The organism is Clostridium sp. LIBA-8841 (assembly GCF_057782475.1).
The window spans coordinates 3193572-3251242 of record NZ_CM173488.1; the positions used below are offsets into that span (position 1 = coordinate 3193572).

At 28.9% G+C, this 57671-nt stretch carries 53 protein-coding genes (2 of these 53 cut by a window edge); 4 read left to right on the forward strand and 49 right to left on the reverse strand.

The window, feature by feature from the left end:
* Window positions 1-963 carry the 5' portion of an ABC transporter permease subunit gene (locus tag AC2A4K_RS14010; protein ID WP_322503107.1) on the reverse strand. 555 nt of this gene lie to the left of the window's left edge, so only the first 963 of its 1518 coding nucleotides appear in the window; the start codon lies at window positions 961-963; its stop codon lies beyond the left edge, outside the window.
* 171 nt (window positions 964-1134) lie between these two features.
* Here AC2A4K_RS14010 and AC2A4K_RS14015 point away from each other — a divergent pair, with 171 nt between their 5' ends.
* Window positions 1135-1917 (forward strand): EFR1 family ferrodoxin, encoded by a 783-nt coding sequence (locus AC2A4K_RS14015; protein ID WP_322503108.1) that lies wholly within the window; start codon window positions 1135-1137, stop codon window positions 1915-1917.
* 139 nt (window positions 1918-2056) lie between these two features.
* Here AC2A4K_RS14015 and AC2A4K_RS14020 read toward each other — a convergent pair whose 3' ends face one another.
* The 9 genes from AC2A4K_RS14020 to AC2A4K_RS14060 all read right to left on the reverse strand — a co-directional run bounded on the left by AC2A4K_RS14020 (window position 2057) and on the right by AC2A4K_RS14060 (window position 12609).
* Window positions 2057-2473, reverse strand: coding sequence for a DUF86 domain-containing protein (locus tag AC2A4K_RS14020; protein WP_322503109.1), 417 nt, complete (start codon window positions 2471-2473; stop codon window positions 2057-2059).
* A 621-nt stretch (window positions 2474-3094) separates the two neighbouring features.
* Complete coding sequence (locus AC2A4K_RS14025; RefSeq protein WP_322503110.1) at window positions 3095-4315, reverse strand: hypothetical protein; 1221 nt, start codon at window positions 4313-4315, stop codon at window positions 3095-3097.
* Window positions 4316-4348: 33 nt separating this feature from the next.
* On the reverse strand, window positions 4349-5602 hold the full coding sequence (locus tag AC2A4K_RS14030; protein ID WP_322503111.1) for a hypothetical protein: 1254 nt from the start codon (window positions 5600-5602) through the stop codon (window positions 4349-4351).
* A 323-nt stretch (window positions 5603-5925) separates the two neighbouring features.
* Window positions 5926-7374 (reverse strand): sensor histidine kinase, encoded by a 1449-nt coding sequence (locus AC2A4K_RS14035; RefSeq protein WP_322503112.1) that lies wholly within the window; start codon window positions 7372-7374, stop codon window positions 5926-5928.
* Entirely contained in the window at window positions 7364-8062 is a 699-nt protein-coding gene (locus AC2A4K_RS14040; RefSeq protein WP_322503113.1) for a response regulator transcription factor, read from the reverse strand. The genes AC2A4K_RS14035 and AC2A4K_RS14040 overlap by 11 nt, the downstream gene beginning before the upstream one ends.
* Before the next feature lie 121 nt (window positions 8063-8183).
* A complete protein-coding gene (locus tag AC2A4K_RS14045; RefSeq protein WP_322503114.1) occupies window positions 8184-9275 on the reverse strand; it encodes a hypothetical protein in 1092 nt (363 codons plus the stop codon).
* 376 nt (window positions 9276-9651) lie between these two features.
* The gene (locus AC2A4K_RS14050; protein WP_322503115.1) at window positions 9652-10047 is read right to left on the reverse strand and encodes a hypothetical protein; all 396 of its coding nucleotides are present in this window, start codon (window positions 10045-10047) and stop codon (window positions 9652-9654) included.
* A gap of 504 nt (window positions 10048-10551) precedes the next feature.
* Entirely contained in the window at window positions 10552-10839 is a 288-nt protein-coding gene (locus tag AC2A4K_RS14055) for a DUF503 domain-containing protein (RefSeq protein ID WP_322503116.1), read from the reverse strand.
* A gap of 12 nt (window positions 10840-10851) precedes the next feature.
* Window positions 10852-12609 carry an SUV3 family DEAD/DEAH box RNA helicase gene (locus AC2A4K_RS14060; protein WP_322503117.1) on the reverse strand — a complete coding sequence of 586 codons (1758 nt, stop codon included), beginning with the start codon at window positions 12607-12609 and terminating at the stop codon, window positions 10852-10854.
* 219 nt (window positions 12610-12828) lie between these two features.
* On the opposite strand from AC2A4K_RS14060, the gene AC2A4K_RS14065 reads away from it, so the two are divergent.
* Entirely contained in the window at window positions 12829-13689 is an 861-nt protein-coding gene (locus AC2A4K_RS14065; protein ID WP_322503118.1) for a 50S ribosomal protein L11 methyltransferase, read from the forward strand.
* A 207-nt stretch (window positions 13690-13896) separates the two neighbouring features.
* Here the strand turns inward: AC2A4K_RS14065 and AC2A4K_RS14070 are convergent, their stop codons facing one another.
* The 12 genes from AC2A4K_RS14070 to AC2A4K_RS14125 all read right to left on the reverse strand — a co-directional run bounded on the left by AC2A4K_RS14070 (window position 13897) and on the right by AC2A4K_RS14125 (window position 29122).
* Complete coding sequence (locus AC2A4K_RS14070) at window positions 13897-14346, reverse strand: GNAT family N-acetyltransferase (protein WP_322503119.1); 450 nt, start codon at window positions 14344-14346, stop codon at window positions 13897-13899.
* 221 nt (window positions 14347-14567) lie between these two features.
* Entirely contained in the window at window positions 14568-16322 is a 1755-nt protein-coding gene (locus AC2A4K_RS14075; RefSeq protein ID WP_322503120.1) for a S8 family peptidase, read from the reverse strand.
* Between the two features lie 11 nt (window positions 16323-16333).
* Window positions 16334-18142 carry a S8 family peptidase gene (locus tag AC2A4K_RS14080; RefSeq protein ID WP_416173350.1) on the reverse strand — a complete coding sequence of 603 codons (1809 nt, stop codon included), beginning with the start codon at window positions 18140-18142 and terminating at the stop codon, window positions 16334-16336.
* Between the two features lie 197 nt (window positions 18143-18339).
* A complete protein-coding gene (locus tag AC2A4K_RS14085; protein ID WP_322503122.1) occupies window positions 18340-19077 on the reverse strand; it encodes a CPBP family intramembrane glutamic endopeptidase in 738 nt (245 codons plus the stop codon).
* Window positions 19078-19445: 368 nt separating this feature from the next.
* Window positions 19446-20801: a 23S rRNA (uracil(1939)-C(5))-methyltransferase RlmD gene (gene rlmD, locus AC2A4K_RS14090; protein ID WP_322503123.1), complete on the reverse strand. Its 1356-nt coding sequence runs from the start codon at window positions 20799-20801 to the stop codon at window positions 19446-19448.
* A gap of 26 nt (window positions 20802-20827) precedes the next feature.
* Window positions 20828-21286: an RDD family protein gene (locus AC2A4K_RS14095; RefSeq protein ID WP_322503124.1), complete on the reverse strand. Its 459-nt coding sequence runs from the start codon at window positions 21284-21286 to the stop codon at window positions 20828-20830.
* Between the two features lie 187 nt (window positions 21287-21473).
* Window positions 21474-23549 (reverse strand): dockerin type I domain-containing protein, encoded by a 2076-nt coding sequence (locus AC2A4K_RS14100; protein ID WP_322503125.1) that lies wholly within the window; start codon window positions 23547-23549, stop codon window positions 21474-21476.
* A 23-nt stretch (window positions 23550-23572) separates the two neighbouring features.
* Entirely contained in the window at window positions 23573-23818 is a 246-nt protein-coding gene (locus AC2A4K_RS14105; RefSeq protein ID WP_322503126.1) for a hypothetical protein, read from the reverse strand.
* A 159-nt stretch (window positions 23819-23977) separates the two neighbouring features.
* The gene (selB, locus tag AC2A4K_RS14110; RefSeq protein ID WP_322503127.1) at window positions 23978-25900 is read right to left on the reverse strand and encodes a selenocysteine-specific translation elongation factor; all 1923 of its coding nucleotides are present in this window, start codon (window positions 25898-25900) and stop codon (window positions 23978-23980) included.
* Entirely contained in the window at window positions 25901-27289 is a 1389-nt protein-coding gene (gene selA, locus AC2A4K_RS14115; protein ID WP_322503128.1) for an L-seryl-tRNA(Sec) selenium transferase, read from the reverse strand.
* Window positions 27290-27305: 16 nt separating this feature from the next.
* Window positions 27306-28337 (reverse strand): selenide, water dikinase SelD, encoded by a 1032-nt coding sequence (selD, locus tag AC2A4K_RS14120; protein ID WP_322503129.1) that lies wholly within the window; start codon window positions 28335-28337, stop codon window positions 27306-27308.
* Window positions 28338-28381: 44 nt separating this feature from the next.
* A complete protein-coding gene (locus AC2A4K_RS14125) occupies window positions 28382-29122 on the reverse strand; it encodes a ComEA family DNA-binding protein (protein WP_322503130.1) in 741 nt (246 codons plus the stop codon).
* A gap of 195 nt (window positions 29123-29317) precedes the next feature.
* Between AC2A4K_RS14125 and AC2A4K_RS14130 the strand changes: the two genes are divergently transcribed.
* Window positions 29318-30652 carry a D-alanyl-D-alanine carboxypeptidase family protein gene (locus tag AC2A4K_RS14130; protein ID WP_322503131.1) on the forward strand — a complete coding sequence of 445 codons (1335 nt, stop codon included), beginning with the start codon at window positions 29318-29320 and terminating at the stop codon, window positions 30650-30652.
* Between the two features lie 115 nt (window positions 30653-30767).
* On the opposite strand, the gene AC2A4K_RS14135 is transcribed toward AC2A4K_RS14130, so the two are convergent.
* From AC2A4K_RS14135 to AC2A4K_RS14265, 27 genes are all read right to left on the reverse strand, one after another.
* The gene (locus AC2A4K_RS14135) at window positions 30768-31664 is read right to left on the reverse strand and encodes an RluA family pseudouridine synthase (RefSeq protein WP_322503132.1); all 897 of its coding nucleotides are present in this window, start codon (window positions 31662-31664) and stop codon (window positions 30768-30770) included.
* Window positions 31661-32974, reverse strand: a complete 1314-nt coding sequence (locus AC2A4K_RS14140; RefSeq protein ID WP_322503133.1) for an LCP family protein — start codon at window positions 32972-32974, stop codon at window positions 31661-31663. Before AC2A4K_RS14140 ends, AC2A4K_RS14135 begins: the two co-directional genes overlap by 4 nt.
* 21 nt (window positions 32975-32995) lie before the next feature.
* On the reverse strand, window positions 32996-33568 hold the full coding sequence (gene yqeK, locus AC2A4K_RS14145; protein ID WP_322503134.1) for a bis(5'-nucleosyl)-tetraphosphatase (symmetrical) YqeK: 573 nt from the start codon (window positions 33566-33568) through the stop codon (window positions 32996-32998).
* A gap of 2 nt (window positions 33569-33570) precedes the next feature.
* Complete coding sequence (nadD, locus tag AC2A4K_RS14150) at window positions 33571-34179, reverse strand: nicotinate-nucleotide adenylyltransferase (RefSeq protein WP_322503135.1); 609 nt, start codon at window positions 34177-34179, stop codon at window positions 33571-33573.
* A gap of 1 nt (window position 34180) precedes the next feature.
* Window positions 34181-34483, reverse strand: a complete 303-nt coding sequence (yhbY, locus tag AC2A4K_RS14155; protein ID WP_322503136.1) for a ribosome assembly RNA-binding protein YhbY — start codon at window positions 34481-34483, stop codon at window positions 34181-34183.
* 17 nt (window positions 34484-34500) lie between these two features.
* Window positions 34501-35787, reverse strand: a complete 1287-nt coding sequence (obgE, locus tag AC2A4K_RS14160; RefSeq protein WP_322503137.1) for a GTPase ObgE — start codon at window positions 35785-35787, stop codon at window positions 34501-34503.
* Window positions 35788-35955: 168 nt separating this feature from the next.
* Window positions 35956-36258: a 50S ribosomal protein L27 gene (gene rpmA / locus AC2A4K_RS14165; RefSeq protein ID WP_300349168.1), complete on the reverse strand. Its 303-nt coding sequence runs from the start codon at window positions 36256-36258 to the stop codon at window positions 35956-35958.
* 3 nt (window positions 36259-36261) lie between these two features.
* On the reverse strand, window positions 36262-36633 hold the full coding sequence (locus AC2A4K_RS14170; RefSeq protein ID WP_322503138.1) for a ribosomal-processing cysteine protease Prp: 372 nt from the start codon (window positions 36631-36633) through the stop codon (window positions 36262-36264).
* A gap of 9 nt (window positions 36634-36642) precedes the next feature.
* Window positions 36643-36954 (reverse strand): 50S ribosomal protein L21, encoded by a 312-nt coding sequence (rplU, locus tag AC2A4K_RS14175; protein WP_003452389.1) that lies wholly within the window; start codon window positions 36952-36954, stop codon window positions 36643-36645.
* A 125-nt stretch (window positions 36955-37079) separates the two neighbouring features.
* Entirely contained in the window at window positions 37080-38522 is a 1443-nt protein-coding gene (locus AC2A4K_RS14180) for an Rne/Rng family ribonuclease (RefSeq protein ID WP_322503139.1), read from the reverse strand.
* 18 nt (window positions 38523-38540) lie between these two features.
* The gene (locus AC2A4K_RS14185; protein WP_322503140.1) at window positions 38541-39242 is read right to left on the reverse strand and encodes a TIGR03936 family radical SAM-associated protein; all 702 of its coding nucleotides are present in this window, start codon (window positions 39240-39242) and stop codon (window positions 38541-38543) included.
* Window positions 39226-41079 carry a TIGR03960 family B12-binding radical SAM protein gene (locus AC2A4K_RS14190; RefSeq protein WP_322503141.1) on the reverse strand — a complete coding sequence of 618 codons (1854 nt, stop codon included), beginning with the start codon at window positions 41077-41079 and terminating at the stop codon, window positions 39226-39228. Before AC2A4K_RS14190 ends, AC2A4K_RS14185 begins: the two co-directional genes overlap by 17 nt.
* A gap of 131 nt (window positions 41080-41210) precedes the next feature.
* Window positions 41211-42065 (reverse strand): site-2 protease family protein, encoded by an 855-nt coding sequence (locus AC2A4K_RS14195; RefSeq protein ID WP_322503142.1) that lies wholly within the window; start codon window positions 42063-42065, stop codon window positions 41211-41213.
* Window positions 42052-42918, reverse strand: coding sequence for a M23 family metallopeptidase (locus AC2A4K_RS14200; protein ID WP_322503143.1), 867 nt, complete (start codon window positions 42916-42918; stop codon window positions 42052-42054). Before AC2A4K_RS14200 ends, AC2A4K_RS14195 begins: the two co-directional genes overlap by 14 nt.
* A 238-nt stretch (window positions 42919-43156) precedes the next feature.
* Window positions 43157-44281 (reverse strand): rod shape-determining protein RodA, encoded by a 1125-nt coding sequence (gene rodA / locus AC2A4K_RS14205; protein WP_322503144.1) that lies wholly within the window; start codon window positions 44279-44281, stop codon window positions 43157-43159.
* A gap of 148 nt (window positions 44282-44429) precedes the next feature.
* Window positions 44430-44702 (reverse strand): cell division topological specificity factor MinE, encoded by a 273-nt coding sequence (minE, locus tag AC2A4K_RS14210; protein ID WP_322503145.1) that lies wholly within the window; start codon window positions 44700-44702, stop codon window positions 44430-44432.
* Window positions 44703-44713: 11 nt separating this feature from the next.
* Complete coding sequence (gene minD, locus AC2A4K_RS14215; protein WP_322503146.1) at window positions 44714-45511, reverse strand: septum site-determining protein MinD; 798 nt, start codon at window positions 45509-45511, stop codon at window positions 44714-44716.
* A gap of 27 nt (window positions 45512-45538) precedes the next feature.
* The gene (minC, locus tag AC2A4K_RS14220; protein WP_322503147.1) at window positions 45539-46174 is read right to left on the reverse strand and encodes a septum site-determining protein MinC; all 636 of its coding nucleotides are present in this window, start codon (window positions 46172-46174) and stop codon (window positions 45539-45541) included.
* Window positions 46175-46459: 285 nt separating this feature from the next.
* Window positions 46460-49456 carry a penicillin-binding transpeptidase domain-containing protein gene (locus AC2A4K_RS14225; RefSeq protein WP_322503148.1) on the reverse strand — a complete coding sequence of 999 codons (2997 nt, stop codon included), beginning with the start codon at window positions 49454-49456 and terminating at the stop codon, window positions 46460-46462.
* An 8-nt stretch (window positions 49457-49464) separates the two neighbouring features.
* On the reverse strand, window positions 49465-49962 hold the full coding sequence (gene mreD, locus AC2A4K_RS14230; RefSeq protein ID WP_322503149.1) for a rod shape-determining protein MreD: 498 nt from the start codon (window positions 49960-49962) through the stop codon (window positions 49465-49467).
* A gap of 15 nt (window positions 49963-49977) precedes the next feature.
* Window positions 49978-50829 carry a rod shape-determining protein MreC gene (gene mreC, locus AC2A4K_RS14235; RefSeq protein WP_322503150.1) on the reverse strand — a complete coding sequence of 284 codons (852 nt, stop codon included), beginning with the start codon at window positions 50827-50829 and terminating at the stop codon, window positions 49978-49980.
* Window positions 50830-50832: 3 nt separating this feature from the next.
* On the reverse strand, window positions 50833-51861 hold the full coding sequence (locus AC2A4K_RS14240) for a rod shape-determining protein (protein ID WP_322503151.1): 1029 nt from the start codon (window positions 51859-51861) through the stop codon (window positions 50833-50835).
* A 19-nt stretch (window positions 51862-51880) separates the two neighbouring features.
* Entirely contained in the window at window positions 51881-52564 is a 684-nt protein-coding gene (radC, locus tag AC2A4K_RS14245; RefSeq protein WP_322503152.1) for a RadC family protein, read from the reverse strand.
* A 46-nt stretch (window positions 52565-52610) separates the two neighbouring features.
* Complete coding sequence (locus AC2A4K_RS14250; protein WP_322503153.1) at window positions 52611-53189, reverse strand: Maf-like protein; 579 nt, start codon at window positions 53187-53189, stop codon at window positions 52611-52613.
* 226 nt (window positions 53190-53415) lie between these two features.
* Window positions 53416-54210 (reverse strand): SPOR domain-containing protein, encoded by a 795-nt coding sequence (locus AC2A4K_RS14255; protein ID WP_322503154.1) that lies wholly within the window; start codon window positions 54208-54210, stop codon window positions 53416-53418.
* Between the two features lie 201 nt (window positions 54211-54411).
* Window positions 54412-55230, reverse strand: a complete 819-nt coding sequence (locus tag AC2A4K_RS14260; protein WP_322503155.1) for a PHP domain-containing protein — start codon at window positions 55228-55230, stop codon at window positions 54412-54414.
* 107 nt (window positions 55231-55337) lie between these two features.
* Window positions 55338-56789 (reverse strand): aminoacyl-histidine dipeptidase, encoded by a 1452-nt coding sequence (locus tag AC2A4K_RS14265; protein WP_322503156.1) that lies wholly within the window; start codon window positions 56787-56789, stop codon window positions 55338-55340.
* Between the two features lie 124 nt (window positions 56790-56913).
* Here AC2A4K_RS14265 and pyk point away from each other — a divergent pair, with 124 nt between their 5' ends.
* Window positions 56914-57671 carry the 5' portion of a pyruvate kinase gene (pyk, locus tag AC2A4K_RS14270; protein WP_322503157.1) on the forward strand. It continues 667 nt past the right edge of the window, so 758 of the gene's 1425 nt are visible here — the first part of the coding sequence; the start codon lies at window positions 56914-56916; its stop codon lies beyond the right edge, outside the window.

The following is a 57671-nucleotide window of genomic DNA, read 5'->3' on the forward strand; positions in this document are numbered from 1 at the left end:
AACAACTAATCCTAATATCATACCAAAAACTGATAAAGATATTGTTACATTAACCGCTTTTAATAACATAGGCACTAAATCTAATGAATACATAAAATCAAAACCTATGCTATTATTATTTTTATTATTTATCACTTGATTATTATTTTCTTGATTATTAGGAACAGTAACATTCATTCCTAACCACTTTTCAGAGATAGCTTTAAGCGTTCCATCTTTTCTCATCTCATCTAAAGCTTTATTAACATTTGCTGATAAATCCTTACCTTTTTCATTCTTAACAAATGGGTAAGCATTCTCGATCTTATCTATTGGTTCTCCAGCTAACTGTAAGTTTAAATCTTTTTCCTTTATAGCAGCTATAGCTGATACCCTATCTATTACTACGGCATCTATTCTTCCAAGTAAAAGTTCATTAAAAGCCGCATCGGTATTTTGATAAGTTATTACTTTAATATCTCCATTTTTGTCTTTATCCTTAACTATTTGCTCATAGTTACTTCCAAGGTCTACTCCAACCTTTTTACCATTTAAATCATCAAAAGACTTAATTGAATCATTACCTTTTTTAACTATTATTTGAGCTCCACTATATACATATGGTTCTGAGAAATAATACTTTTCTTCTCTTTCTGGTGTTACACTTATTTGGTTCGCTATTGTATCAACTTTTCCACTCTCTAACATTCCAAATAATCCGCTGAAAGAAGCTGTTTTAAACTCAACATCATATCCTAATTTCTTTCCTATTTCATTCCATACATCAACTTCAAATCCCTTAAGTTCTCCACCCTCTAGAAAAGTAAATGGATAATATGTTCCTGAAGTTGCTACTGTTATTTTTTCTTTATTAGTACTATTTTTTTGAATGTTATTACTAGTATTGTTAGTATTGCTACACCCAACTAATACAGTCATTAAAATACTTATTGTTAGAAATAATAACATTAATTTTTTCTTCATTAGCTTAACCTCTTTCCGTTTTAATATAGTTTAAATTATATTAATTCCCATCGAAATTGTCAACTTTTGATTTCGCTTTATATTAATTATATTTTGGATTTATATAGAAATTATGTATTTTAAAGAATAAAATGAATATAATGAATTATTTTTAAATAAGGATGGATATTTATGAAAAAAAATTTAATCTTTTATTTCTCAACTTCAGGGAATTCACTTTATACAGCTAAACAAATTGCTACTCATTTAAAAGATGTCGAAATCATTTCAATAGTTGATGCTTTTTATAAAAAAGATTTTTCTTATGAAGCAGAAACAATAGGTTTTGTATATCCAATTTATGCTGGAGGACTGCCTCCTATGGTAAGCGATTTTATCTCTAAATTAAAATTAAATAAGGATGTTTATATTTTTGCAGCTGAATGTACCGGTGGCGGAAAAGGTATAACTTTTACCATGATTAATACTTTATTATCACCTAAAGGTCTTTCTCTATCTAATGGTGAAAAATTCTTACTTAATTCAAATTATATTAGAATGGGGAGAAATCCCAAAGTAGAAGAAGATGCTAAGAAGGTAATTGATTCAAATAATCTTAAAGTAGAAAATTTCATGCTTTCTATAATTAATAGAGAAACTAAAGATTTAAAAGAAAAACATGCAAAGATAAATTTACTTTTCTATAATCTTTGGAAAGATAAATTTAAAAATAAAGATAAAAACTTTAATACTAACGAATTATGTACAGGCTGTGGAATTTGCGCTAAAATTTGTCCAAATAAAAATATAGAAATTATAAATGAAAAACCTAAATGGGAAGGGAACTGTTGCGATTGTATGGGATGCATAAATAATTGCCCTCACAAATGCATAAACATAGGAAATAAAACTCAAAAGAAAAATAGATATAAAAATCCATATATAAAAACTTCTGAACTTCTTAGAAAAGATTAAACATAAAAATAACTTAGTAAAAAAGATAAATTACTTATTACTAAGTTATTTTCCTATATTTTAGGTTATGTTTTAAACTAATGTAGATTTTTAATTCTTCATATCTAGCTAAAAATCAACCTTAACCTAAAACAGAGCATTACTTTAAATTCTCTAAAGAGTTTTTTATCTTTTTTAACTTTATAATTGATTTCTTTAACTCATTAAAAATAAACTCATCTTCTATAGAAGCATACATAAATGTAAGTTTATCTTTTAAGTTTATTAACTCCATATAATCTTCAAAATCACATTCTTTTGTTATATTTTTTTCACTAAGTACTTTAAAAGTTTTCTCAATATGCTCTGGCATAGCCCATCCATTTGAAACAACGATGTAATTTGATAGATCCACCATTGCCTCAACAGAACTTCTTAATAAATATTTTGTACTATCAATGTTTTTAAAATCCTTTAAAAATGCATCTTCCTCTAATCTATTTAGTATTTCTAGCTTTTTAATATTCTCACATATAAATTTTAAATCTTTGTTTACCCTATTTTTATCTACTGCCATACTATTTCACCTACTCATTTGTATTTCTTAAATATATTATATATCATAATTCTAAAATTTATTTCTTTTAAATATATTTAACATTGAATTTTTATCTCTAAAAATCAACACTAGCTTTAAGAGTACTTAAATAAAATTAAAAAGGAGTAAGATGCTAAACAAACAACTTACTCCTTCCCTATTAAATAAAAGCACCAAATAATTTAAACAAACTCATATTAATTAAACTACCTAATACCTTTATTTAAGATGAAAACTCTAAGATTAATCTTTTTAAAACCATCAAAGAGCTTCCATACATTAGAATATATCCATCTTATCTCAGTAAAAGTAAACATCTCTTCTGATTAAGACTTCCTTATTCTAAAATCTTAGTTACGCCACTTCCGTAAGAAAATTAATCCTTACCTTGCCATACACTAAGATTTTTAAATGTAACTTTCGGCAGACATCTTTATTTAGCAATGCTCATTATCATAAATTAGTTATGGAATGAGGTGAATCTAAATAAATTCAACTAAAATTCAATTGAAGTAAGAACTTATTATGAATTAAGTCTAATGTTATCTCCTCCACGTTACAATATTATATTGTCCTTTTTTTAAAATTATATGCATGTAATTATTGATTAAATTCTAAAATTTTAAAATTAAATATTTCATTTTTTTCTGTTTTATATTCAGCTATGATTAAATACCTACCATCTTTACTCCAAATGACTTGCGGTTTATATCTTTCACAACTACTGGCTGAACTTGATTCATACTCATAAACCTTTATTGCACCATTAGGTTTTCCTTCCTTTATATCAATAACTTTTATTTCTCCCATTCCATCATACTTTAAATGATGAAAAATTTTATCTTTACTTGGAGATAATATCTCATTTAGCCATACCTCTTGAGAATATTCATGTTGAAATAAATCAGAAAAAATTTTTTCTCTTAAATTTATAACCCTTATTTTCCCTCCTTCTGATGTGCCAATTTCAACCAAAATATTTTCTTTGTCTAAACTACATATATCATAATAACTATCTCCAATATGCTGTAGCCCTCTCTCTTCATTTACCTTCTTTTTTTCTAAATCAACACTATAAATTTTGCTTGGAAACTGACTTCCCCACTCTTTAGTTCCTGTCAAATAAATTTTATTATCAACTATTCCTATAATACTTGAAATATGCTGATTTTTTGATATTTTAACATTATCCCAAATTTCTTTTTCAAAATCATACCATCTTATTTCTTTATATCTACTATCATCATCTGAAAACAACTTTATTTTTCCAGGATCTCTCCTTATAAAAAACAGAAGTTTATTTTCAATAATATCACTATACTCATATTCTCCGTAAGTTTTTTGAGCCATTTCATCTTTATTAAACTTGTCCAAATTAACATGAAAATCTTTATTATAATCACTATCGAAGAACTTTCCTTTTCCATTTCCTAAGTCCTCATATTTATAGCCATAGGTATATTCTTCTTCATTTATTTCCTCTTTTATTGTTTCATCCTTTAAGTCATTACATTTAACTTTTTTAGCCGTTCCCTCTTCAAATATAATTTTATACTTTTCTATAATCTCATAATCATTATTTCTTTTTTGTAAATATAATTTCTCATCATTCTTAACTAACTCACCTGAAATTCCTTCTGTATCATTAACTTTAAAGTTAAATTCATTTAATACATGAAATTCAGAATTGTTCTCTTCTTCAATAAAGTTATGAAATAAAGCCCCTTTATTTTCTTCCTCTCTAAAATCTACAAGTAAAACAACTACTATTATTAAAGCTAAACTAAATAAAAGCCATTGTAGTAAATTTCCCTTTTTCATATAAACTCACTCTCACATTCTCTTAATATACTATTAGCTTATCTCTAAAACCTTTATATTAGATATTCTAGAACCAGTTTGTTCTCTTACCCCTATAATTAAATATTCCCCATCATTGCTCCATAAAATATGTGGTGTTGGATCACTATAATATTCTCCATATTCATTTATTAAATCTGCCTTATTATATTCATATTCATAAACTTTTCCCTCAGCTATAACCTTGTTATTACCTATTTTCAAAACTTTAACTTCCATATTATTTCCATTTTGGGAAAGATAAAAAATTTTATCTCCTGAAGGGGATACTTTCTGTGATAAAAAGAATCTCTCTCCATCTATTTCATAATTGCATAAATCTGCTGTAATCTTATTTCTCAAATCTACCATTTTAATTTTCTCACCACTATTACTCATAACATGAAATAAAATTTTTTCTTTATTTAAAAAAGCTAAATCATAATAAGCTTCTCCTTTTTCCAATAAATCAACTTCATCTTTTAAAACTTTTTCTTTTAAATCTAAGGAATAAATTTTGCTTGAAAACTGTTCTCCCTTCATACTATTTCCTAGCATAAAAACTTTACTATCTACAACTCCTATCAAAGTTCCACTTAAATAAACTTCTTTAGGTACCTCAATACTATCCCAAAATTCATTGTCAAAATCGTACCATCTTATTTCTTTATAATCTCCATCCTTTTCTACATTTCCCTCTCCTAAATAAAACTTTCTATCCATTAAAAATAACAAATAGTTTTCTAAAACATAATACTCCTCTGACTCCGTAAGAGTATTTTCTGCAAATTTATCCTTATTAAATTTTTCTATATTAACTACTTCTTCTTTTCCATAATCCTTACTAAAAACTCTCCACTTTCCATTTCCTAAATCCTCAAATTCACAGTTACTTAAAATAAACTCAATATCTCTGAGGTTTGGAGATTCTTTTAAATTTTCTACTTCAACTCTTTTAGAATTTTCTCCTTCAAAAATAATTTCCTCTGTTTTTAAAATATCTCCCTCCCTATTTCTAGTCTCTAAATAGAGTTTTCCATCTCTTACTAACAAATACTCATAATTATGAGATCCTTCTTCTAATTTAAAATCATATTCTTTAAGAACCTTTATTTTATTATTTTCTGAGTCATCAATAGCATTATTAGATAAGATATATAATTCTCCTCCGTATTTATTAGTATTTTCATATCTCATAAGAGAATTAATTAATAGACCTGTAGTAACAATTCCCGCTAAAACTAATAATAAAACCTTACCCTTTTTCATAAATACCCCTTTCTAAAATTTTCTCTTTTATTTCCTTACTCTTTGTTTTTATTTTATACAGGAGTTTTTTCTAAAAAATTAAATCTTATTTCCAAAATGTTTCTAAAATTATTTTTTTATAATAATTCCCTAAAATTTATACTAGATAACATCTCATTTAAAGACTATTTTTTTAACTAGTATTGATTTTTAGATAGAACTGTAAGATCCTCTTAATAAGTACTCAATATTACATTATTCTGAAGTAGATAATATCAATACTTTGCAAAATTAAGTTAAGTCTACGGGAATATCTAAAAATCAACACTCAACTAAAACATAGCCTATTTGAAAATAATCATAACCTTCACCTTATCATTAGAATAACTAAAAGAAATATCTCCATTATATTTTTTTACTAACTCTGAACATATATAAAGTCCTAAACCATTCCCCCCTAATTCTCTAGATTTTTTAGTATTTTCTCTATAGAATGGTTCAAATATTTTTTCTAATCCCTCATTGCTAATCTCATCACTGAAATTCTCTATCTCTATATATCTTTCTTCTTTATTTTTAAATAGATTAACCTTTATCTCAGTACCTTTTATTGAATACTTTATTGCATTATCTAAAAGATTTATAATAACTCTACGTATTTCATCTTCTCTACACATAAACTCAACATCTTCTAAATTCTTAGAAATGTATATATCATGTTTTTCTCCCTTAACTTTAAAATCTTCACATAACTCCTCTATTAATTTTTTTAGATTTATATTTTCAAATTCTCTATTTTCTATATCACTTTTATTTTTAGAAACTTCAATCAAACTTACTATAAGCTCATGCATTCTTTTACTTTCTTTATCTATTCTTTCTAAAGCAAATATTCTAAACTCATCATCATTAAAATCTTCTTCCATCATAATTTGAGCATATCCCGAAATATTAGTTAATGGCGTTTTTAATTCATGAGTAATATTATTGAAAAATTCTGTTCTGGTTTTTTCTAAGGTTAAAACCTTTTCCTTTTCTTCATTTATTTTCTCAATTTGTTCTTCAATCTTATTAGCCATTTTATTTACACCTTTAGCTAAATCTCCTATCTCATCTTTTGAATTAACTTTTAAATTTATCTTATAATCTCCATCACCAATTCTCTTAAAGGAATTTTTTATATAGCTTAAAGGATTTACTATCTTTTCAAAAAGAAAATAAGTAAAAATTAATACAAGCAAAAATGTTATTAAAACAATAATTTTTATATTGCTCATTAACCCCATTAAATCTAAATATTCCTTTGAATAATCTTTGCTTAAAAGTATATTACCTAAAAAATTTTCATCAATATAAGCCGGAAAAGCTAAGTATGCTGTAACACGATTTTTATTTCTATAAATATTCAAAGCTGCCTTATTATTATTTGCCTCTTCTAAAACATCTTCTACTCCATCTTTTCCATAATTAAAAGAAATTTCATCCAAATAATAGCTATATTCTTTCTCTAAAGATTCATTAAAAACATCAATTTGACAGTTTCCTTGTTCACTAATATTATTTGATATTTTAGGAATATATCTATTGAAATTTATTTTATTTCCTTCAAGGTTATTTGCCTGAAAATATAATCTTAAGACACTATAACTACTTTTATATAAAGAATCCATTTCATTTTTAATTTTATTTTCATGATAATTAATAAAAGCTCTATTTAAGAAACAGTTTAAAATTATAAATGCAATTAAGAATATTATTAAAAATCCTCCTGAAAATTTATGTTTAACTTTCATCTTTTTCACCCTTAAACATATATCCTAACCCAAAAATAGTTTCTATTATTTCCTCATTTTTAAGCTTTTGTCTTAATCTTCTCACATGAACATCAACAGTTCTAAAATCTCCAAAATACTCATCTCCCCATACACCATCTAATATTTGATCTCTAGATAGGGCTATATTAGGATTGTCCAAGAAATACAATAAGAGTTCTATTTCTTTTGGTTTAAACTTTATCTCTTCTTCATTTAAATAAACCTTTCTTGACTGTCTTTTTATTTTAATATCTCCAATTATCAATTCATCTTTAACTAGTTTTTTATTATTTTCCCTTAAAAATTTATCTTTTCTTCTTAAGGCTACTTTTACTCTTGCGACACATTCTCTTATATCAAAAGGCTTAGTTATATAATCATCTGCTCCTAATTCAAGTCCTAAAACCTTGTCCACAATATCATCTCTTGCTGTAAGCATTATAATATTTGCATCCAATTTATTTAATTCTCTACAAACATCAAAACCACTTATATCTGGTAACATTAAGTCTAAAAGAACTAAACTAGGATCAAAACTCTTAAAAATCTCTATGCCTTGCAATCCCTTATCAACACATCTAACCTTAAATCCTTCTTTCATAAAGGAATATCTTAAAATATTTTGAATATCTGGTTCGTCTTCAATTATTAAAATTCTTTCTTCCATAAATCCGCTCCTTAAATTAAGACTCATTTTAATTTTACTATATTAGGAAGTTTCAATTGTTATCAACTCTTTACCAAAATAAAAAACTTCTATCTAAACTCTAGATAGAAGTTTTTTTATTCTACTCATTAAATTCTAATATCTTATAATTTTCTGCTTCCCCATTAAAATTAATTTTCTCACTTATAACTAATTTTTTACCATCTTTGCTCCAATTAATATGAGTTTTATCTCCTTTATAATACTCATATACTTTTCCTTCAGCCTTAACTTTATCATCTTCTCCAATTATTAATACCCAAACTGAAACTACTCCCCCTTGTTCAATTTCATAAAAAAATCTATCCTTTGAAGGAGATAAAGTTTCATTAAGCATATAAATTGAATCATTAGTGTAATATAGATTTTGGTCCATTAACTCACTAAATATTTTATTTTTAAAATCTAATATTCTTACTACAGTATTAGGATTAGGAACATTGGTAAATATGATTTTATTATCATTTAAATATTCGTAATCTAAATACGCAGCTCCTTTAACTTCTAAATTACTTTCTTCTCTTAATTTTGCAGTCTTTAAGTTTAATGAATAAATTTTTTCATTTACTTCATCAAATTCTTTACCTTTTACATCATATGATAATGTAAATAATTCATCATTATTAAATCCTATTATAATAGTACTTACATTCATATCATCTTTAAGATCTATTTTGTTCCATTCCTCAGTTTTTAAATTATACCATTTGATTTCTTTAAACTCTCCAATATGATTTTTATTTTCTTTATAATTTGGATTCTTTAAAAACACTATTACATAATCACCTATAATGAATCCATCTTGCCCACCAGCTAATATTGATTTAACTTCTTTATCATTACCAAACTTTTCTTTATTTACTGTTACTTCTTTACCAGTTTGAATATTTTCTATACTCTCTTTTTCATCTCCTATATCATTTACTATATACTGATAAGGAGCATATATCATTTTACTTTGATCAATAGGTACTGTCTTATCATAGATTAAACCGTCAGGTATTGATTTTAAACTCTCTTCTTTTGTAACCTTTATTTCTTCCTTTTCTTTATTAGCTTCTTCTAAGGAAATAACCTTCCATCCATTATTAATACTTCCACAAGAAATAAGCACACTAACTAATAACATAATAGATATCATAATTAAAACTTTTAAACTTCTCTTTTTCTTCATATGTACTCCTTAAACACTAATTTTTCTCTAAAATCACTCATTTAATGTAATAAATGTAATAAATGTAATTTAAAGAATATTTTACTACCTATAATCTATATTAGCGTACTTTTGTATTTAATTCTATATCTTGTTTTAGATTAAATTCATTAGTTTCAATAAAAAAGGAAAGTTGTGAGTTAAAATTTTAACTCACAACTTTCCTTTGTGTGACTAAACTCGCTGTCACTTGTCGACCCTTAATAATAATTAATTATTAAGTTAGGTTAAGTTTTGCCTATGCAAATTGTAACTTTGGAAAGCCCTCGTGACTTCCTCCCTGTTACATTATTATATTGCCCAGCGAAAATAAAATTATGCATTATTTTTTATTTTTTTATTGATATATTATTCCATCAACATTAGCTAATATATCATCTATTTGATAATCATTTATATTTAGATTTATATTTTTTCCTCTTAAATTAGCTATAAGCTCATTCTTTTCATCCTCAAATATTGATGATTTCTGTATGCTAGCTATGAATTCATCTAGCCTATAAAGAATACATAATCCTTCAGTAGCTCCAACTACACTGCATATACTTCCTGTTGATTTCCATTCAGTCATATCAAGTTCTGAAAAATCTACTTTTTCACAATAAAGAGAAATTTTTTCTTGATAATATCTGTTTACATAGGCCTGAGCCATATCACTTTCTTCAAAACCAATAACTCTTCCTTCAGGCATAACTAAAACATAATTATTTACTGGCGCTTCATATGGGTTCATATCAATTCCTCCTAAAGCTTGTTTATTTTATTTTAGTTTTTCCTTCTCTTTAAGCCCTTATACTTATATAGTTTTGGAATATAAAATTCCATTTTTAACATATAACAAAACCTAATATTTTAATTAAGCTTTATTTTAATATTGATTTTTAGATAGAACTGCAAGACCATCTTAATAAGCAGTTAGTATTGCATCTCCTATAGCTAGTAACTCTAAGATTCCAGCTTATTCAAGCTGTCATTAAGAGTTCCTACGCTCTAGATAAATTCGACTAAGATTCAGAGTTCGCATAAGCTCTCTCTGAATTAAGTCTCATTTTATATACGTAAGAATAATAGCGTTAAGAAGCTTTTTCTGTTTAAACGTAATCAAAAAGGAATACAATCTCATTTTATTCAAAGGTGTAAGTTCAAAACGCAAAATTAAAATTTTGATTTTCACTTAAAATTAAGTTAGGTCTGAAGGCTAGTGAAAAAGCAACATAGTTTAAAATATAGCTTTTTCTTAAAATATATAATTATCACTTTCTATATCAATTATTTCTGCATCTGTATTCTCTTCCACAAAGCTTATTAAATGTTCTAAGGTTGAATCAACTTGTTTAGAATCTCCACATACAACTGATATACCTATAACTATGGTTTGATGAATATCCTGTTCATCAACTTCTCCAACAGAAATATTAAATTTATTTTTTAATCTTTGAACTATACTCTTTACTACCATTCTTTTTTCTTTTAGAGAATGTACCCAAGAAGCTCTTAAAGTTATTCTTAAATTTAAAACTCTCATATAATCACCTATTTATATTCTCATAAGAATATTATTTATTTCTTCACTTACAGTACGTCTTTCATTTTCTATCCACTCTAAATCAAAATTTAAATTAAACCTCTTACTAAATGAATAGTACATATTAACCATTTGATAGTAAGTTTCCAAATCATATAATGTTCCTGAATAACATTGAGGTTTAAAAATTTCCTCTTGATCATTTAAAAATAATTGATCTACAAAATTTAAAAATTGATTCATTAAATCATCCTTAGATATATCAAAAGGAATCTTTAAAAGTTCCCATTGTATTTCCTCAAGAAGCTTATATGGTTTTAATCTTTCTAATATTATTAAATATTCACTTATATCCATTTTTCTATAGTAAGGAACCTCACTTTTTTTCGTACTCCATAAGGCTAATTTTTCATTTAAAGGTAGACTAGTTATTTCTAATATTGCATCTGATGGACCTAAAACAGCCCTTTTTATAATAATATCTTCTTCTTCAAGCCTTTCTTCAATAAACTCTTTATTATCTCTATATGTAGCTACATATCCAGTATTGTATATTCCCTTTCTTCCAGCTCTTCCTGCAATTTGTTTAACCTCTTGAGAAGTTAATTCTCTCATTTGTTCTCCATCAAATTTACTTATTGATAAGAAAACAATTCTCTTTATTGGAAGATTAACGCCCATACCAATTGCATCAGTTGTTATTAAAATCTTATTTTTTCCTGTAATAAATTCCTCATATTGTTTTCTTCTAACCTCTGGAGGTAAATCTCCATAAATTATTGAACATTTAATCCCCATTTGTGAGTATTGTTCTGCCATTTGAAGAACTTTTTTCTTAGAAAATAAAACTATAGCATCTCCCTCTTGAACATCCGCAGGATGAAAACTTTTATCCTCCACAACTAATGGAATATCCCTATGATATTCTATAATTTCATACTCATCTCCACAGTCTTCAATTATTTCTTTTAATATATTCTTAGCGTTAAAAGCTCCACATATATGTATCTCATTGCAATATAATCCCAGCAAAGCTCTAGTCCAAGCATATCCTCTTTGAGAATCATTTATCATTTGTATTTCATCTATTACTGCCACATCATATCTTTCATGAATATTAGCTTTTTCTATAGTACATGATACATGAGTTGCATCTTCAAATAATATCTCTTCTTCTCCAGTTAGTAAATTACATTTAACGCCTTCATTATTTAATCTTTCAAAGTTTTCTAAGGCTAAAATTCTAAGTGGTGATAAATATACACCTTTTTTTACCTCTTTTAACCTTTGCATAGCTGTATAAGTTTTTCCTGTGTTTGTTTCTCCTAAATGAAGATAGAATTTTCTTTTTAATCTTCTTGTATGAAGATATTCATCCTTTGGATTTGCTGGGAATTTTTCATCAAACTCTCTTGATATTAATTCTGGAATATGATGTTTTACCAAAAGAGTCATTATTCCTGAATTTAAAAATACATTATAGTTATTTCTAAGCACCTCATAAAAATCAAAATTTGTGCCATTTTTATTGTTATAGCCTTCTAAAATTCTTTTACCTACTTCTTCTAATAATTCTTCATATCTATCATAAAGAGCTTCATATCCTTTTAAGCCGTGGTCTTTCATCTCTTTTAATTGTAATATTTTTTTTCTTAAAGTTGATTCATGTTCAAAAAGCGCTCCAGCTTTTGAATGCCTTACTATATTTTCTATTTGACTTATCTGTCCAGATAACTTTTTATACTCCCTTTGAGCTGCATTTTTTTTCATTAAAATTCCTCCAAGTTAAAATTTTCTATTATTTAACCTATAGCTTAATTGTAATCTTTTTCTATTAACATAACAAATCATTTAATTTTTATCTTTCTAATATTTTCTTCAAATAATTGATTTAATATTAAAAAAATTAGTCAAGACTTTTAATATGCTATAATATCTACGTACATAAAATTTGATAAAATAAATCTTAATCTAAGGAGAAATATATAAATGTTTATAATTACTTACAAAATTCCAAAAGAACTTGTGGATGAAAAAATAGAGTTACTTCAAATCAATGATATTTTTAATGTTTATTATGAATCCCCTTTAGATATAACAACTGATATGTTTGGTTATGGTTATGTTGAAAAAGAAGGTGTTATCGTTGATTTAAAGGTTGCTTTTGATGGTAATTTAGAAGACTTTGAAACTTTTAAAAATCAAATTTCAAAATTACTTAATGAAGAGCCTTCTTCAATTGATGAAGTAAAAAATGAATTCGAGGAATTTTATATTGCTCCTATCCACCTAAACGAAAACTGGGTATTATGTGCTCCAACAGAAAATTTTCAAGATAAAAATGTAATATTCTTTACTCCTCAAGGTGCCTTTGGTACTGGTTTACATGAAACTACTCAAGATATATTAAAGTTCATAATAAGAGAAGATTTTAAAAATAAATCTCTTCTTGATTTAGGAACTGGTTCAGGAATTCTTTCTATTGCTGCTGGAGTAAAAGGAGCTTCAAAAATTATGGCTGTTGATATAAGAAATGTAGAAAATGAAGTTCTTTTAAATGCCTCTTTAAATGAATTAGAAAATATAGAAGTGATTGTAGGAAATGTTCTTGATAAGGACTATACTTTAGATGAAAAATTTGATTGGATATTCATAAATATAGGTGGAGAAGAAACTGAAATGTTTATGGATTTTATTGATGAACACATAAAAGATACTGGTAAGCTTCTAGTTTCTGGCCTTGTTGAATGGAGCTTTGACTGGGTTAGAGAGAAAGTTGAAGCAAAAGGCTTTAAGCTTAATGAGAAATTCCAAACTAAAGAATGGTGTACAGCCATATTCTCAAAATAAAATTTAACTATATAAATAATTATTATTTCTATTTTTATTTTAAACTAGTATTTATTTTTAGCTAGAACCATAAGTCCATCTTAATAAGCATTTAGTATTGCATCATATAATTAAGAATAATAGCGTTAAGAAGCCTTTTCTGTTTGAGCGTAATTAAATCTGAAGGTCTAGCTGAAAATAAATCACTACTAAAAAAGAGCTTTAAAATTATACTAAAGGTCTAATCATAACTAAAATTTTATTTTCCTTATCCTCTAATTCAACTCTTTCCTCAAGGTTAAAGAAACCAACTGATCTATAAAAACTTATTAATTCATCATGATTTCCATCTGCTAAAACCTTAACTCTTAAAAGTTTATATCCTTTTTCTTTATAAAAAGCTGCCACATTATTTATAAGCTCTTCTTCAAAACCTCTTTCTTCATATCCATAAAGCATTTTAATAAAATAAATCTCTGCAGATTCTTCTGTTAAAGGCTTCATTGAAAGAAATCCTATTTCTCTATTATTTTCTATGTATGTATAAAATGGTATTTTCTCTATTTCCTCAATTATTCTTTCAACAATATGTTTATTATGAATTTCATCCTTAAAATCATTTATTAGGTTATAAGCTAATTCTTTTTTTAACTCTATGTTATCAATGCTTTTTATCATAATAGTTCCTCCCACATCTCTTTACTTGTGTTACTTTACTTTATATTACACCAAAAATTATGATTTAAGAATATTTTTTTACATTTATTTCATGCAAATATGAATCTCCTTTTAAATTGTTATTAATATTAATCTATATATTATTTAAATTATTTATTATTTTTAAGCGGAATTTTATCTATACTAAAATCCCGCTTTCTATATTAATAATTATTCTAAATTTAAGTTGTAAGATTAAAAATATTGAATACATCTACTATTCCATAACCAAGCTGTGGATTTGGATAAGTATCGCCTTTTCTTTTTCTTGTTCCCCTGGCAATAAAAGACTTTAAAGTTTGAGAGAACATATAAGGATAATTTCCCTGTACTATTCCCCATTGGAAAAGCAACAGACAAATTCCAGCTACAACAGCCGCCGCGACACTTGTTCCATTTGCAAGAGTTGTTTTATTATTTGGCGCAATAGTAAGAGCATTTGTCCCTCCAGCTGCAACATCTATTACATCAATATAATTATTGACAAAAGCTCTTCCTGAATAATTTAATAAAGTATTATTTACTTGATTGTATGCCGCTACAGTTATAACAGAGTAACTTGTTCCTGGAGTAGTTATAGTTCCATATGGATCTGGGGGTATCATTCTAGTATCTGGTTTACTTATCCCTCTTGCCGGCAACCAAATATTATATCTACCTTCTATTTCTTTTAAACCTCTAAACTTAAAATTCCATGTTCCTGGTTGAACATTATCTAGTATAATAAGTATTAAAGCATCTTCATATAGCTCTTCAGGTATATAATAACTTACTAAGACTGTAGTTCGCTCAATTATAAAATTATAGTTAACTCCTTTACCAAAAAAAGGCTGAATTTCTCCTGTTGATCCTCCTGTTGGAGAAATAACTTCTAAAGATGCTATAACAGGTGTTTCTATCCAAACTTCAATATTAATTTTCTTCTGATTTTTATCTATAATAAATTCATGAGTAGTTACTTGCCTATCAGGTTTTATAATTCCAGATCCATGTATCAATGCTGTCCCCTCATTACCTGCTCCAGTGACTACTGCAATTCCTCTACTTATTAATATAGATTCTAAAAACTCTTCCAAAACACTGGTTCCTTTATGACTTCCTCTATTAGTTCCTAAAGGCATATATATAATCATACTTTGTGATACCTTTAAGAAATATGAATATAAATACTGTACAGCTGTAAATACTTCCGTAACATTATAAACAGGTATATCTATATCATATGCTTTTTTATAGTAGGCTGCTTGCGCAAGTTTTACAACTAAAAATTTACAATCTGGAGCAACCCCCTTTAAATCAGGATTTTTCCCTGTTGAACCAATTATTCCAGCCATAGATGTACCGTGTCCAATTTCATCCTTTGATGGAACTATTGTATATGGATCTCCTCCTTCCCTACTTAATCTTATGGCTCTATTTATCTCGTCTTCTGTATAAAAAGTTCCATAAGGTAAATTTTGTCCATTTGGATTATTACTTGAAATGGTTTGATCCCAAATACCTAAAATTCTTGTATTCCCATTGGAATCCATTAATTCTTCATTTAAATAATCTATTCCAGTATCTAAAATGCCAATAATTACTCCTTTTCCGGTTAAATTAAAGTATGACTCTACCTGAACGTATTCTACATTAGCTGCCTCTAAAGGGCTTATTTGTTGAAGCACATAAGCCTCTGGGTTTTGTATATAAGTAATAGTCTCAACCTCTACATACCTTCCATCTTCTTTCTTATATCTAATCATCGATAAGTCATTTTCATATTCTTGTAGATTTCTATCTACAGTTATTATTGCATATCTATTATTAATTAAAGTAGGAAATACTCCTTTCACACCAGAAAATTCACCTATGATATCTCCCTGATACTGAACTAAATAACTTACATAATTTGCATTATTAAATATATCTTTTGGAGCTGAAGATTTAAATTCCATTCTACTCCCCCCTAATATAAGTCAGAAGGTACACTAATAAATAACCTTCCAAAATAATATTCAACATAATTTTTATTAATTTGATTACTTCTAAAAGGTGTTAATGGTACTGCTGTAATATTTTTGAATACCTCATATAGGTCTAAAAATCCATATCCAGTATTTTCATTAGGATATGTTTGTCCTTGAGTTCTGACAGCTCCATATACAAGATAACTTCTCACCTTGCTTGAATTCATAGTTATATCATTTCTATTTACAATTCCCCATTGTAATAATAAAGCGCAAACCCCAGAGACTATTGCTGTGGCTGGTGAACATCCTGACATCCTTACAACTTGATTATTTTGGGATATTGTCAATATATCTTTTCCAGCAGTAGTTATATCTGGATTTATCCATCCATTTACATTAAATCCTTTACCAGATTCAGATAACAATGACTGCGTTTGACTATTATAATAAGCTACAGTTGTTAAATATCTAGCAGTAGATGGTACCATAAGAGTATTTAATGGATCCGGCTTAAGAAATCTAGTATTTTCAGGTAATAAGATACTTGGGGATAGCCATATATCATATCTACCATTAACTATATAATCTCCTCTCAACTCAAATGTCCATATTCCAGGTTTTATATCTTTAAATCTAATTACAATAAGTTCATTACCTGTAAAGGTATCAGGCGTATAATAATTAATATCAACACTTGTATTAGTTAGTATAAATTTAAATGACCTTTCTAAGAAAATCTTAGCATCTATAAATGAAGATGCTTCTCCACTAGGTGATATTATATTTAATGACATAATATCAGGTCTTTGTATCCAAAACTGTAGATTAAAATTTTTTATTTCTCTAGGTATTAATAATTCAATTTTTTCAATGCTATTTTCACTTTTTATTATTCCAGCAGCATGTCCCTGTGCAGCACCCTCATTTCCTACACCAACAACTACTGCCACCCCTCTTATTGATCCAATAGTAGTTAAATACCTAGAAAAAAGTCCTCTTCCATCATGACTTGCTTCAGTACATCCTATTGCTAAACAAATTACTAAAGGTCTATTGATAGACTTAGCAAAATTCTTAAGATATTCAATTCCAGCTATAATCTCAGATTCATTATAAATTGGAACATTCTCTATCCCATTCTCTCTGAACTCTTTTTCATAACTAAGTGATGTTAATAACTTTACTACAGCAAAATCACAATTAGGAGCAATTCCCTTAACAATCCTATTGTATCCTCTTGCCCCTATTATGCTAGCTAACTTAGTTCCATGACCGATTTCATCCTTGCTATCAACAACATCATATGGATTTCCTCCATTCATCTTGCTTTTAATTGCATTATTTATATCTTCATTTGTAAATATAGACCCTAAATAAACTGATGGATCTGGTTTTTTTGTACTTTTTTGATCCCAAATAGTTAATATTCTTGAGTTATCATCTTCCCTCATAAATTCTCTATTAAGATAATCTATCCCAGTATCTACTATTCCTACCACAACACCACTACCATTAAGACCTAAATAAGGATTATTTACTACTGTTGGTATATTATCAACATCTTGTGGCGACACATCTTGCAATACATAGGGTACTCTTGTTTGTATATAAACAATTGATGGAACATCCTTTCTTAATTGCTTCAAATACTGTGGTGGAGTTGAGACAACACCTAATGTATCATTAATTGCCTCTCCACAAGCATATGGAATCTTTTCTAATTCTTCCTTTAAGTTACCTCTATATTCCACTAAGTAATCTGGAGAATCTGCACTTAAAAAATTAGGACATTGACTTACTTCTATGACTACTCACCTCTTAAATAGAACTCTTAATTTAATGTACTCTATATTTTTAGTGGTGTTACAAATAAAACCTTTTATTTGTGAATTTCAATATAAATTTATAAAAATTAATAACGCTAATTAACTATTTAATCTAAAAAGTATCAACAATTTTATCCTCATTCTAACTATAAAAAATCTTATTTTTAAAAATCCTTTTACCTAAAACTCATTAATAAGAATGGTAAGAAAAGAATCCAATCATTTAATATATGTACAAATAGAGATATTAGAATATTTTTTGTTTTTATATATGGGAAAGTGAGTATTAATCTTGCTATTCCTATTGATAAAACTGCTTGAATAATATTCCAATTGTAAGTTGGCAAATGCATTGCACCAAAAATTAAAGCAGATACAATCCAGGCTATTATAATAGCAGTTTTTCTTGAAGTCTTTAAATTTCTTTTAGCAAACTGTAAGATAACCAAGAATGGAATAATAGTTATCAATTCTTCTCCGAAAAGCATGGGTATCATCATAAGAAAAAATTTAAGATTATTAATTGGAGAATTCCCTTGAATAATATGTACTGCTGGATTTACATCAGCACTTGCGAATTTTACAGTTAAAAATCCAACTATAAAAGTAACAATCAAATTAGTTATCAATACTAATATTACTAATATTATATCCTTAAAATGAACCTTTCTGAAAAGCTTAATCCAATTTGATTTAACAACTATCATTAATGAACCAAGAGGGACTATAATATTTATAAAAGGGGTTAAAAAATTTAACCTTGTTGCCCCTAAAAATATAAATAATATTACACTTCCAATTGAAGCCATAACTAAAAAAAGACTTTGAATAGGTGTAAATGCTGTCTTATCATCATTGTAAAAAGGAAAATCATCCTCCTTATTTTCAAACTTAAAAAAATTAGTTTTATTCATATTACTATCTCCTTTACAAATTACTTTTACTATTATGTGAATATTTTTAACATTATATTAAATGGTATTAATTGTGTCAAAAATATTTCTTATATTTCAAAGATATTTAATTTGTAAAATAATAGCTCTTTTTCTTATATAAACTTCTTTTTATTAAAAAACAAATCATATAATTAAATTTTATTATATAAATCAGTAAATTAATCTTTAAACCTTAATTTTTCATATAGAATATTTGCTTAATATTTAAGATTAATTTAATAAAAATTTATGCTACTTTCTTTATTATCAATCTAAAACATTATATAAATCTTTAACAAAAAAAGATTAGAATAAAAATATCCTAATCTTTTTTCATTAATATAATATTATCTTTTATTAAGCTTTACCACAGTCTCTACATGTGGAGTGTTAGGGAACATATCCATAAGTAGAGTTTTCTCTATTTCATATCCCTTAGCTTCTAAAACTTTTAAATCAGTTACTAAAGTCTTAGGATTACATGAAACATAGATTATTTGTGGTGCATTAAATTTTATAACGTAGTCTAAAGCCTTTGGATGCACTCCACTTCTTGGTGGGTCTAGAATTATTATTTCTGGCTTATCCTTAATTGTTTTTATAACCTCAGTTACATCTCCTGCTATAAAGTTACAATTATCTAATCCATTTAATTTAGCATTCTCATTAGCTGCCACAACAGCCTCTTCTATAAGCTCAATTCCAATAACCTTTGAAGCTTTTCCAGCAGCTATTTGGCCTATTGTTCCTGTTCCACAATAAAGATCAAATACAACCTTATTATCAGCACTTCCCATGAAGTCTCTAACTATGCTGTATAACTTCTCAGCTCCTAATGAGTTTGTTTGGAAGAATGAGAATGGTGATATTTTAAAGTTTAACCCTAAAAGGTTCTCTGTTATAAAATCATCTCCATATAGAATGTTTACTTTTTCCGGTATAACAGCCTCTGATAAAGCATCACTTTCTGTATGTATTATTGATTTTAATTTTCCTTTTAAATCTAATCCTTTAATAATTTCAGTAAACTCTGTTAAATCAAAATCTATTTGAGTTGTTGTAACTAAGTTTACAAGAACCTCTTCTGTTTTAACACTTTTTCTTACTACTAAATATCTTAAATATCCTGTTCTAGGCATTATTTTATAGAAAGGTAATCCTTTTTCTCTAAAATATTTAACAGTTGTATCTAGTATTTTTCTAAAATCTTCATCAACTAATACACACTCATCAACATTCACTATTCCAAAAGATTTTCCTTTCATATGCATTCCAAGAGTAAGAGAACCACCTTTTTCCTCATCTCCAAAAGTGTACTCCATTTTGTTTCTGTACTCCCATTGAGTTGGACTAGTTTCTATTCCTAAAAACTCTCCAGTAGGAACTTCAGCTTCTCTGAATAAATCCTTAACTTGTTCAACCTTAAGCTCTAATTGTTTCTCATAAGGAATTGTTTGTGAAGAACATCCTCCACACACTCCAAAGTGAGAACATTTTTTATTCTCTTCATAACTAGCTTTTTCTCTAACTTCAGAAACTCTTATTTCTGCATACTCTTTTCTTTTCTTAGTTACTCTTCCAAAGACTTTTTGCCCTGGGAAAGTATTCTTAGCATAGACTTTTAAGCCATCTACAAATCCGAATCCTTTAGCAGGGAATTCTATTCCCTCTATTACTAATTCTATTTCATTACCTTTTCTCATTAGTTGTCTCCCTTACTAATAATTATTTATTTTCTAAATACCTTTTCACCTAATGTTAATTTGAACTTTTTACCTTCCATTATAGCTCTGTAAAGTATGTTCATAATAACAAATATTACAAAGTAGAAAGGAATTCTTCCTTCTACTGATATCTTATACCCAAAAGGTCTCATTAATAAATCTACTATGAAGAATGCTGCTAAAGATAATAATAATACTACTGTTTGATCTATAACTCCTTCAAGTATTCTTTTTAAGAAAGATACTTTTTTCTCCCCTTGTTCACCAATATCTTTTTTGTGATCCTCTTTTTTATTCATAAATTCCTCATTATCAATAGCCATAGTATTTGTATCTAATGATACAGTCTCTAGTATTGCTGCTTCTTTTTCATATGAGTCCATTTTTCCATTTTCATTTGTTGTTGATGTTTCATCACTTTTTAAAGCATCATCTTGCTCTTTAGTGAATTTGTTATCGTCCATAATATCCTCCTAAAAGCATTAAATATTATTCTGAAATACATTAATTAAATATACTATATTTATTATCTTATGTAAATCAAATCTATTTAATTATAGTGTATTATTATGGCAAAACTATTACATTTTCATTATTAATGTAATAAAAGAGAAGCTTTTAAATTAAAAGCTTCTCTTTATTATATTAATCTTAATTTAATGCTCTATTTGAAATAAAATTTAATTCATAAGAATCAACTTTTCCATCAAAATTTATATCAGCTTTTACGTTTAACTGATCCTCTTCATTAAATTTATTGTAGTAACGAGAAGCTATTGATAAATCACCAACATTGATTTTACCATCTCCATTAACATCACCAGTGCTTTCAGTTATTAAACATTTATCAAATAATACTATTTGTGCCTTTAAATATTCTATGATATCTATTACTTCTTCAGTAGAGGCATCTTTATTATCATATATCTCTTTAGCTTTATTTCTAGCTTCTTCTAATCTTAATTTGCTTCCTAAATGATACTGCCAATTTTTTATTCCCTCTTCAGCCTCACTTAATTTACCTTCCGCTAAATCTAATTCAACCTTTAAATCACTTTTTATATCACTATTATTTGGAGATATTCTATAAACCTTTGCTCCATGTGCAGGAATATTTTCTCCTAATATTTCATTAGTAATAGTATTTTCAGTATTATCCCATAATTCTTTTAAATTATAGCTTTCTGCTTCTTCAAATGAACCCTCATTTACTATATCTATTCCTCGTATGATTTCATTTATATCTGTGCTTATATTGCTTGTATCTCCACTTCTATTAAAAAGTAATAAGCCAACATCACCATTCTCTAATGGTTTCGCCAAAACCTCATAATCACCATCATCACGAATTCTAACAGCTTGCTTTCCTAAGGTATCCTGATTTAAGGCAATTATTTCTTTATTAGTTATTATATTTAACACATCATCGCTAATATTTCTAATATCATTTCCTAACATAAGAGGTGCTGCCATCATAGCCCATAAACTAAAATGAGATTTATTTTCCTCATAGTTAATTCCATCTAACCCTACAACCAGCATATCAGGATCGTTCCATCCATTTGGCCCTGCATACTCTGCTAAAACAACATTCTCATCATATATTTGCATTATTTTTGACCAAGATGCCTCTCCTGCTGAACTTGTAATATCATATGTTGTTCTCCATAAATGTCCTAAGTCACCTGCCCATAACCATGGATTATTACTTCCCCATTCACAAATGCTAAATACAACATCCCTATCATATTTAAGAAACTCATTAGTCATAGCCTTATAACTTTTATATGCCATTTGCATATTATATTCTTCATCATTTCCATGGTTATAAATTCTGATTTTATTAACTCCATTTTTCAAATTAAGCGTTATATTTTTTTCTTTAGCATCATCAACTCCCCATCCATTTGTTCTAGGGAAACTATATACATCTCCTTCAACTCCATTAACATCTATCTTAGCTTTTCTATCTCCATCAGCTCCAATATACTTAAAAGCTAAATTATATTCTCCATCCTCAGGCACATCTAAAGTTAATATAAGCTCTCCTTCATTGTTTCCTATCCAGCCAACAAAGCCATTATTTACTTTAGCTTTTCCTACTAATTCTCCTGATTCAGCTTCAATTTCTTTTTCAAAGTTATTTCTACTTAATATTACCTTATCTATATCTGGAGTATATGCCATATTAGTTCCTACAAGTGGATTATTACAAAAATCATATTTAAAATAATCTACTCCCCATTCAACAAATTGTTTGGCATCCTTCTCTTCCCTTCCAAAACTACCTGGTAACCCCATACAAGTTCCTGTTCCTGCTGAATTATACATTCCAAATTTCAATCCTAATTCATGAATGTAATCTGATATCCCTTTAAATCCATTAGGGAATTTAGTTTTATGAGGAACTAAATTCCCCTCTTCATCTCTTCTAGGTTCTATATACCCATCGTCTAATACTAAATATTCATATCCTGCATCCAATAGGCCTTTTTCTACCATTGCATCAGCAGTCTCTTTTATAACTTTTTCATTAGGATTTCCCATAAAAGTATTCCAGCTATTCCACCCCATCGGAGGTGTTGGTGCTAAATCTTTTTTATTCTTCACCTCAATATTTTTTTTATTTTCAGTCGCTTTAGCTTCATAAGTATTTAAAGGTGATATTATTCCAAGTGAAAAAGCTCCAATTAAAAGCAATGCTATTTTAACTCTTCCTCTTTTCATTTATAATACTACTCCTTTTAAAACTAAAGAACTTTTCTTAATTCTTTTACTTTATAGTTTTTAATTACTCTCTCCTTAGATTCAGTAACAACAATTATATTTACTACTCCATCTTTACAATTTAAAACCTTACCCTTAACTTTGCTTCCAATTACATTTACTGATGTACTCTTCTTTATAGGCTTAATATTTTTTGAACCACAGAACTCACACTCTTCACTTTCTAAAAACAGTCTTCTACATTCTAAGCAATAATCTAAATTTTGCATAAAAAAAATCCTCCCACCAAAATTATTGGAGTTAACTCCTAATAAATTTGTATGAGAAGATCGCTAAAATAATACTAATTATTATGTTTTATTATATTATTGATTTTTAAAGTTAATTTAATATCTACTTTAAATTTTTTATCTTTATTCTATAGTTTTTTAGACTAAATCTTCTTTATTAAGAACTCTTTTATCTTCTACTCTTTTGGTTACTTTCTCTTGATCTAAATACTCTAAAATTGCAACTAAGTATTTTCTTGAGACTCCTAAAATATCCTTGGTTTCTCCCAATGTAATAGAACCATTTTTATTTAGCCACTCTATTATTTTATTTTTTACAGAGTCTATGACTTCTTTATGCATAACCACATCTTCTGGAAGCTTAACTAAAGTTCCCTCTTCAACTAAAAGATTATATATTTTAAGGTATTCCTTTTCTAATTTTTTATCATCTATTATATCTTTTATTTTTGGAGAAGTTATTCCAATTTCTAAATAAGTCTTTAATATCTTTTCTTTTATACCCCTTTGAGCTTTTGTTAACTTTATCTCAAATTCCTTTAAGGCAACTATATTAGTTCCCTCTTTTATAATTTCTTTTTCCTTAATAAGCTCTAAAAAGTTTTGGAATATCTTTTGTTTAACCTTATTAGAAAAACTCTTACTTCTAAGTTCTTCTTTATTCATTCCTACCTTTAAAGGATTTTCCTCATGGAAATTCTTTAATACTTCATATATCTCTTCACTCTTTTTTGTAAAGAATTTATTATGTATGAAAACACTAAATTTGCCATTATATATTCCTATTATCTTCTTATTTTCACAAAGTTCTTCTAATATGGAATCCATATTATCTACATTTCTTCCTAAACCCTTTATTATTTCTTGTGAATTAGGGAAATTTTCACTTAAAGATAAAACCACATTTTCAACAACTTCTTCTATACTGCCTTTTTCCATAAGCTTTAATTCATTTAAATAATCTTCTTTAAATCTTTTAGCCTTTTTAGCTACAGGGTTTATAACCTTGCCACCACCTAAAGTTATCATAGGAGAGTAATTTCTTATAACTAAGTTATCGCCTTTTTGAGCACATATTTCGCTTTCTAGTCTTAATTGTATATATGAGCTTTCACCCGGCTCTACCTCTTCCTTATCAAGTATTACTATTCTTCCTAATATTTCAGAAGTACCATGATATACTCTTACTCTTTGTCTATTAATTAAATTTTTTTCATTAGATTTTAAGTATTTAAATTTACAATCTATCATATAAGATGGCTCTATTGTATCTACTGTACATACCACAGTTCCTCTAACTACCTCATCCTTAGTAACACCTGCTAAATTCAATGCACATCTTTGACCAGCTTCTCCAATTTCAACATTTTCATCATGAACTTGAATATTTCTTACTCTAGCTTCTATTCCACTTGGATTAATTTGAACCATATCTCCATTTTTTACACTTCCACTTAATATAGTTCCTGTCGCTACAGTTCCAAATCCACTTACTGAGAAGCTTCTATCAACAGCTAATCTAAAGTGACCTTCCTTATCCTTTTGTTCTATTTCTTCTACAGATTTATCTATCTCAGTTATTAATTCATTAATTCCTTCTTTTGTTTTAGAAGAAACCTCTATCATAGTTGCATCTTTAAAACTAGTTGACTTTAAATAGTTCTTTATTTCTTCCTTTATCATTTCCGCCCATTCTTCATCAACTAAATCCTTTTTAGTCAGAGCAACTATGCATTTTTTAACCTCTAAAAGCTCTAATATTTCTAAATGTTCCTTAGTTTGAGGCATTATTCCTTCATCTAGGGCAATAATTAGAAGAACTACATCTAATGATGTAGCTCCTGCTAACATGTTTTTGATGAACTTTTCATGCCCTGGAACATCTATTATGCCAGCTCTTTTTCCTGATGGTAAATCAAAGAATGTAAAACCTAAATTAATAGATATTCCCCTCTTCTTTTCTTCATCAAGCTTATCAGTTTCTCTCCCTGTTAAAGCTTTTATAAGAGTTGTCTTACCATGATCTATATGTCCTGATGTTCCTATAATCACATGTTTCATCTATTTTTCACCTATTTCCTTTAAAGCATTGAATATAACTTCATAGTCATTTTCTAAAATAGTTCTAAGGTCTATATAAACTGCTCCTTTATAAACTCTAGTTATTATAGGAATCTTATACTCCCTTAAAGCTCTTTCTAGATTAACTTCATTTATATTTTCTGAACTTATTTTAAGTAGATAAGTAGCTAATTTGCTATCTGGCATTGAACCACCACCAACTGTTGATTCACCCTCTTCTATAGAAAACTTATAAAATCCATTTAAATTTTCTAATTCATTATAAAGCCTATCAGCTCTTTCTCTTATTTCATTTAAATCTAAAGTCATCATATGAAGAGTTGGTATCTTTTCAATTGCCTCTTTTTCATTTAAATAATGTTTTAAAGTAATTTCTAAAGCAGCTAAAGTAAATTTATCAACTCTTAAAGCTCTAGTTAATTGATTCTTTTTTATTTTGTCTATGAACTTCTTTTTACCTACAATAATTCCAGCTTGTGCTCCACCAAGCATTTTATCTCCAGAGAAGGTTACAACATCTACTCCGGCCTCTAAACTTTCTATTACTGTTGGCTCTTTTTCTAGTCCATATTTACTTAAATCAATTAAAACACCACTACCAATATCCTCTATTACAGGTATATCTCTTTCCTTTGCTAAATTACATAGCTCAAGAGCACTTACACTCTTAGTAAATCCTACTATTTTAAAGTTTGAACTATGAACTTTTAAAAATGCTCCGGTCTCTTCAGTTATGGCATCCTCGTAATCATATAAATGTGTTCTATTGGTTGTTCCTACTTCCACAAGCTTAGCTCTTGAAAAATTCATTACTTCTGGAATTCTAAAAGAACCGCCTATTTCAACAAGTTGCCCTCTTGAGACAATTACTTCTTTATTTTCACAAAGAGAATTTAATACAAGCATTATAGCTGCCGCATTATTATTTACAACTAAAGCAGCCTCAGCTCCTGTAATATCTTTTATGATATTTTCTATAAGGGAGTATCTTGATCCTCTTTCTCCCTTTTCTAAATCATACTCTAGATTGCTATAGCTTGAAGCTGCTAAAGCAACTGCTTCAGTGGCTTCCTCACTTAACAAAGATCTTCCTAGATTAGTATGAATAACAACACCTGTTCCATTAATAACCCTTTTTAAATTTCTTTCTCTTTTTTTCAATAATCTATCTTCACATTTAATTTTGGCTTCTTCCTTTGTTAAAGCATAATTTGCTTCTCCACTTAAAATAGCCATTCTATTTTCATTGATTATATCCCTTAAAGTACTTACAACTGTTTCTCTCCCGTTTTTATTTAAAAAGTCCTCATTAAAAATACCAAGTATTTCATCTATCTTAGGCAAAGCTCTAAGAAGTTCTTTTGTCATGTTATCCTCCTAAAAACTACTCTACTACTATATATGCATCACTGAAGTCTTCGACACGTCCTATAACAGCACTTTCTACCTCTAATTTTTCTAATCTAGTTAGTATATCTATATATTCATCCTCTTTACAACTGATTAATAATCCACCTGATGTCTGAGGATCAAATAATATATCTTCCATCCAACTTTCAACATTCTTTAAAAGATATTTTCCTTCTAAATATCTTTTATTCTCATAGCATCCAGCAGGTACTAATCCCATATTAGCATATTCCTTAGCCTCTTTAATAAATGGAATTGCATCCTTAAAGATTCTAAATGTTTTTTTAGATGGTTCTGCCATTTCATATGCATGACCTATTAGTGAAAATCCTGTTATATCCGTACATGATGTTATATTATAGTCAGTTATTATTTCACCTGCATACTTATTTAAATATGCCATTACTTTTACTGCTTTTTCATAAGCTTCTTTAGAAGCTATTCCAGCTTTAATCGCTGTATTTACTACTCCTAATCCAATAGGCTTAGTTAGAATTAAGATATCACCTGTTTCTGCACCATAATTCTTAAGAACTTTATCCGGATGTACAATTCCTGTAACGGACAAACCATACTTAGGCTCATCATCTTGAACTGTATGACCTCCTACTATTACGGCTCCAGCCTCTAAAACTTTGTCTGCTCCCCCTCTTAATATCTCACCTAATATATTCATATTTAGACAATTTGGAAAACAAACTATATTTAATGCCACTATAGGCTTTCCTCCCATGGCATAAACATCACTTAAAGAGTTTGCTGCAGCTATTTGCCCAAAAGTATATGGATCATCTACTATTGGTGTAAAGAAATCCAAGGTTTGAATTGTTGCCATCTCATCATTTAATTTATATACTGCCGCATCATCAGATGTATCTATTCCAACAATTAAGTTTTCATTATTCATTTTTGGTAATTTACTTAAAATTTCTGAAAGAGCCCCCGGCCCTATTTTGGCTGCTCAGCCAGAAGTCTTTGATAGTTCAGTTAATCTTTTTTCTATCATAAAACTCCACCTCTTTTCTAAATAATAATATTCATTATATCATATTACTTTATAGAAATTTTATCTTTTATCTTCTCTAATGTTTTTTCTCCTATTCCACTTATATTAGTAATCTCATCAACACTTTTAAATCCACCTATTTCTTCTCTATAATCTATTATAGCCTGTGCTTTGCTTTCTCCTATACCATTTAGAGTCATAAGTGTTTCCTTAGAAGCAGTATTTATATTAATAGTTGAACTTTCATCACTACTACTTATCTTTTCTTCCGGTGAATTATTACTGACATTCTTAGAATTTTCATCATTTAACGCTTCTTCTAAGTCTTCTGTTTCATCTTGAACGTCATTTATATTTCTAACTACTACACATTGTCCATCACTTAAGTATAAAGCTCTATTTATATTGCTTAAATCAGCTTCTTCTGTAGGTCCACCAGCTTTCTCTATAAGCTCGTAAATTCTACTTCCATTTTCTAATACATAGACATTTGGATTTTTTACTTCTCCTTTAATTTCTACAACTATTTTTTCTATATTACTACTCTCTTCTTCACTACTTTCATTGCTATTCACTTTTTCATTTTCTTCAATATCATCATTCTTTTTAGTTTCTTTTAAATTTGATTCACTTTGCTCCTCTTCTTTTTCAGTACTTAAAAATAATCTTTCCATATCATCTTCACTTATTTTTTTATCATTTGTCTTTGAATAACCAACAAATAAAAACCCTATAGCTACTACAGCAATTATTAAGCTTCCTATAATTTTTTCTTTTTTCTTCATGACGCCTCCCAACATAAATTTACTGCGAATTTATTTTTTAATTAAAGTATAAAAATTATAAATTCTCAAATTTATCTAATATTATTGACATTTCCAATATTTTTAAGTACCAAATTCATACAATTCCATAGAAAATATGCTGTTTTATTGTTATAATTATTGTTGCGACCAAAATTAAAAAAAATTGGAGGCTTTATGAATATAAATTGTAAGAATCTAAAGAAAAAATTTGCATTTATAATATCAATAGCTTTTCTATTCGTCTTAATTTTAAATGTAAATGTTTTTGCTGAAACTGCTGCTCCTGAGATTCATGGTGAAGGAATGGTACTTATGGATGGCGCTACTGGAGAGGTATTAGCTGAGAAAAATGCTAATGTAAAAATGGCTCCAGCATCTACTACAAAAACTATGACAGCCTTGCTTACAGTTGAAAAAGCTAAGCTAGATGATGTTGTTACTATAGGAAAAAATCCTCCCTTAGCTGAAGGTACCCGCGTTGGACTTCAAGAAGGAGATAAATATACAGTGGAAGAATTGCTTAATGCATTATTGATACAATCTGCTAATGATGCCGCTGTGGCTTTAGCAGAGCACATATCTGGATCACAAGAAGAATTTGCTAAACTTATGAATAAGCGTGCCTTAGAACTTGGCGCTAAAAATACTCACTTTGTTAATGCCAGTGGGCTTTTTGAAGAAGATCATTTAACTACACCTTATGATTTAGCTTTAATAATGGACTATGCTTCAAAAAATCCTATTATCTGTGAAACAACAGAAAAAGTGGCTCATGAAATGCCTAAAAGCGTTGTAAGTGGAGAAAATATATGGGCAAATAATAATAACCAACTTATTCATACAACAAGCCCTTATTATTATGAAAATATATTCTGCAATAAAACAGGATATACAACTAAGTCTAAACATACCTTTGCATGTGCAGCTAAAAAAGGTGATAGAAAATTAGTTCTTACTCTCTTTGGATACGATACTAAGGAACAATATTATGAAGATACCAAGTCACTTTTAAACTATGGCTTTGATAATTTCTCCTTAGTAAAAATATATTCCAAAGGTGATATTGCAAAAGAATATTATATTGATGATAAAAACACACTATCTCTAGTTGTACCAGAAGATATCTATAAAACCTTTAAAAATTCTGATATAGAAAATTTATCTGTAGGTGATATAAAGAAAAACTTAAATATAGATTTTTCAGTTAATTCTACTACTCCAATATCCAGGGGTATAGATATATTAAAAAACAATACTCATTTTGTTGGAACAATTATGGTTGGAAACACGCCTTATAAAAGTTTAGATCTTTTAAATGGCAATGATATAACATATACAAATTTCGAAAAACTTATTATAAAACTTAAAAGCTTTAGTGGTTTTTATGTTGCTTTAACCATTATAGGGCTTATATTTGCCGTTATTTTAATATTGTTTATAGTAAGAATTATTTCAACCATAAAGAGAATAAGAAATAGAAAAAAGCGTAATTCATATTTATATAAATAAAAAGCTCTATTTCAAACTATTGTTTTAGATAAATCTGAAAAATTAGATAAAAATTAACATTCTATTAAAACAAAGCTAAATAATAAAATAAGTAGTTTTAAGCAAATGCTTAAAACTACTTATTTTTTAATTTATTTATTAAAAGTTTCATATCTTCTGGAAGATCTGCTCTTAAACTTAAAGGCTCTTTCGTCTTAGGGCTATAAAAATCTAATCCATAAGCATGTAACGCCTGTCTTGAAATATCTTCAGCATCCTCTGTTCCATAAAGTGAATCACCAAATATAGGATGTCCTAAGCTGCTTAAATGAACCCTTATTTGATGTGTTCTTCCTGTTTCTAATAAACACTCAACTAAGTCAGCTCCATCATAACTCTCTATAACCTTATAGTGGGTTATGCTCTCTTGTCCTCTTTCATCAACAACTCTTTTTATTGTATCTTCTTCTGGTCTATAAATAGGTCTATTTATAGTTCCCTCTTTTTCTTCTAAATTTCCATGAACTATAGCTAAATATCTTTTTTGAAATTTATCTGTTTTCATTTCATTAGATAAAACCATATGAGCATACTGATTCTTTCCTATGATTATAAGTCCTGAAGTGTTCATATCTAATCTACTAACTAGCCTAACTATACAATCCTGATTACTTTCTTTGAAGTAATATAATATACCATTAGCTAAAGTTCCATTAGGATGACTTCTTGTAGGATGTACAACCATAAACGGTTTTTTATTTAAAACTAATATATCACTATCTTCATAAACTATTTCTAAATCCATTTTTTCTGGTTCAATATTTTGAGATTCTTTCTTTGAAAGTTCAATTTTAATCTCTTCACCAGTTTTAACTACATAGTTCATTTTAACTGCAACACCATCTACTTTAATTCTCTTATCTATGGCAGCACTTCTTATTAATCTTGAAGATAATCCTAGCTCTTCCTTTAAGAACTCTCTTATCTTTCTTTTGTCATATTCTTTAGTTATTTTACTTTCTAAAATACTCATTGCATCTCTCCGAAATTTTTAAAGTCTTTTCCAAGTAAGATTACTACATCATAAGTTCCATTACTATCATACTTAGATGGTATTCCCTTTTTAATATCTTTTATCTTTAAATCATTTTCCATAAAAGCTCTAGAACTCTCATCCTTTATTAAAATCTGAGATTCTTCTCTTGACTCTCCATTTCCAACATCAACTTTAGGATATCCATTTTCACTTAACTGCTTTTGTACATTACCTGCTAAACCATTTATCTTAGTACAATTTAAAACTTTTATAGATAATTCCTCTCTAGCAAGACTAGGTATAACATTTTTTCTACCGCTTAAATCACTACTATTTAATTCACTTTTTAATTCCTTAGTAGCTTTTTCATCAGGAATATAGTAAGAAACATCCCCAATATACTTTCCTTCTCCAGGTAAAGTAACCATTTGTATATTACTACTATCGGTCTCTAACGCCTTAAGACCATATGCAACAGTAACATCTAAAGGTAAATCAGTTTCTATATTTTCATTAAGAACATCAGCTATATTATCTATTTTAGTTATCATAGAGAATGATAGAACCTTATCTATAACAGCATTCATAAGTTTTTGTTGGTTTTTAATTCTATCAATATCTCCATTTGCAAGCCCTGTACCATCATTATTCTTTCTCCATCTAAAGAACTCTTCAGCCTTTTGACCATCTAAATGTACAGTTTCACCTTCATTAAAATGTATGTGTAAATCTTGCCCTGGATCATCATAATTCATATCCTGCTCGATATACATATCCACTCCACCAATAGCATCTATTATGCCTCTAAAGCCTTCATAATCTACTTTAACAACATAATTAACCTTAACATCTAACATATTGCTTACAATATCCTTAACAAGTTTTTCGCCTCCAATAGGATAAGCCGCATTTATCTTTTGTGACTTGCCTCCTATTTTAACTCTAGTATCTCTAGGAATAGAGACTAGTTTAGCCTTCTTAGTTATAGGATCAAAATTAGCTAATATTATTGTGTCGGTTCTTTTTATATCTTTATTACCAACATCATTTGTATCACCAATATCCATTCCTAATAAAAGAACATTTATTGGCTCTTCAACTTTTATTACATCTTGCTTTACGTCCTTAACTATATCAAAAACTTGCCCTAGAAAACTACCATATTTAAAATAAACATATCCAAAAACACTTATTGAAAAAATAAGAATAAAGGCTAAAGTGCAAAGAATTATTCTTTTAATTAATCTTTTCTTATTGCTCTTCTCTTTATTCTTTCTTTTTTCAACTCTATTTTCTTCATTCCCCATATAATCCCCCCAATTATTTAACTAAGCATTTTTATTCATTATTAAAAAATTTCTTGCCTCTATAGTTAAAGGATGTATCAAATTACCTTGTTTTATCACAAACAAGATTGTATTTTCTAATCCCTTTAATACGCCTTCATCTAAGTCTTCTTTAGTTATTTTTCTTAGTTCTTGAACTCCTAGGAAATCTCTTCCTGGCTCAATATAATCAGCTATATATATTATTTTTTCTAAAGTACTCATATCTCTTTTAGCTAAAGTATGGTATTTTACAGCATCTAAAACATCCTCATCTTCTATACCAAACTTCTCTTTAGCAATTATAGCTCCAACAAACCCATGTAAAACTTGAGGAGATTTTAAAGTTATTTCATCTAAATCATAATCTCTCTCTTCTAAAATTTTAATTTGTTCACCTACTGGTACATATTTTGCTACATCATGAATTAGTGCAGCTAACTCTGCCTTATTAACGTCCTCACCATTAAGTTTAGCAAGTTCTTTAGCAGTTTCAACCACACCTAAGGTATGTGAGTATCTACTTCCCTTAAGAGTCTCTTTAACATATTCATTTATTCTTTCTAATGACCACATAGCTACTTTCTCCTATATAAATTGTTCTTATTTATTATATCCATTACACCTGGTGGTAGAAAGAATTTTACTTCTAAGGAATTAGCTACTCTTTCCCTTATAAAAGTAGAACTAATTTCTATATTAAGTAAATCTAAATATACTATATTAGTACAATATTCTTTCTCAAACTCTTTTTTCCTTTTTAATAAATCATTTTTATTAAATCCAGGTCTATTAAAAACAACTAAATTACTAAATTTGAAAATATCGCTTATATTTTTCCATGAATTTAAATTTAAAAGACAATCTGCTCCAGTTATGAAATAGAGCTCTACTTCTCCAAAACTTTCATTTAAATATCTTAAAGTTTCATAAGTAAAGCTCAATCCCTGTTTCTCTATTTCATAGTTACTTATGGAAAAAAAGCTATATGGATTTATAGCTTTTTTAACCATTTCATATCTAATTATTTCATCAGTTATATCCTTATTCCTCTTATGCGGAGGATTACCTGCTGGCATAAATATAACTTCATCTAATTCTAGTTCTTTATAGGCTTCATAGGCTATATAAATATGACCTATATGTATTGGGTCAAAGGTTCCCCCAATTACTCCTATTTTTTTCATATTACTTCCCTTTTTTAGGTAATTCTATCTTAGGATTATTTTTTGATGCTCTGTAAAGAACTATCTTATTTCCTATAGATTGAACTCCTTCACAGTTTAATCTTTCGCAGATGAAATTTGAAGCTTCTCTTGTCTCTAATCCACTGTTTTCAAGAACGTTTATCTTTAATATCTCTCTTGCTTCTAAAGCATCATCAACTTGCTTTAAGAAGTTCTCTTCTATTCCGTTTTTTCCTATTTGGAATATAGGAGTTAATTTAGCACCTAATCCTCTTAAATATGATCTTTGTTTTGTTGTTATCATTCTTTGTCCTCCATTAATTATAGTAAGTATTCAAACTCAAAGTCATTTAATCTTACCATATCGCCATCTTCTATTCCCATGTCTCTTAACTCTTGGAATATTCCCTTATTATTAAGAACTTTATGGAAATATCTTAATGAATCTGGATCATTTACATTAACAGCTAATAATAATCTGTCTACAAATGAACCTTCTACTACATAAACTTTTAATCCATCTTCTTCTATTGGGTTTATAGTATATGTAAACTTCTTATCCTCTGGGATGAATCTTTCATCTTCTGGGATTTCTAAGTCAGTTACAGGAATATCTTTAAGCATTCTAGCTGCTTCTTTGATTACTTCCTCTACTCCTTGTGAAGTAGCTGCTGACATTTTAAATACTTTATCAAAGCCCATTTTATTAACTTCAGCTTTAAAGTTTTCAAAAACTTCTTCATCAAATAACATATCACTTTTGTTTGCAACAACTATTTGAGGTCTATCCCAAAGTTTAACACTATAGTTCTTTAATTCTTCATTTATTCTCTTGAAGTCTTCTACAGCATCTCTTCCTTCAATACCTGATATATCAACAACATGTATTAAAAGTCTTGTTCTTTCTATATGTCTTAAGAAGTCTAATCCAAGTCCAACTCCCTCAGAAGCTCCTTCTATAATACCTGGTATATCTGCCATAACAAATGGCTCTATTCCTGGTACTGCAACAACACCTAAGTTAGGTTTTAAAGTTGTGAAATGATAGTTAGCTATCTTTGGTTTAGCCTTAGTAACAACTGAAAGGAATGTTGATTTACCAACGTTAGGGAATCCTAAAAGACCAACATCTGCTAAAAGTTTTAACTCTAAAGCAACCCATCTTTCTTCTCCTGGCATTCCAGGTTCAGCGAAAGTTGGTGCCTGTCTTGTTGGTGTACAGAATTTGCAGTTTCCTTTACCACCTTTACCACCTCTACAGATAGTAAATTCGTCATCTCTATGAGAAAGGTCTGCCATTACTTTATTAGTTTCAACATCTCTTATGATAGTTCCCATTGGAACTTCTACTATTAAATTTTCTCCATCTCTTCCGTAACATTTAGAGCCTTGACCGTCTTCTCCTCTGCCTGCTACGAATTTTCTCTTATATTTGAAATCTAAAAGAGTTGTCATTCCAGGGTTAACTTTAAAAGTTACATTTCCCCCTTTACCACCGTCTCCACCGTCTGGCCCACCAAGTGGAACATACTTTTCTCTTCTAAAAGAAACAGAACCGTGACCACCATCTCCAGATTTCACAAATATCTTGGCTGTATCTATAAACATGTTTTCTCACCTTGCTTTCTCTATAAAATATACCTTTTTAGTATATTATAACCTTAGTTTAATATAAAAACACAGCTTTTTTAAGTGCCATGCTCTCATATGATAAAAAATTTTTATACTTAATCAAAAAGCACCCTAAGTAAGGGTGCTTTTATAAAACTAAATATATTATTCAGCTATAACTTCTTCTACGTTTACTGGGTAAACAGAAGCTTTTTTCTTGTCTCTTCCAAGTCTTTCGTATTTAACAACACCATCGATTTTAGCGAATAAAGTATCGTCTCCACCTTTACCTACGTTAGCACCTGGATGAATCTTAGTTCCTCTTTGTCTTACTAATATATTTCCAGCAAGAACAAATTGTCCATCTGCACATTTAACACCAAGTCTTTTACTCTCAGAATCTCTACCGTTCTTTGAGCTACCAACCCCTTTTTTATGTGCAAATAATTGAAGGTTCATTATTAACATAGTCTACACCTCCTCTTTTATTATCTCTATATATTTACAACGCGTTTTCTTTCCTAAACTGCTATCCAGCCCTAGGACTAGACTCGCTAAGCTCATTTCAAAAGTTTTAAGTAAAACCTGAGCTTCAACTATCTCCTCATGAGTAAACCCATTTAGATCTAGTTTTAAATATCCATCACTCATTTCATAGTTTACATTTAGCTTTAACACTTCATCTAAACCAATGATTGCACTTTGAGATAATACTGATACGGAATTACATATCATATCGTATGCCTCTCCAGCTAGAACCGCATCTCTGCATTGCATCGCGTGTCCTTTTATAGTGAAGGAAATTATGTTATCTTCTCTTGATTGAAATTTAACCTTAATCATATCAGAAAATTAAGCTTCGATCTTTTCGATAACGATCTTAGTGTAAGGTTGTCTATGACCATTTTTTCTTCTGTAGTCTTTCTTTCTCTTGTATTTGAATACAACAACTTTCTTAGCTTTTCCTTGAGCTAATACTTTTGCTACAACCTTAGCACCCTCAACTACTGGTGCACCAACTTTGATTTCTCCGTCTTTAGCGACTGCAAGAACCTCTGTTAATTCAACTGTTGAGTCAACTTCAGCGTTAAGTTTTTCAACGAATAATACGTCTCCTTCTTGAACTCTGTATTGTTTTCCTCCTGTAGTTAATACTGCGTACATTAAAACACCTCCTCATAACGGTCTCGCCACTTAAGGTATAACTTCAAAAGTTATTTTTAAAACCTATTCGCGAGCGGTTTACAAAAGCCATTCTATCACAGCCACCATCTTTTGTAAAGCTAAATTTAATATTTCTCGATATTCTTCACCAAATACTCACTTACGCTTTCTATTTGATTTTTAAAGATTAATGGTTCTACTTTATAAAAATCTTTGAATTCTTGAAAATTCAAGTAGATGTTTAAATCTAATGCTCCAATTTCTTTTAAAAACTCAAAAATATTTCCTCTAATATCTTTTTCATAAATAGAGTTTATTTCTATGTGAAAGTCTTTTATATTTCCTTCCCCATTTTTCTTTAAAATCTCATTTCTTAAAAGAAGATTTATGTAAGATAATTTCAATCTTTTTCCATGACCATTACATGCTGGACAATTTTCTTCTATATACTCATAAATGCTTTTCCCTTTTCTATATCTAGTTATTTGTACTAAACCAAGCTCTGTAAAAGGGAATATCTTAGCTCTTTGGCTATCACTTTTAAATTCTTCTTTTAAAAGCTCCAAAATTTTTCTCTTGTTCTCTTTTGAATACATATCTATAAAATCAACTAATATTATTCCACCTAAGTTTCTAATTTTAATTTGCCTAGCAATTTCTTTTGCTGCATTTTTATTAGTTTCATAGGCAGTCTTTTCTTTATTTTTATGATTTGTATTCTTTCCTGAGTTTACATCTATAACATACATTGCCTCAGTCTTTTCAATAACTATATCTCCACCACAACTTAAATTAACTCTGTTGTTCCTAAGGCTAAGAATTTCTTTTTCTATTCCGTAATAATCAAAAAGACTTCTTGCCTCATCATATAGAACTACCTTTAAATACTCTGAGTTAGAAATACTATCCTTTATTCTTTCATAGTCTTCTAATGAGTCAACAATTATTGAAGATGTATCCGCATCAATGTCATCTCTAATTATCTTGTTTATAAGGTCCCCTTTGCCCAATAATCTTTTTGGATTTAGTGAAAATTTCCCTTCTCTTATGACATCTTTATAAATTCTATATAACTCTTCAATTTCATCTTGAATTTCATCTAGAGTTGCAAATTGAGCTTTAGTTCTAACTGTAATTCCTACTTCACTTGGTTTTAACAATGAATTCTCAAGCTCTTGTTTAAACTCTAAATTCTCTATTTTTCTTGAAACCGAAATATCATTTGTTGAAGTCTCTAAAACACAATATCTTCCTGCTAGAGAAATCTTTGAAGTAACCTTAGCTCCTTTATTTCCAAGCTGTTCCTTTAATACTTCAACAATTACTCCATCACCTTGTTTTAAATCTTTATCCTCTTCTCCAATTACCATATAAGCTTGTTTGTTATAGCCTATATCTATAAAGGCACTTTTTATTCCTGAAACTACTCTCTTAACTACACCTTTATAGATTTCTCCTTGAACTGGCTCTAGGCTCTCTTCTTCTATATAGCACTCACTTAAAAGATTATTTTTCTTTATGGCGACTCTTAATAAATTTTCTCTTCTTTCTACGTATATATCTCTCATGAATTCACTTCCTAAATTTTATATGTATTTATATAAAGGAACTAATATATCTCCTTTGTATGCGTACATCTCAACTCTTTTTATTTCTACGAAAGCTTCTTCATTAACATTTGAAGTATTTTCCTTTATAACATTAGCTAAAAGATCTGCTGAAAGATTCTCTCTACTTCCGCAGCTAATTGTTGCATTAACAACTAAGCAATCATCCTTAGTCCAACATTTGAAGTCCTTTATAAATGGTTTTATATCAGCTTCTTTTTCACCTTTTTTAGTCTTTTTAATTGTTACTATTTCTTTTTTAGTCATTAAAGCATTAACTTCTTCTTCAGCTTTAGAAACATCACTATACTTTATTTTTATTGTATAGTTAGCAGCATCTAAAAGAGCCATTGCAGGTGGTAATCTCTTAATATTATGGATAACAGGACTTTTTGAAGCCTCTAAGAATTTAATCCCTTTAGCTGAGAACTCATTTAATTGTTCTTTTACAGCGTCAACATTCATATCTTCTTCTAGATTTAAGTCTAAATAATCCCCCTCTGAATAAACACCAACTGATAAAGGTTGTGCTATTGCTAAAGCCATATGAGGATTGAAGCCCTTTGAATATCCAACTGGAAGCCCAGCTCTTCTTACTATTCTTTGAATTGTTCTCATTAAATCTAAGTGAGAAATAAATTTTATATCTGCATCTTTAGTAAATTTAATTAAGTATCGCACCTTCAAAACACTCCCCATCTTTAAAGTTTACATTTACTCCACAACCTGTACATCCTTTTCTACAGTTTTGAGTAAGGTCGGCAGTTCTTGCCTTTTCATTCTCTCTTTCAAGGTACTTTCTTGTAACTCCAATATCTATGAAATCCCAAGGTAAAACTTCATCATAGCTTCTTTCTCTATAAGCATAGAAATCTCCATCTACATTGCACTCAGCCATAGCTTCTTGCCATGTTTCGAAGTTGAAGTATTCTGACCAACCATCAAACTTAGCACCTTTTTCATAAGCTTTTATTAAAACATCACAAAGTCTTCTGTCTCCTCTTGCTAAAACTGCTTCCATGTATGATGTTTTTTGCTCATGATAGTTGTAGTTTATACTTCTTGATTTTATAGCACCTTTAACAGCCTTGATTTTCTCAGTTACAACATCCATTTTCTCCATTGGAGCCCATTGGAATGGTGTAAATGGCTTTGGTACAAGAATAGAAGTACTTACATTAATTCTAAGTCCTTTATTTCTTATATGTTTTGGTACTGCAAAATATTGATCTGCAATCTTTTCAGCTAATAATCCAACTTCAGCTGCATCCTCAACTGTTTCATAAGGAACTCCTAGTATGAAGTATAATTTTATTGTACTCCATCCTGATTCAAAGGCATTTTTAGCAGCTTCTAATATCCTTTCTTCGCTTAAACCTTTGTTTATAACATCTCTCATTCTTTGAGAACCAGCCTCTGGAGCAAATGTTAAACCAGTTTTTCTAACTTTTTGAATTTCTTTTAATAAATCAACTGAAAAAGCATCAACTCTTATTGAAGGTAAAGCAACACTTACATTATTCTTTCCATGTTCTTCTATAAGGTCTGTTACTAACCCTTGTATATCTGAGTAATCACAAGTACTTAATGAAACTAATGAAACCTCATCATATCCTGTAGCCTTAAGCATCTTTCTAGCTTGCTCAACTAAAGTCTTTCTACTTTTTTCTCTAACTGGTCTGTATATCATTCCAGCTTGACAGAATCTACATCCATTAGTACATCCTCTGAATAATTCTAAAACAACTCTATCATGAACTATTTCACTATAAGGCACTATTAAGCTATCTGGGAATTCAACTTTATCAAAGTTATTAACTATTCTCTTCTTAACTGTTTTAGGAACATCATCATACTTAGGAGTAAACTCTTTTATAGTTCCATCCTCATTGTATGTAACATCATATAATGAAGGAACATAGACACCTTGAATCTTACTTGCTTCTCTTAAATAAGCATCTCTATCAAAGTTATCTTTATGTTTTTGATAAAGGTCTAATAAGTCATTTATAGCCTCTTCACCTTCACCTAATTGAACTATGTCAACTATATCGTATATTGGTTCTGGGTTGTATGCACAAGGACCTCCAACAATAACTATAGGATCATTACCTTTTCTTTCTGAAGCTCTTAACTTAACTCCACCCATATTTAACATGTTTAATATGTTTGTATAACTCATTTCGTATTGAAGAGTAAAACCTAAAAATTGAAACTCACTTATAGGATCTTTAGTTTCTAAAGCGTATAATGGTACATTATTTTCCCTCATAAGTTTTTCCATGTCTGGCCATGGAGCATATACTCTTTCACAATATGTATCTTTTCTTTCATTTAAAACATGATATAAAATTCTTGAACCTAAGTGAGACATACCTACTTCATAAACATCTGGGAAGCAGAATCCAAATCTTATGTCAACTTCTTTTGGGTCTTTTATCACTTCGTTAAGTTCTCCACCTACATATCTAGATGGTTTCTCAACTCTATATAAAATATCATCAGTTATTCTTACCATTTAGTTTCCTCCTACATTTCTATAAAAATATCAAAGCTAATATCTATAATAAAAAGAGAAGTATACCTACTATACTTCTCTAATATTAACAACTTATATTCTATCACAAAGAATAATTATAACCAATATATTTATTCTTTTCTATACTTAGTGTAATATTCTCTTAAATTCATATTCCCAATTGACTTTAATATCTCTATTATTTCATTCTCTTTTAAAATATAAAGTATATTCATCTCTTCATCTAAAACGTAAAATATATTAAATCTATTTTTGTCAATAATTCTAAGAAGATTAACCATATCTTGTTCACAATATACTGAAGTGATTCGACTGTCTATGTATTTTTTATTAATTAATCGTTCTTTCTTTTTCGTTATATCACTCATAATTATATACATTACCTTTCTTCTTTCATTATAACTTAAATATATTATAAATATTCCTGCTAATATACTTGTTATATTAAATTTGCCTAAAATCAAAATTCCTAATATAGAAAGTGAAATAAAGGCTATTCCGAATGAATAGCTTATCTTAATCAATACATCATTAACGTCTTTAAATATCATTTTTTCTTCTAAAATCGCACCTAATATTTTCCCCCCATCTAAAGGGTACGTCGGTAGCAAATTAAAAATAAATAGAACTAGATTTATTTCATAAGAAGAATAAATATATTCACTTTTAAAAAATACCTTATAAATACAAAAGAAAACAATAGCTGCAACACAATTTAAAATTGGCCCAGCTGAGCATATTATTAATTTTTCTCTAGAGCTTAAATCCTCAAAGTCTTTAATTTCTAATCTAGCACCTAAAACATGAAGCTTAAATTTTTCAGATTCTATATTTAGTTTTAACATAACGAAATAATGAGTTAACTCATGTATTATAATCCAAAAAAAGGCTAGGGATAAATCAAATATAAATCCTAAAGTAAAAAATATTATTAGTTGAGCCACAATTTTTTTATTTATTGTCACTGCTTTCAACTCCTAGAAAACCTAAGTTTTTCTCTGGACTAACATACTTACTTTCTAATAATACCTGAAGTATTAATCCTTCTGCCTTTTTATTTTCAGAAGAACTTCCTATCACTTCATCCCCCTCTATACTATCCCCTTCTTTTTTTATTACATCATCAAGATTATGATATAAAATTTCTAAATCATCTCCATGCTTCACCCTAACGCTATATGTTTCTTCCACTTTCTCAACTTTACTTATAGTTCCTTTTAATAAACTTTTTACTTCTCCTTTTTCACCATTTAAATATAGTTTTTCTCCTTCTAAATCAGAACTTTCTAATTTCTTAACACTTCCCTTAAAAGGAATAACCTTACTCTCTCTTAAAAAATCCATAGAATTTTTTTCAACTACTTCAAAATTATTGAATCCAATTATATCTTTATTATCTTCTTTGTTAGAGTCTTTATTTTTTTCTTCTTGAAGATTATTTACTTCACTTTCCACGTTTACTTTCTTTAAATTTCCATTATCACCAATACTTTTGCTAATAGCAGAGACTATTTTGCTTTCATTTAGTGCCAGTTCTTTATAATATCCATCAGTTGATATAACTTCTTTAAATTTATTGCATAAGCCATTTAAAGATTCATTTTCTACTTGATTTATTATAAAAAAGCTAAAAAAAATAAAACAGCTAAAAATTGATGAAAATAAAATATCTTTAACTACATATTTTCCTAAGCTTTCTTTATTTTTTCTTCTGTAATTTCTCTCATTATTTAATTTCATTTCATAAGTAGGAGAAGTTTTGTCAACTTTATTTATTTTTCTATAATACTTCTCATATTCTCTGTTATAATTCCCCATTTTCTTCTCCTTTCTTTAATCTTTAATGATACTTAATATATATTTTTTATATGTATTTTATAGAACTATTTAATATAAACTGAAAAATGATTTAAAGAATATTTTCATTAATTTTAATTAGGGCTCTATTTTAAACATCCACCTAAAACAGAGCCTTTAATTAAAATATTCAAAAGAACAGACAAAAAAATAAAAGCATAGAAATTTAAAATAAATTCCATGCTTTTATTGATTTTATTTAGAATTTTAACTTTTTCCTTCTCATTGATATATTTAAAACTAACCCAACAGTCATTACAGTTGTCAATAGAGAACTGCCTCCGTAACTTACTAATGGCAAGGTTATTCCTGTTATAGGCATTATACCAATTGTCATACCAATATTTTGTAATATAGCAAATATGAAATAGGAGGCGAATCCTACACATATTATAGAACCAAATATATCCTTGGCGGTCTTCGCTGTCATTATTATTCTATATATCATTATGGCATACAATGTTAAAAGGAATATACCTCCTAAAGTACCCCAGTGCTCTCCTATTACAGCGAATATAAAGTCTGTTTGTCTTTCTGGAACGAATTCTGAAGAATATCCGCCACTTTCACTATTTAAGTCTAATCCTGTTCCAAAAAAACCACCTGATCCAATACCTATTTTAGATTGAGTTAATTGAAGATTTATACCTAACTCATCCCCATCAGGATTTAAAAAACCAACAAGTCTGTTTTTTTGGTAATCCTTTATAAGACCTGAGTTCCAAACTAAGGCTATTGCAACTACTATTGATAAAAGACCAGCACCGATTACTTTCATATCTAATCCAGCAGCAAAGAATATACCAAGTGCTATGAAAAATGAAACCATAGTCATACCCATATCAGGTTGTACAACTATAAATATCATTGGTATTATTGCATACATTGCAACTTTAAGAAAATTCCTCAAGTCATTTATTCTCAAATCAATTTCTTCCATCTTTTTGGCCAGCATAAGTATCATAGCTATTTTGGCTATTTCCGAGGGTTGAATACTTACTGGTCCTAATACAATCCATCCTCTAGCACCATTTATTACACTACCTGCAAATCTAGTTATTATAAGTAATACTATGGAACCCCAATAAAATATTTCAACGTAATTGTAGATTATGTTATAATCCCACAAAAGTAATATGTACAAAACACACATTGATATTATAAACCATATGAACTGTTTCTTAGCAAAAAATACTCCCCATTGAGATCTTGTTCCTAAATATATGTTTAATATTCCAAAGAGTATTATTACTATCATAGATACTAAAAGCTTATAATCAATTTCTCTTCTTAGTTTACTATCTAGTTTTAGTCTACTAAGCATTATAGTACCTCCACAAACTTTATTTATTTAACATGACTATTTATATAATACTTTATTTTTACCTATTTTGAATTACAAAATTCTGAACTTTTTAAAAGATTAATAAAAAGCTATCTCAATAAACTTGAAATAGCTTATATTTTTTACCTTATCTAGCTTTTCCTTTTATATTCTTTATAGGAATATTGGCTACTAAAGATGGAGATTCCCCTTCTATTGCATTTGACTTTGTAACAGTTATGTCAACATCTTCATTTTCAATCTCAACGTACTTAGAAAGAACATCTAATATCTCTAATCTTATTTTATCTAAAACTTCATCAGATAATTCTCCCCTATCATGGATTAGAATAACTTTCAATCTATCTTTAGCAACTTGTTTTGGTGTAGGTTTGCTAGAAAAAACATTTAAAAAACTCATTTTTTTCTCACCTACCCTCTTCTAAATAATTTTAATATTGAACTAAATATACCTTGATGTTCTGTATTTAAATCCATTATTGGAACATCTTCTCCTGTTATTCTTCTTCCTATGTTTCTAAATGCTTGTCCAGCACTAGCTTTTTCATCTAAAACTATTGGTTCACCCTTATTAGTAGAAACTGTTATATTTCTATCATCTGGTACAACTCCTAAAAGTTTTACTGAAAGAGTTTCTATAATATCTGATATGTCTAACATATCACCTTTTTTAGTCATTTCATAATTTAATCTATTTACTATAACCTCATGGTTTTCTAATCCCTTAGCATCAAGCTTTCCAATAACTCTATCTGCATCTCTTACAGAAGTTATTTCTGGATTAACGACTACGATAGCTCTATCTGCTCCAACTATAGCATTTTCAAATCCTTGTTCTATACCTGCTGGGCAGTCTAAAATTACATAATCAAACTCTTCTTTTAATTCATTCACTAATCTTAACATTTGCTCAGGGCTTATATCATTTTTGTCCTTAGTTTGAGCTGTTGGTAATAAGAATAAATTATTAAATCTTTTATCTCTTATTAATGCTTGTTTAGTTCTACATCTATTTTCAATTACATCAACTATTGTATAAACAATTCTATTTTCTAATCCCATTAGCACATCTAAGTTTCTTAAACCTGTATCTCCATCAACAACAACTACTTTCTTTCCTTGTGCTGCTAATGCTGTCCCAATGTTGGCTGTAGTAGTTGTTTTTCCAACTCCACCTTTTCCTGATGTTATTACTATCGATACTCCCATTACTTTCCCTCCATTAAATATGTAATCTTAATAAGAATATTTATCCGGTAAATACGGCTCTACAATTATATTATTTTCATTTAATCTAGCAACCTCTGGATATCCAGTTCTTTCAAAATCATCTGGTGATATTGTTATTTTGCCTGATATAGAAATAAGCTCTGGTTCTAAAGAATATGCAGCAATAATAGCATTTTCATTTCCATTATCCCCTGCAAAAACTTTTCCCTTTAAATCGCCTAAGACAATTACATTTCCATGTGCTCTAACTTCGCCACCATTATTAACATCACCAATTATTATTAAGTTGCCTGCATAATTTAAACATTGACCACTTCTAACAGTTTTTCTTATAAACTTCGTTCTTCCTTCATAAACCCCTGAAAAAACATTGCTTTGCTTTTCTAATCGTTCTTCAAATATACAATCCTTTATAAGAATTTCATCAAAAAGTACATCTTTTAACTTTGATATCTGTCTCTCATTTATATAATTTAAATCAGTAGTTATGGTTAAAGTAGCACCTTTATAGAATTTCTTCCCTCTACTTAACTTTTCAACTAAAGAATCAAGCATTTCATCGAAATCCCCAAATTTATCCATATTGATTATGGCATTTATTCCTTGTTTGTTTCCTTTTATAAAAATTCTATCATCGCGCATAGTAGATTACTATCCTCCAAGTATCCAACCCCTTTTATTCTTAAGGTAAACTATATACATTAATTTAATTCTCACTTTATATTATATAAATTATTTTTAATTTATAAAAGGACTTTATGAAATAATGTAGTAAAATTTTGAAAAAAACAACCATATTTTCAAAACTTAATGCCAGTATCTTTAATTATTAGCCTTATCTATAAAAAAATTAATATAAAAAGGCCTACAGAAATTATTTCTGTAGGCTTCAAATTAATTAATTATAATTTAACTTTTTATATTTCATTATTGAGCATTATTTTGTTGTTTATTCTCAGAATTATTATTTTGCGTATTTTCAACAGGCTTTCCTGTTGAATCTAATTCTGCATTTTCAACCTTACTATTTATATTTCCATCCTTTATACTCTCTAAAGGTGGATTTAATGAATAATCATATGGAACACCATCTATAGTACGTGGTTGATATCCCATCCCCTTTAATTGTTCTCTATAGTAAGTTTCATAAATAGCTCTGGCTACTGATGCTCCAAAATATCCATGACCACCATCATAAATTACTGTTGCTACAGCTATCTTAGGATTATCTAAAGGAGCAAAAGAAATATAAACTCCGTAGTCTGTTCTTCCATAATCTGATTGGTCATTTCTAAAGGTTGCTGTACCAGTTTTACCAGCAGTAGATATCGGAAAACTTCCCATTATCTGAGACGCTGTACCAGTCTGTTCAACTCTTTTCATACCTTCTTTAATAGCATCTAACGTTGATTGTGACATATCAACTTTATTTAAAACTTCTGGTTTAAACTCTTCTACTATATTACCTTGAGCATCTGTTATTTTATCAACTAAATGAGTTTTATACCTTGTTCCCCCATTTGCTAGGGTTGCAACATAGCTTGCAAGTTGTACTGGAGTAAAGTTACTTATACTCTGTCCTATAGCAGAGTCAGTAAGGTTTCTTGGTGAAACTATTTGGTAAGCAATATCTCCAATAACCCAAGCAACTGTTTTTTGAACAGTTAAGTTTATTGCTTTATCAACTTTTTCATCTTCATCCTTAGCTTTTATTCCACCAAAGTTCTTAACGCTCTCTTGATATTCTGGATAAACACTATAAAGATTTTTAAAGTCCTTTGTTAATGTTTCTGTTAATACTTTATCATCAACAGTATTTCCATCACCTATTTTATTAAGTGTATCTTCTATATCCTTCTTTATAGATTCTTTAGCTGTTGCTAATTCCTTAGAATCTCTATCATTAACACCAATATTCACCGTTGGGAACTCAGGAGAAGATGTATTTACAAATGTTCCCTTTTCAAGAGAATCAACTAAAGTAAATCTCATAAGTGATATTGTTTGTTTTTTATAGGATTCAAAGTTATAAACTTGCCCAAAGTTTTCAGATATTTCAAGTCCTGTTGAAGCCTTTTGATCTGAATTAGGATCAATTCCTAATCCAAATTGCCATGCATATTTCGCAATAGAATCTAAGGCCTCTATACTACTCTTCTTATATCTTCCATCACCATATGGATCTCCTCCATTTTTATAATAAAGCCTTACAGCACCATCAAAATAATAGGAGTTTGATGATTTCATTAAAGCAGTATATAAATCAACTGTCCCAATATAGTTCTTATCTCTTGGCCAGTTAGCAGAGTTAGTACCAAAAATCTCAGGATAACTTCTTCCAAATTGTTCTTCACTTACAACCATAGTATCAGTTGGTTTTCTTACTCCATCTTCCAGCATTGCAACACTTGTTACTGGTTTAAATGTGGATCCTGGAGCTACCATACCTAAAGTAGCATAGTTATAGAATCTCTTTGGATACAAGTCATATACGTCTTCCCTTACTCCTGTTTTAGGATTCTTAGGAAATAGATCATCAACAGTTTTATTCAAGCCATTTCTAGATATTAATTGTTGTGCAAATGCCTCATAATCTGGTTGGAAATACTCCTTAGCAACTGCTGGATCAAGTTCTCCCTTAGCAAACTCATTTGGATTAAATCCTGGTTCACTTACTAAAGCTAAAACTCTTCCTGTATCTACTTCTATAGCTACAGCTGCTCCTCTAGTTGCATTTCTAGTATCTACACCACCGCCTGGAGATTGATGTTGAAGATAATTTAAAGTATACTTCATCATAGTCTCTGCTGAGTATTGGATATCTTTATCTATACTTAAATGAACATTATTTCCTGGGTAAGATTCTAAGTCATACAGTTCATCAGTTTTTCTACCAGATGAGTTTACTTTAACTGTAGTACCACCCTTAACCCCTTTTAATTCATTTTCAAAGGCTGCTTCTATACCAGCCTTTCCTATTAAATCAGTAGAAGCATCATACCCTCTAGCTTCATATTTTGCCTTTTGATCTCCATTTATTGAAGAAACATACCCTAAAACATCAGACCCCAATTCATTATATGGATAGTATCTCATAGGTTCAATGCTTACATCTATACCTGGTAAATCATTAAGTCTTTGATAGAATATAAATGCTGTATCCTTATTTATATCCTTAGCTATTGTAACTGGTTTATATCCAGAGAAACTTTGCATTTTTATAGCATCTTTAACAACCATATATCCTCTTATATCTTGTAGAGAATATTTCTTTAAAATAATATCAGTTATTTCTTCTGGTTTCATTTTTGTATACGCTTTTGCTTCTTCTTCACTTGGATTTAATACATCATATAATGTGTACTCCTTAACTAAATAGTCAAAAGCTTGTTCTGGAGTAATCTTTAGAAGTTCTTGGTCTATTTTATCTTCTTCTTCTGCTGTTAAATCTCCCTCTTTATTTTTGTAAAGAGTATTTTTAACCTCATCACCAAGCCCTCTATCTTTTAAAAATCTTAATTTTTCTGCATCTCCTGAAACATCAAAATAAAGTTTTCCATTTTCATCAATTCTAAGCTTGAAGTTATCAAGTATAGCTTGATTATTCTGCTTTAAAATAGCATAAACTTTATCTATTGTAGTGTAGAAATTCTTCTTTGACTCATCTGTTTCAGTAAAAGTTAATGTATATGTCTGTCTATTGGTAGCTAAAATGTCCCCGTTTGAATCATAAATTTTACCTCTTGGAGCCTGCTCTGATAGAAATCTCATAGATCTAGTATCAGCTCTCTGCTTGTATTCATCATAATTGAATACTTGAAGATAAACTAACCTTACTACTATAGACACAAATACTATTATCATTATTCCTATGAGAATTTTATATCTATCTATGGACGCTCTTCCACTCTTCGTACTTCTCATGCAACCACCTATTTTTTACTTATTTTCCAATCTCTCTTCATAAGCTCTCTATTGCATAACCTATAAATCCAATTATACATAAAGAATCCTATAACTACGTTGTAAAGTGCCATAATCCAAAAGCTTAATAAGTTTATTCTTATATTTATAAATCTTAATATAAGAGCTACCGCAAAAAACTTTATTATGGTAAGTAGACCTACTGACAATATTGGAATCATCTTCTTATGTTTAAATACACTTTCACCAATATAAGCTGCTATTAAACATACTAACATATTTACCAACATATTTACTCCAAAGACATTTACAAAATAAATATCTTGAAGAAAACCAGATAATACTCCTATAAACAATGCTTCCCAATAACCACTCAGAAGAGCATATAGAACAGCAAAGGTGAACAATAAACTAGGATAAACACCTTTTATTGCAAAAAAGGGCATTAGGGTATTATCTATTATAAATAATAAAAGACATATTAATATTAGTATTAATCTCTTCAATTTATTCCCTCTTTTCTAGTACTGAACTATACCATCTCTTTCTGCTGGTGGTACAACTACAAATAATTCTTGTAAATTATTAAAATCAACATATGTTTTTAGTGTCGCAGTTTTCATAACTTTAACATCGTCTGATTGTACTGATGTTACCTGGCCTATTTTTATTCCCTTTGGATAATATCCTCCAAGACCTGATGTAACAACTACATCTCCTTCTTTTATTGTGGAATTCATAGGTAAGTTAGTTATTTCAACTTGCATTTCATTTCCGCTTCTATATCCTTTAACTATTCCATCGCCAGAGTTAGATTCCCCTTCTACTGTAGATGCAACAGCCACATTTTCATTTAATAATGTTTGTATTTTTGACCAGCTTGAGTGAACTTCCGTAACAACTCCAACTAGCCCTTCTGGAGATATTACTATGTAGTCTTTCTTAATACCTTGATCTGAACCTTTATCAATTGTATATCCTTGAACAAAACTATCTCCACTTTTTCCTATTATGTTTGTCCCAACATATTTATATTGGTTATTTTCTTTAGAAAAATCAACTATTCCTCTTAAAACATCATTTTGACGCTTTAACTCGTTATATTCAACTAATTGATTCTCTAATTCTAAATTTTTCTTTTTTAAATCATTATTTTCATTCTTAACATTAGAAAAGTTATAAAAGAAATCAAAGACATCATGAACTTTATCGCTTATAGTGTAAACCACTTTCTGCACAGGGTTTAAAACAGTACCAACTCCACCTGAAATTGGGTTTTTAGAATCACTCTTAACAGTAAACACAATTATTCCTAAAAAGGCAACTGACAGTACTATAACAGTTACTGCCAGTTTATTCTTGAAGAATTTCATATTCTATCCTCTTTGTTGTTTAACTATTAAATCAAACTTATCTAAAGCTTTTCCTGTACCTAAGGCAACACAGTCAAGAGGTGATTCTGCTATATGAACAGGCATTCCTGTTTCTTTTAATATAAGTGCGTCTAGTCCTTTTAAGAAAGCTCCGCCTCCAGCAAGCATTATTCCTTTATCCATGATATCAGCTGCTAATTCTGGTGGTGTTTTTTCTAAAGTAGTCTTGATTGATTCTATTATTGATGAAACTGGCTCTTTTAAAGCGTTTCTTATTTGACCTGCATCAACAACAACAACTTTAGGAAGTCCTGATATTAAATCTCTTCCTTTTATATCCATTGTTGCTTCTTCTTCATTTTCATCAACTTTATAAGCTGATCCTATTTCCATTTTTATTTGCTCAGCTGTTCTTTCACCAATCATTAAGTTAAATTCTCTCTTAATGTAGTTTATGATTGATTGATCTAATTCATCTCCAGCAACTCTTAATGATTTGCTAGTAACTATTCCACCTAATGATATAATAGCAACCTCAGTAGTACCTCCACCGATATCAACTATCATGCTTCCTGTAGGCTCATCAACTGGAAGTCCTGCTCCTATTGCAGCCGCCATTGGCTCTTCCATTAATATTACGTCTCTTGCTCCTGCTTGTTTAGTAGCTTCTTCGATTGCTCTTCTTTCAACCTCAGTTACACCTGAAGGGAAGCATACTATTATTCTTGGGCTTGTGAATGCACTCTTATTAGTTATCTTTTCGATAAATCTTTTAAGCATTGTTTGAGTAACGTCGAAATCTGCGATAACTCCGTCTTTTAATGGTCTTATAGCAACTATATTTCCAGGTGTTCTACCTATCATTTGCTTAGCTTCAGTACCAACAGCTAATGATTTTTTTGTTAAGTTGTTTATAGCAACAACTGAAGGTTCTCTTAAAACGATCCCCTTTCCTTTAACGAACACTAGAGTATTTGCAGTTCCTAAATCTATACCCATGTCTTTTGTCATTCCAAAATTAAATAAACCCATTTTTAATCCCCTTTCCTAATCACAATATGTCTTTTTCTTTAAGACTTATGAATCTGTTATCTCCTATTATTAAATGATCTAAAAGCTCAATACCCATCATTTTCCCACACTCTTTGAGTCTTGTTGTTATGTTTATATCATCTTTACTCGGTGTTGGGTCGCCTGAAGGATGATTATGACATATAATTATAGATGCTGCACTGTCCTTCACAGCTTCTTTAAATATCTCTCTTGGATGTACTAAAGATGAATTTAATCCACCTCTAAATATCTCTTTTTTAGATATTACTTTGTTCTTAGTATCAAGAGTTATTAGCATCAACACTTCCTGCTGTAGCATTCTTAATTCATCTAAAACCAATTCAGCTATATCTGAAGGCTTTGAAATTTTAATTTGTGTAAATTCAGAAGCTTTAAATCTCCTATATAACTCACACATAGCTAAGATTTGAGTTGCCTTAGCTTCTTTGACACCTTTGACTTCCATAAGCTCCTTAGCAGAAGCTTTAAAAAGCCCTTTTAATCCACCAACACTATGTATTATTCTATAAGACAATTCAACTACATTTGAATCCTTATTTCCAGTTCTAAGTATTATAGCTAAAAGCTCCTCATTAGATAAAAATTGTGCTCCATAAAAAAGCAATTTTTCTCTTGGTCTTTCACATGACGGAATTTCACTAATTTTTAAGTTTTTAGACATATTACAACTCCTTGTTTAGAAATTAACATGCCCATTGAAAGTAATTCTAAAGTATTGTTATGTCGTATTTTTCTAATGCTTTATATAATTTATTCAAGGGCAATCCCATGACATTGTAATAACATCCCTTTATCCCCTCTACAAAAGCACCACCTAAGCCTTGAATTCCATAAGCTCCTGCTTTATCCATAGGCTCACCAGAATTTATGTAATTTCTTATTTGTCTATGAGTTAATTCTGAAAATCTTACTTCCGTACAGTCGTAATCAGTCATTACAGTATCATCTTCAGTATTTATTAAGCAAATACCTGAATATACTTTATGAGTATTACCACTTAATGAAGATAACATACTATAGGCATCCTCTTCACTCCTAGGCTTTTCCAAAACTTTTCCATCTTGGAAAACAACTGTATCCGCAGCAATAACTATAGATGGCTCCGTTACTCTTTCTGAAACCTCTATAGCTTTATTTTTAGACAAATCTTTAACATACTTTTCAACATCCCCATTAAAGTCTATAGTATTTTCATCAAACTTTGATTCAATAACATTAAATTCTTTAACTAATTTTTCAAGAATCTCAACTCTTCTTGGAGATTTTGATGCTAAAATAACTTTCATATTTTCACCTTACCTTGTCATATAAAAAGCTTTTAAATAATCTCATTTTTTCCTAAAATAAGGCCTTGTATTCTTATCCTATATAGTTTATCATTTATTATTTTTATAAACAAGTATAAATATACATGTAGCGCAAATTATAAAGAAAAAAATGAAAGAGAATTAAGCTCTTTCATTTTTATTATAATTTAAAAATATATTGCTATAAATTAAAAATAAATTACAATTATTTGTTTACTTTAAATTTATTTAAAGTATCAAAGATTATTTGATAGCTTCCTTCTATATTTTCTTTAGTTATTTCGTCAGGAATTTCATTAATTCCTGTCTTTAGCTCTTTAAATATTGGAAAATATTCAGATTTACTATCTTCTTCTAAACCATTAACCCATTCTTTAAATTCAGTTGTTTTAACTCCCTTAACAGAATCCTCTTTTAATTTATTTATTATATTTACATATCCATTAACTATTTCTATAATTTCATTACTACATGTATCAGCCTTTGGAATTAAAAATCTTCCCTTAGTATTACTTACTCCTTTTTCTGTTAATTCATTAGAAAGTTTAGTAGCCTCTTCCTCATTTCCAATATGAACTATTACCCTATAGTTTTCTGCTTCACTTAAAGAAACCGCTATATAATCCTCTTTCAAATCTGCTTTTACACTATTAGCATTTTCTTTATTTGAATAGAATCCACATTGAACCATTACATATTCTTGCCCTTCCGTACCCTCAGAAACAACTTTGTTATCCTTTGGCTTTTCTTCTCCACCTGGATTTCCATTATTTTCTCCCGGTTTTTTTTCTCCTTCAGTAGTAGTTGTTTCTATTTGCTCCTTACTTGCTGTCTTTTTGCCCTCTGGCCATATAAATTTAGACATTATAGTTGATATTACAAGAGCTACAACAATAACTCCAACAAAAAGCAGTATGAAGTTTTTTCCATCATTATTATTATTGTTGTTATTCCCACTACTCCTTTTTTTATTTTTTACATCAATTCTAGTGTATTTCACCCTTCCCCCAACCTTTCTTTGATTTTAACTTTACTTAATATATTTATTTTACAAATTTTGTAAAATTCCTTCTTTTAAATGCCATTTTCCTAAATTTAACATTTTAATAACAAATAAAAGCTTTATTAAAACCTACTCTAATAAATCTAATGCAATTAGATTTTCTTAAAGCTTAAGTTCTAATAAAGCTAATATAAAAATTTATTTATCAAGTAAATCTCTTCTTGTATAAAATTCTGGAGTTCCTAAACTTCTTTTAGAAATTAATCCTCCATGATAATCAGATCCACCTGTTATTATTAAATTATTTTTTTTACAATAATCCACTAAATATTTTATTGTCTCTTCATCGTGGTGAGGATGGTAACACTCTATTGCTTGAACTCCCCATTCCTTAAATAATTCTAACATCTCATCTAATTCAAATTGTGATTTCCCATATTTAGGATGAGCCAAAACAACAATTCCTCCAGATTCTTTAATTGTTTTTATAACCTCTTTTGGATGAGGAAAATCTGGATATTTTAAAGCTCTTTCTCCCACAAATACTTTATTGAAAAACTCATCTATGTTTTTACATATTCCTCTATCAATTAAGAAATTAAGGGTTTTCCATCCTCCCTTTGAAGGATCATGTTCATAAGCTAAATAATCCTCAAAATTTATATCATATCCTGCATCAATTAATTGTTTTATGGAGTCATCATCCTTCTTTTGAAGTAACCTATCATTATTTTCTATTAAATCCATTAATTCTTTATTATTCTTATCAAAATTATAAGCTAATATATGAAATTGCTCTCCATTTATTATACTTGAAATCTCTACCCCAGGTATGAATTTAACATCCATTTCCTTAGTCATTTCCTGCATTTCATCTAGACTTCCTATGGAATCATGATCTGTTACAGAAAATAATTTTATATCTTTTTCAACTATTTCTTTCAATAATTCTTTTGACATAAGTGTTCCATCAGAAGCTCTAGTATGCATATGTAAATCTGCTCTTACTAAATCCATGTCTATTTCCTCCTAAAGTCTATTATGTTTATTTTTATTATTTACTAACTAATTCAATAAAATAATAGGTTAAGCATATTAAATACTTAACCTAAAATTATTTGTTATTATTTTATAGCTTTTAATATTTCAACTAGGAAATCCCAAACATTTTTTACTGAAGATATGCTAACATGCTCATTTGGAGTATGTACATCATACATATTAGGACCAAATGAAATCATATCTAATCCATCTATTTTTTCTCCTAATAATCCACACTCTAATCCAGCATGAATAGCTACTATTTCAGGCTCTTCCCCTGTCATATTCTTATAAACTTCACTACAAAGTTCTCTTATTTTTGAATCAGGATTATATTGCCAAGCTGGATATGGTGCTTGTATTTCAAATTGTGCTCCTAAAACATCTGCAACATCAGCTATCTCTGTAAGAAGCTTAGTTTTTAAAGTTTCAACTGAGCTTCTTGTTGAACTAGCAAAAACTATTTTATCAGCTTCTGTAATAACTACACCTAAGTTTGTTGAACTTTGAACTAATCCTTTCATTTCTATGCTATAAGTATCAACTCCATCAGGAATTAAGTTCATTATTTTTATTGCTTTAAATGTAGTATCTTTAGAAAATACTTTATGATTTTCATCTTTTTTAACTAAAGTTACATTAACACCATTATCATTAGCATGGTATTCATCTTTTAATATTGAATCCCACTTTTGAATTAATTCTTCTAATTTCTTAACGTCATCTTTCTTAACAGCTAATAAAGTATCACATTCTCTTGGAATAGCATTTACTTTAGATCCACCATTAATTGATATTAATCTAATATCACAGTTAGTATTAATATCATTTAATACTCTTCCCATTAACTTATTAGAATTTCCTCTTTGCTTATCTATTTCCATTCCAGAGTGACCACCTTTTAGTCCTCTTAACATAATTTCATAAATTTCAAAGTCTTTTTCCATTTCTTCAAAGTTTATTGGTAAAGTAACTTCACTTCTAGCTCCACCTGCACAGCTTACTAAAAGTTTTCCCTCTTCTTCTGAATCTATGTTTAAAAGATACTTACCTTTTAATAGAGTTCCATCTAAAGCTATTGCTCCACCCATTCCAACTTCTTCATCAGTTGTAACTAAAAGTTCTATAGCTGGATGTGCTATATCATTTGAAGCTAAAACAGCCATTCCATAAGCTACTGCAATACCATTATCAGCTCCTAAAGTAGTTCCAGTTGCATATATATAATCACCATCTATTCTAAGTTCGATAGGATCTTTTTCAAAATCATGTATAGTATCTTTATTTTTTTCACATACCATATCCATATGACCTTGTATTATTACACCTGGTGCATTTTCATAACCTGGAGTTGCAGGCTTTCTTATTATTATATTTAATGCCTCGTCTTGTATTGTTTCAAGGCCTAAACTCTTTCCGAAGTTAACTAAAAAATCACTAATTCCTTTTTCATTTCCTGATCCTCTAGGAATTTGTGATATCTCTTCAAAATATTTTAAAACGCTTTGTGGCTCTAAACCTTTTAATATATTCATTTTTACTCATCCTTTCCTATTTTATTGTGGTAAAATATAATTAATTTAATAATTTATTCTATTATATCAAACTTTTAAAACAATCACTAAACTATTTTAGTTTAAACAAAATGAGGTGGTTTTTATGCAAAAAACAAAAATGATATTTACAATTGGTCCTGCAAGTGATTCAGAAGAAATTCTAAGACAATTTATTAGAATTGGTATGAATGCTGCGAGATTAAATTTTTCTCACGGTGACCATGAAAGTCATAAAGAAAAAATTGAACTTATTAAGAGACTTAGAAAAGAGGAAAAATCAGCTACAGCTATTTTACTAGATATAAAAGGTCCTAAAATAAGAACTCATAAGTTTAAAAATGGTGAAGCTGAACTTAAAGACGGTGATGAATTCATATTCTCTTGTGGAGATGAAATATTAGGTGATAACACTAAATGTTCAATCTCTTACACAGAACTATATGAAGACATACAACCTGGTGGATCAATACTTGTTGATGATGGACTTTTAGAATTCAAAGTAAAACAAGTCCGTGGAACTGATATAATATGTGAAGTTATTGAAGGCGGTACAATAAAAGACCATAAAGGTGTTAATGTACCTAATGTGAAAATTAAGCTTCCTGCTGTAACAGAAAAGGATAAATCTGATTTAATTTTTGGTTGTGAAATGGGAGTTGACTTTGTTGCTGCTTCTTTCATAAGAAAACCAGAGGATGTACTTGAAGTTAGAGAAATATTAGATTCTCATGATGGAAAAGACATAAAAATAATATCAAAAATAGAAAATCAAGAAGGCGTAGATAACATAGATAAAATTATAGAAGTTACTGATGGTGTAATGGTAGCTAGAGGAGATATGGGTGTTGAAATTCCTATTGA

Coding starts and splice junctions, on each gene's coding strand:
- rplU (WP_003452389.1), bottom strand. CDS start 36,954: ATGTACGCAGTATTAACTACAGGAGGAAAACAATACAGAGTTCAAGAA.
- minC (WP_322503147.1), bottom strand. CDS start 46,174: ATGCGCGATGATAGAATTTTTATAAAAGGAAACAAACAAGGAATAAAT.
- AC2A4K_RS14045 (WP_322503114.1), bottom strand. CDS start 9,275: ATGAAGAAAAAGAGAAGTTTAAAAGTTTTAATTATGATATCTATTATG.
- AC2A4K_RS14250 (WP_322503153.1), bottom strand. CDS start 53,189: ATGAAAGTTATTTTAGCATCAAAATCTCCAAGAAGAGTTGAGATTCTT.
- AC2A4K_RS14100 (WP_322503125.1), bottom strand. CDS start 23,549: ATGAAAAGAGGAAGAGTTAAAATAGCATTGCTTTTAATTGGAGCTTTT.
- AC2A4K_RS14055 (WP_322503116.1), bottom strand. CDS start 10,839: ATGAGAGTTTTAAATTTAAGAATAACTTTAAGAGCTTCTTGGGTACAT.
- AC2A4K_RS14070 (WP_322503119.1), bottom strand. CDS start 14,346: ATGATAAAAAGCATTGATAACATAGAGTTAAAAAAAGAATTAGCTTAT.
- AC2A4K_RS14105 (WP_322503126.1), bottom strand. CDS start 23,818: ATGCAAAATTTAGATTATTGCTTAGAATGTAGAAGACTGTTTTTAGAA.
- rlmD (WP_322503123.1), bottom strand. CDS start 20,801: ATGAGAAAAGGTAATGAAATAGAATTAGTAATAGAGGGAATAGAATTC.
- AC2A4K_RS14040 (WP_322503113.1), bottom strand. CDS start 8,062: ATGGAAGAAAGAATTTTAATAATTGAAGACGAACCAGATATTCAAAAT.
- AC2A4K_RS14180 (WP_322503139.1), bottom strand. CDS start 38,522: ATGAGAGATATATACGTAGAAAGAAGAGAAAATTTATTAAGAGTCGCC.
- AC2A4K_RS14170 (WP_322503138.1), bottom strand. CDS start 36,633: ATGATTAAGGTTAAATTTCAATCAAGAGAAGATAACATAATTTCCTTC.
- AC2A4K_RS14190 (WP_322503141.1), bottom strand. CDS start 41,079: ATGGTAAGAATAACTGATGATATTTTATATAGAGTTGAGAAACCATCT.
- radC (WP_322503152.1), bottom strand. CDS start 52,564: ATGTCTAAAAACTTAAAAATTAGTGAAATTCCGTCATGTGAAAGACCA.
- AC2A4K_RS14240 (WP_322503151.1), bottom strand. CDS start 51,861: ATGGGTTTATTTAATTTTGGAATGACAAAAGACATGGGTATAGATTTA.
- AC2A4K_RS14095 (WP_322503124.1), bottom strand. CDS start 21,286: ATGGACGATAACAAATTCACTAAAGAGCAAGATGATGCTTTAAAAAGT.
- AC2A4K_RS14025 (WP_322503110.1), bottom strand. CDS start 4,315: ATGAAAAAGGGAAATTTACTACAATGGCTTTTATTTAGTTTAGCTTTA.
- AC2A4K_RS14125 (WP_322503130.1), bottom strand. CDS start 29,122: ATGAAGAAAAAAGAAAAAATTATAGGAAGCTTAATAATTGCTGTAGTA.
- selA (WP_322503128.1), bottom strand. CDS start 27,289: ATGACAAAAGAACTTCTTAGAGCTTTGCCTAAGATAGATGAAATACTT.
- minD (WP_322503146.1), bottom strand. CDS start 45,511: ATGGGAGTATCGATAGTAATAACATCAGGAAAAGGTGGAGTTGGAAAA.
- AC2A4K_RS14060 (WP_322503117.1), bottom strand. CDS start 12,609: ATGAAAAAAAATGCAGCTCAAAGGGAGTATAAAAAGTTATCTGGACAG.
- AC2A4K_RS14265 (WP_322503156.1), bottom strand. CDS start 56,789: ATGAATATATTAAAAGGTTTAGAGCCACAAAGCGTTTTAAAATATTTT.
- rpmA (WP_300349168.1), bottom strand. CDS start 36,258: ATGTTAATAATGAACCTTCAATTATTTGCACATAAAAAAGGGGTTGGT.
- AC2A4K_RS14130 (WP_322503131.1), top strand. CDS start 29,318: ATGAATATAAATTGTAAGAATCTAAAGAAAAAATTTGCATTTATAATA.
- AC2A4K_RS14035 (WP_322503112.1), bottom strand. CDS start 7,374: ATGAAAGTTAAACATAAATTTTCAGGAGGATTTTTAATAATATTCTTA.
- AC2A4K_RS14260 (WP_322503155.1), bottom strand. CDS start 55,230: ATGGATTTAGTAAGAGCAGATTTACATATGCATACTAGAGCTTCTGAT.
- selB (WP_322503127.1), bottom strand. CDS start 25,900: ATGAAACATGTGATTATAGGAACATCAGGACATATAGATCATGGTAAG.
- AC2A4K_RS14075 (WP_322503120.1), bottom strand. CDS start 16,322: ATGGAATTTAAATCTTCAGCTCCAAAAGATATATTTAATAATGCAAAT.
- AC2A4K_RS14015 (WP_322503108.1), top strand. CDS start 1,135: ATGAAAAAAAATTTAATCTTTTATTTCTCAACTTCAGGGAATTCACTT.
- nadD (WP_322503135.1), bottom strand. CDS start 34,179: ATGAAAAAAATAGGAGTAATTGGGGGAACCTTTGACCCAATACATATA.
- AC2A4K_RS14140 (WP_322503133.1), bottom strand. CDS start 32,974: ATGGGGAATGAAGAAAATAGAGTTGAAAAAAGAAAGAATAAAGAGAAG.
- mreC (WP_322503150.1), bottom strand. CDS start 50,829: ATGAAATTCTTCAAGAATAAACTGGCAGTAACTGTTATAGTACTGTCA.
- AC2A4K_RS14030 (WP_322503111.1), bottom strand. CDS start 5,602: ATGAAAAAGGGTAAGGTTTTATTATTAGTTTTAGCGGGAATTGTTACT.
- rodA (WP_322503144.1), bottom strand. CDS start 44,281: ATGCTTAGTAGACTAAAACTAGATAGTAAACTAAGAAGAGAAATTGAT.
- AC2A4K_RS14065 (WP_322503118.1), top strand. CDS start 12,829: ATGTTTATAATTACTTACAAAATTCCAAAAGAACTTGTGGATGAAAAA.
- minE (WP_322503145.1), bottom strand. CDS start 44,702: ATGAGTTTTTTAAATGTTTTTTCTAGCAAACCTACACCAAAACAAGTT.
- AC2A4K_RS14200 (WP_322503143.1), bottom strand. CDS start 42,918: ATGGGGAATTATAACAGAGAATATGAGAAGTATTATAGAAAAATAAAT.
- AC2A4K_RS14225 (WP_322503148.1), bottom strand. CDS start 49,456: ATGAGAAGTACGAAGAGTGGAAGAGCGTCCATAGATAGATATAAAATT.
- AC2A4K_RS14135 (WP_322503132.1), bottom strand. CDS start 31,664: ATGAGTATTTTAGAAAGTAAAATAACTAAAGAATATGACAAAAGAAAG.
- obgE (WP_322503137.1), bottom strand. CDS start 35,787: ATGTTTATAGATACAGCCAAGATATTTGTGAAATCTGGAGATGGTGGT.
- yhbY (WP_322503136.1), bottom strand. CDS start 34,483: ATGATAACAACAAAACAAAGATCATATTTAAGAGGATTAGGTGCTAAA.
- AC2A4K_RS14020 (WP_322503109.1), bottom strand. CDS start 2,473: ATGGCAGTAGATAAAAATAGGGTAAACAAAGATTTAAAATTTATATGT.
- AC2A4K_RS14050 (WP_322503115.1), bottom strand. CDS start 10,047: ATGAACCCATATGAAGCGCCAGTAAATAATTATGTTTTAGTTATGCCT.
- AC2A4K_RS14085 (WP_322503122.1), bottom strand. CDS start 19,077: ATGAATAAAACTAATTTTTTTAAGTTTGAAAATAAGGAGGATGATTTT.
- yqeK (WP_322503134.1), bottom strand. CDS start 33,568: ATGTGGTCATTAGAAAGAATAAATGAATATGTTAAAGAGACTCTTAAG.